Annotated in this window: 53 protein-coding genes, 1 tRNA gene and 1 pseudogene (2 of these 55 cut by a window edge); 28 read left to right on the forward strand and 27 right to left on the reverse strand. The window is 69.7% G+C overall.

What is annotated here, in order from left to right:
• Nucleotides 1–116 carry the 3' end of a hypothetical protein gene (locus tag ASF25_RS23980; RefSeq protein ID WP_348271323.1) on the forward strand. The gene continues 433 nt to the left of window position 1, outside the view, so only the last 116 of its 549 coding nucleotides appear in the window; the start codon falls outside the window, past its left edge; its stop codon occupies nt 114–116.
• Between the two features lie 886 nt (nt 117–1,002).
• On the opposite strand, the gene ASF25_RS05475 is transcribed toward ASF25_RS23980, so the two are convergent.
• Complete coding sequence (locus ASF25_RS05475) at nt 1,003–2,016, reverse strand: DUF2865 domain-containing protein (protein WP_056303762.1); 1,014 nt, start codon at nt 2,014–2,016, stop codon at nt 1,003–1,005.
• Between the two features lie 168 nt (nt 2,017–2,184).
• Here ASF25_RS05475 and ASF25_RS05480 point away from each other — a divergent pair, with 168 nt between their 5' ends.
• Nucleotides 2,185–2,685 carry a CreA family protein gene (locus ASF25_RS05480; RefSeq protein ID WP_156368869.1) on the forward strand — a complete coding sequence of 167 codons (501 nt, stop codon included), beginning with the start codon at nt 2,185–2,187 and terminating at the stop codon, nt 2,683–2,685.
• A 70-nt stretch (nt 2,686–2,755) separates the two neighbouring features.
• Here the strand turns inward: ASF25_RS05480 and ASF25_RS05485 are convergent, their stop codons facing one another.
• Nucleotides 2,756–3,100: a hypothetical protein gene (locus ASF25_RS05485; RefSeq protein WP_056267062.1), complete on the reverse strand. Its 345-nt coding sequence runs from the start codon at nt 3,098–3,100 to the stop codon at nt 2,756–2,758.
• Nucleotides 3,101–3,412: 312 nt separating this feature from the next.
• Between ASF25_RS05485 and cysS the strand changes: the two genes are divergently transcribed.
• Nucleotides 3,413–4,792, forward strand: coding sequence for a cysteine--tRNA ligase (cysS, locus tag ASF25_RS05490; RefSeq protein WP_056303764.1), 1,380 nt, complete (start codon nt 3,413–3,415; stop codon nt 4,790–4,792).
• Between the two features lie 202 nt (nt 4,793–4,994).
• On the opposite strand, the gene ASF25_RS05495 is transcribed toward cysS, so the two are convergent.
• On the reverse strand, nt 4,995–5,597 hold the full coding sequence (locus tag ASF25_RS05495; protein ID WP_056176373.1) for a TIGR00730 family Rossman fold protein: 603 nt from the start codon (nt 5,595–5,597) through the stop codon (nt 4,995–4,997).
• 217 nt (nt 5,598–5,814) lie between these two features.
• Here ASF25_RS05495 and ASF25_RS05500 point away from each other — a divergent pair, with 217 nt between their 5' ends.
• The 7 genes from ASF25_RS05500 to mscL all read left to right on the forward strand — a co-directional run bounded on the left by ASF25_RS05500 (nt 5,815) and on the right by mscL (nt 14,521).
• Nucleotides 5,815–7,314: a LysM peptidoglycan-binding domain-containing protein gene (locus tag ASF25_RS05500; RefSeq protein ID WP_056303766.1), complete on the forward strand. Its 1,500-nt coding sequence runs from the start codon at nt 5,815–5,817 to the stop codon at nt 7,312–7,314.
• Nucleotides 7,315–7,513: 199 nt separating this feature from the next.
• Nucleotides 7,514–9,439, forward strand: a complete 1,926-nt coding sequence (locus ASF25_RS05505) for an ABC transporter ATP-binding protein/permease (RefSeq protein WP_056303767.1) — start codon at nt 7,514–7,516, stop codon at nt 9,437–9,439.
• 237 nt (nt 9,440–9,676) lie between these two features.
• Complete coding sequence (locus ASF25_RS22565) at nt 9,677–10,474, forward strand: hypothetical protein (RefSeq protein ID WP_156368870.1); 798 nt, start codon at nt 9,677–9,679, stop codon at nt 10,472–10,474.
• A 560-nt stretch (nt 10,475–11,034) separates the two neighbouring features.
• Entirely contained in the window at nt 11,035–12,012 is a 978-nt protein-coding gene (locus ASF25_RS21800; protein WP_082502501.1) for a DNA adenine methylase, read from the forward strand.
• 409 nt (nt 12,013–12,421) lie between these two features.
• Nucleotides 12,422–13,144 (forward strand): phosphatidylserine decarboxylase, encoded by a 723-nt coding sequence (locus tag ASF25_RS05515; RefSeq protein WP_280137327.1) that lies wholly within the window; start codon nt 12,422–12,424, stop codon nt 13,142–13,144.
• 9 nt (nt 13,145–13,153) lie between these two features.
• Complete coding sequence (pssA, locus tag ASF25_RS05520; RefSeq protein WP_056176936.1) at nt 13,154–14,029, forward strand: CDP-diacylglycerol--serine O-phosphatidyltransferase; 876 nt, start codon at nt 13,154–13,156, stop codon at nt 14,027–14,029.
• 69 nt (nt 14,030–14,098) lie between these two features.
• Nucleotides 14,099–14,521, forward strand: coding sequence for a large conductance mechanosensitive channel protein MscL (mscL, locus tag ASF25_RS05525; protein WP_056176393.1), 423 nt, complete (start codon nt 14,099–14,101; stop codon nt 14,519–14,521).
• 30 nt (nt 14,522–14,551) lie between these two features.
• On the opposite strand, the gene ASF25_RS05530 is transcribed toward mscL, so the two are convergent.
• Entirely contained in the window at nt 14,552–14,806 is a 255-nt protein-coding gene (locus ASF25_RS05530) for a hypothetical protein (protein ID WP_056176395.1), read from the reverse strand.
• Between the two features lie 167 nt (nt 14,807–14,973).
• Nucleotides 14,974–15,384, reverse strand: a complete 411-nt coding sequence (locus ASF25_RS05535) for a DUF1236 domain-containing protein (protein WP_056303776.1) — start codon at nt 15,382–15,384, stop codon at nt 14,974–14,976.
• Nucleotides 15,385–15,651: 267 nt separating this feature from the next.
• On the opposite strand from ASF25_RS05535, the gene ASF25_RS05540 reads away from it, so the two are divergent.
• Both ASF25_RS05540 and ASF25_RS05545 read left to right on the forward strand, forming a co-directional pair.
• The gene (locus ASF25_RS05540) at nt 15,652–15,948 is read left to right on the forward strand and encodes a hypothetical protein (protein WP_056176401.1); all 297 of its coding nucleotides are present in this window, start codon (nt 15,652–15,654) and stop codon (nt 15,946–15,948) included.
• Nucleotides 15,949–16,213: 265 nt separating this feature from the next.
• A complete protein-coding gene (locus ASF25_RS05545; protein WP_056267059.1) occupies nt 16,214–18,172 on the forward strand; it encodes a YgiQ family radical SAM protein in 1,959 nt (652 codons plus the stop codon).
• A 122-nt stretch (nt 18,173–18,294) separates the two neighbouring features.
• Here the strand turns inward: ASF25_RS05545 and ASF25_RS05550 are convergent, their stop codons facing one another.
• From ASF25_RS05550 to ASF25_RS05565, 4 genes are all read right to left on the reverse strand, one after another.
• Nucleotides 18,295–19,029 carry a sigma-70 family RNA polymerase sigma factor gene (locus ASF25_RS05550; protein WP_056176406.1) on the reverse strand — a complete coding sequence of 245 codons (735 nt, stop codon included), beginning with the start codon at nt 19,027–19,029 and terminating at the stop codon, nt 18,295–18,297.
• A 555-nt stretch (nt 19,030–19,584) separates the two neighbouring features.
• Nucleotides 19,585–20,400, reverse strand: coding sequence for a class II glutamine amidotransferase (locus ASF25_RS05555; protein ID WP_056303780.1), 816 nt, complete (start codon nt 20,398–20,400; stop codon nt 19,585–19,587).
• A gap of 184 nt (nt 20,401–20,584) precedes the next feature.
• Nucleotides 20,585–21,046, reverse strand: coding sequence for a DUF2442 domain-containing protein (locus tag ASF25_RS05560; RefSeq protein WP_056303782.1), 462 nt, complete (start codon nt 21,044–21,046; stop codon nt 20,585–20,587).
• Nucleotides 21,040–21,525, reverse strand: coding sequence for a hypothetical protein (locus tag ASF25_RS05565; protein ID WP_056303784.1), 486 nt, complete (start codon nt 21,523–21,525; stop codon nt 21,040–21,042). Before ASF25_RS05565 ends, ASF25_RS05560 begins: the two co-directional genes overlap by 7 nt.
• A gap of 186 nt (nt 21,526–21,711) precedes the next feature.
• Between ASF25_RS05565 and map the strand changes: the two genes are divergently transcribed.
• Nucleotides 21,712–22,461, forward strand: a complete 750-nt coding sequence (gene map / locus ASF25_RS05570; protein ID WP_056176411.1) for a type I methionyl aminopeptidase — start codon at nt 21,712–21,714, stop codon at nt 22,459–22,461.
• Nucleotides 22,462–22,491: 30 nt separating this feature from the next.
• Here the strand turns inward: map and ASF25_RS05575 are convergent, their stop codons facing one another.
• Nucleotides 22,492–23,340, reverse strand: a complete 849-nt coding sequence (locus tag ASF25_RS05575) for a LysR family transcriptional regulator (protein WP_056303787.1) — start codon at nt 23,338–23,340, stop codon at nt 22,492–22,494.
• Between the two features lie 101 nt (nt 23,341–23,441).
• Between ASF25_RS05575 and ASF25_RS05580 the strand changes: the two genes are divergently transcribed.
• The gene (locus ASF25_RS05580) at nt 23,442–23,846 is read left to right on the forward strand and encodes a 4-oxalocrotonate tautomerase family protein (protein ID WP_056267056.1); all 405 of its coding nucleotides are present in this window, start codon (nt 23,442–23,444) and stop codon (nt 23,844–23,846) included.
• A 55-nt stretch (nt 23,847–23,901) separates the two neighbouring features.
• Here ASF25_RS05580 and ASF25_RS05585 read toward each other — a convergent pair whose 3' ends face one another.
• Nucleotides 23,902–26,058 carry a TonB-dependent siderophore receptor gene (locus ASF25_RS05585; protein ID WP_082502502.1) on the reverse strand — a complete coding sequence of 719 codons (2,157 nt, stop codon included), beginning with the start codon at nt 26,056–26,058 and terminating at the stop codon, nt 23,902–23,904.
• Nucleotides 26,059–26,552: 494 nt separating this feature from the next.
• On the opposite strand from ASF25_RS05585, the gene ASF25_RS05590 reads away from it, so the two are divergent.
• The 4 genes from ASF25_RS05590 (at nt 26,553) to ASF25_RS05605 (ending at nt 31,894) form a co-directional block, all read left to right on the forward strand.
• Nucleotides 26,553–29,096, forward strand: coding sequence for an ABC transporter transmembrane domain-containing protein (locus ASF25_RS05590; protein ID WP_056303789.1), 2,544 nt, complete (start codon nt 26,553–26,555; stop codon nt 29,094–29,096).
• A 156-nt stretch (nt 29,097–29,252) separates the two neighbouring features.
• Nucleotides 29,253–30,461: a murein L,D-transpeptidase family protein gene (locus tag ASF25_RS05595; RefSeq protein ID WP_244472909.1), complete on the forward strand. Its 1,209-nt coding sequence runs from the start codon at nt 29,253–29,255 to the stop codon at nt 30,459–30,461.
• 179 nt (nt 30,462–30,640) lie between these two features.
• Complete coding sequence (locus ASF25_RS05600; RefSeq protein ID WP_082502503.1) at nt 30,641–31,594, forward strand: MBL fold metallo-hydrolase; 954 nt, start codon at nt 30,641–30,643, stop codon at nt 31,592–31,594.
• Nucleotides 31,595–31,817: 223 nt separating this feature from the next.
• Nucleotides 31,818–31,894, forward strand: a tRNA-Arg gene (locus tag ASF25_RS05605).
• Between the two features lie 319 nt (nt 31,895–32,213).
• On the opposite strand, the gene ASF25_RS05610 is transcribed toward ASF25_RS05605, so the two are convergent.
• From ASF25_RS05610 to ASF25_RS05660, 11 genes are all read right to left on the reverse strand, one after another.
• Nucleotides 32,214–32,738, reverse strand: coding sequence for a GNAT family N-acetyltransferase (locus ASF25_RS05610; RefSeq protein ID WP_056303838.1), 525 nt, complete (start codon nt 32,736–32,738; stop codon nt 32,214–32,216).
• 94 nt (nt 32,739–32,832) lie between these two features.
• Entirely contained in the window at nt 32,833–33,114 is a 282-nt protein-coding gene (locus ASF25_RS05615) for a DUF2218 domain-containing protein (protein ID WP_056176950.1), read from the reverse strand.
• Nucleotides 33,115–33,218: 104 nt separating this feature from the next.
• The gene (locus ASF25_RS05620) at nt 33,219–34,061 is read right to left on the reverse strand and encodes a sugar phosphate isomerase/epimerase (RefSeq protein WP_056176418.1); all 843 of its coding nucleotides are present in this window, start codon (nt 34,059–34,061) and stop codon (nt 33,219–33,221) included.
• Nucleotides 34,058–35,419, reverse strand: coding sequence for a DUF6005 family protein (locus tag ASF25_RS05625; protein WP_056303791.1), 1,362 nt, complete (start codon nt 35,417–35,419; stop codon nt 34,058–34,060). The genes ASF25_RS05620 and ASF25_RS05625 overlap by 4 nt, the downstream gene beginning before the upstream one ends.
• Nucleotides 35,416–38,418: an IucA/IucC family protein gene (locus tag ASF25_RS05630; RefSeq protein WP_056303793.1), complete on the reverse strand. Its 3,003-nt coding sequence runs from the start codon at nt 38,416–38,418 to the stop codon at nt 35,416–35,418. The genes ASF25_RS05625 and ASF25_RS05630 overlap by 4 nt, the downstream gene beginning before the upstream one ends.
• The gene (locus ASF25_RS05635) at nt 38,402–40,201 is read right to left on the reverse strand and encodes an IucA/IucC family protein (RefSeq protein WP_056303795.1); all 1,800 of its coding nucleotides are present in this window, start codon (nt 40,199–40,201) and stop codon (nt 38,402–38,404) included. Before ASF25_RS05635 ends, ASF25_RS05630 begins: the two co-directional genes overlap by 17 nt.
• A 334-nt stretch (nt 40,202–40,535) precedes the next feature.
• The gene (locus ASF25_RS05640) at nt 40,536–42,119 is read right to left on the reverse strand and encodes a PepSY-associated TM helix domain-containing protein (RefSeq protein WP_056303797.1); all 1,584 of its coding nucleotides are present in this window, start codon (nt 42,117–42,119) and stop codon (nt 40,536–40,538) included.
• Nucleotides 42,120–42,245: 126 nt separating this feature from the next.
• The gene (locus ASF25_RS05645; RefSeq protein WP_244472910.1) at nt 42,246–44,822 is read right to left on the reverse strand and encodes a TonB-dependent receptor; all 2,577 of its coding nucleotides are present in this window, start codon (nt 44,820–44,822) and stop codon (nt 42,246–42,248) included.
• A 110-nt stretch (nt 44,823–44,932) separates the two neighbouring features.
• Entirely contained in the window at nt 44,933–45,901 is a 969-nt protein-coding gene (locus tag ASF25_RS05650) for a FecR domain-containing protein (protein ID WP_056176954.1), read from the reverse strand.
• Between the two features lie 132 nt (nt 45,902–46,033).
• Nucleotides 46,034–46,543 carry a sigma-70 family RNA polymerase sigma factor gene (locus ASF25_RS05655; RefSeq protein ID WP_056303802.1) on the reverse strand — a complete coding sequence of 170 codons (510 nt, stop codon included), beginning with the start codon at nt 46,541–46,543 and terminating at the stop codon, nt 46,034–46,036.
• 315 nt (nt 46,544–46,858) lie between these two features.
• Complete coding sequence (locus ASF25_RS05660) at nt 46,859–47,647, reverse strand: SDR family oxidoreductase (RefSeq protein WP_056303804.1); 789 nt, start codon at nt 47,645–47,647, stop codon at nt 46,859–46,861.
• A gap of 109 nt (nt 47,648–47,756) precedes the next feature.
• Between ASF25_RS05660 and ASF25_RS05665 the strand changes: the two genes are divergently transcribed.
• On the forward strand, nt 47,757–48,296 hold the full coding sequence (locus ASF25_RS05665) for a TetR/AcrR family transcriptional regulator (protein ID WP_056303807.1): 540 nt from the start codon (nt 47,757–47,759) through the stop codon (nt 48,294–48,296).
• Nucleotides 48,297–48,449: 153 nt separating this feature from the next.
• On the opposite strand, the pseudogene ASF25_RS23510 reads toward ASF25_RS05665, so the two are convergent.
• Nucleotides 48,450–49,027: pseudogene (locus tag ASF25_RS23510) on the reverse strand (KR domain-containing protein); the annotation flags it as partial.
• 41 nt (nt 49,028–49,068) lie between these two features.
• On the opposite strand from ASF25_RS23510, the gene ASF25_RS23515 reads away from it, so the two are divergent.
• Nucleotides 49,069–49,233: a hypothetical protein gene (locus ASF25_RS23515; protein WP_244472911.1), complete on the forward strand. Its 165-nt coding sequence runs from the start codon at nt 49,069–49,071 to the stop codon at nt 49,231–49,233.
• A gap of 131 nt (nt 49,234–49,364) precedes the next feature.
• Here ASF25_RS23515 and ASF25_RS05675 read toward each other — a convergent pair whose 3' ends face one another.
• The 3 genes from ASF25_RS05675 to ASF25_RS05685 are packed head-to-tail and all read right to left on the reverse strand — an operon-like array spanning nt 49,365 to nt 51,223.
• On the reverse strand, nt 49,365–49,922 hold the full coding sequence (locus tag ASF25_RS05675) for a YceI family protein (RefSeq protein ID WP_244472912.1): 558 nt from the start codon (nt 49,920–49,922) through the stop codon (nt 49,365–49,367).
• 59 nt (nt 49,923–49,981) lie between these two features.
• Complete coding sequence (locus ASF25_RS05680) at nt 49,982–50,590, reverse strand: cytochrome b/b6 domain-containing protein (protein ID WP_056176446.1); 609 nt, start codon at nt 50,588–50,590, stop codon at nt 49,982–49,984.
• A 21-nt stretch (nt 50,591–50,611) separates the two neighbouring features.
• On the reverse strand, nt 50,612–51,223 hold the full coding sequence (locus ASF25_RS05685; protein ID WP_056266469.1) for a YceI family protein: 612 nt from the start codon (nt 51,221–51,223) through the stop codon (nt 50,612–50,614).
• 89 nt (nt 51,224–51,312) lie between these two features.
• Here ASF25_RS05685 and ASF25_RS05690 point away from each other — a divergent pair, with 89 nt between their 5' ends.
• The 6 genes from ASF25_RS05690 (at nt 51,313) to ASF25_RS22570 (ending at nt 54,233) form a co-directional block, all read left to right on the forward strand.
• The gene (locus ASF25_RS05690) at nt 51,313–52,287 is read left to right on the forward strand and encodes a LysR family transcriptional regulator (protein ID WP_244472913.1); all 975 of its coding nucleotides are present in this window, start codon (nt 51,313–51,315) and stop codon (nt 52,285–52,287) included.
• Nucleotides 52,288–52,544: 257 nt separating this feature from the next.
• On the forward strand, nt 52,545–52,721 hold the full coding sequence (locus ASF25_RS23185; RefSeq protein WP_200918814.1) for an Rmf/CrpP family protein: 177 nt from the start codon (nt 52,545–52,547) through the stop codon (nt 52,719–52,721).
• 112 nt (nt 52,722–52,833) lie between these two features.
• A complete protein-coding gene (locus tag ASF25_RS05695; protein ID WP_056176453.1) occupies nt 52,834–53,142 on the forward strand; it encodes a hypothetical protein in 309 nt (102 codons plus the stop codon).
• Between the two features lie 229 nt (nt 53,143–53,371).
• The gene (locus ASF25_RS05700; protein WP_056176456.1) at nt 53,372–53,590 is read left to right on the forward strand and encodes a hypothetical protein; all 219 of its coding nucleotides are present in this window, start codon (nt 53,372–53,374) and stop codon (nt 53,588–53,590) included.
• A 71-nt stretch (nt 53,591–53,661) separates the two neighbouring features.
• Nucleotides 53,662–53,895, forward strand: coding sequence for a hypothetical protein (locus ASF25_RS05705; protein WP_056303812.1), 234 nt, complete (start codon nt 53,662–53,664; stop codon nt 53,893–53,895).
• Nucleotides 53,896–54,080: 185 nt separating this feature from the next.
• Complete coding sequence (locus ASF25_RS22570) at nt 54,081–54,233, forward strand: hypothetical protein (protein ID WP_156368872.1); 153 nt, start codon at nt 54,081–54,083, stop codon at nt 54,231–54,233.
• A gap of 15 nt (nt 54,234–54,248) precedes the next feature.
• On the opposite strand, the gene wrbA is transcribed toward ASF25_RS22570, so the two are convergent.
• Nucleotides 54,249–54,896 carry an NAD(P)H:quinone oxidoreductase gene (gene wrbA / locus ASF25_RS05710; RefSeq protein ID WP_056303814.1) on the reverse strand — a complete coding sequence of 216 codons (648 nt, stop codon included), beginning with the start codon at nt 54,894–54,896 and terminating at the stop codon, nt 54,249–54,251.
• A gap of 229 nt (nt 54,897–55,125) precedes the next feature.
• Between wrbA and ASF25_RS05715 the strand changes: the two genes are divergently transcribed.
• Nucleotides 55,126–55,488, forward strand: coding sequence for a hypothetical protein (locus ASF25_RS05715; protein ID WP_056176465.1), 363 nt, complete (start codon nt 55,126–55,128; stop codon nt 55,486–55,488).
• Between the two features lie 169 nt (nt 55,489–55,657).
• Nucleotides 55,658–55,668 carry the 5' portion of a DUF4287 domain-containing protein gene (locus ASF25_RS05720; RefSeq protein ID WP_056176468.1) on the forward strand. It continues 202 nt past the right edge of the window, so only the first 11 of its 213 coding nucleotides appear in the window; the start codon lies at nt 55,658–55,660; the stop codon falls past the right edge of the window.

Raw genomic sequence — 55,668 nt, forward strand, 5'->3', positions numbered from 1 at the left:
GCACCCGGCGCACCGGGAGGCGTGAAGGGACGTCCGGGAACGCCCGGCCTGGCATTGGGCGCGACTTGAGGCGCCGTCTGGGGAGCGCCCTGTGGTGCGACCTGCGGAGAAGGTGAAACCGGCTGAGGCGCCCCCGGTGCAGCCGCGGGTGGTGTGGCCGGCTGCCCAGGCCGTGCGGGCTGCGTCGGAGCGGTCGGCTGGGCCGGATTCAGCGACGGCTGCCGCTCGGCCGGACCGGTGTCCTGTCCACGTCGTCCGGGCGCGTCTGGACGGACTGGCTCGGCACCGGGTGTCCGGCGTTCTGGCTCCGCGCCCCGGACCGGGGCCTGCTCCGACGGCCGTGTCGGGTCAGGGGTACGATCGCGTTGTGCCGGCGAAGTGGGTCGCTCGGTCGGTCCGCGTTGATCCGGACGACGGTCCTGTCGCTCAGGGCTTTCCTGTCGATCGGGGCGCTCCTGCCGGTCGGGCCGCTCCTGACGTTCCGGACGGGCCGGCCGCTCCTGCGGGTCGGGCCGCTCTTGTCTTTCGGGTCTCTCCTGCCGGTCAGGCCTGTCCTGGCGGTCGGGCCGCTCCTGTCGAGGTGCCGGGCGCTCGGCCGGGGTCCGGTCCTCACGCGGGGCAGAGCGCTCAGGCCTCTCCTGACGCGGCTCGGGCCGCTCCTGGCGCGGCGCCGGTCTCTCCTGACGGTCTGGCCGCTCCGGCCTGTCTTGGCGCTCTCCACGGGGTTCGGACCGTTCCCGGCTCGGGGATGGGCCGCCACGCTGTCCCTCGCTGTCGGGTCCGCCTTGCGCGACCTGCATCTTTCCCATCCCCGCCGGATCCGCCCAGGAAGGGCCGGACAGCGCCAGAGTCGGCAGGATCGTACCGGTGAGAAGGAGCAGGCGGATGATCCGCATCGAAGGCACTCACGGCTGTGGATGAGGCCTTCGGAACAGAGTGGGGCCAGGATGGTTCCCGCTCGGAACGATACCGCGAACCCGCCAGGGCCACCGGCAGCCTGCGTCAGGGCGTCGTCACGCGGCCCTGCCCCTGCCCCGGGAACAGGTTCGGTGCGATGATCCGGACGGCTTGGCGCTCCTCGCCGGCGACTGGGGCCGCGGGTTCCGTGGGAGCACCGGTCTCGTTGGTCACAAGGCCCGTGCGGGTGGCTGCGTCGGCCGCCAAGCCCGCTGCCGTCTTGTCGGCCCGCCCGACCAGGGTCAGACGAACCTTTGGCCGCGACAGGGCCTCGGCCTGCATGGGTGTGACGAAGATGTCGCCCTTGTGCCGCACCAGCATGCTCTCGGCCTTCACGAGCGATTGCGCCCAGCTCTGGCCCTCGCGCTTGCACGAGCAGTTCGGGGTGAAGGTCGTGCGGAACTTGAAGGCGTTGGCGAGCGAGACGTAGGCCTTCGCGCCCCGCAGCGTCGCGGCGTGTTTCAGGGCGTCGTCGCCGTGCGGCATCGAGTAGGCCACGGCCTCGGCGCCGGGGCATAGGGCCTGGCACAGGTCGTCGGCGCCTTCGCGCCCGTCGGGCAGGTTGGCCATGGGGAAATAGGCGCCGTCGCAGGTGCGGACGCAGACAACCTGGGCTCCGCCCCGGGCGCGTTGCTCGCGCGGCGTTCCATCCAATGCGTTGAGCGCCACGCGGCTCGCCGTATCCGTGCAGGCGGAGGCCACGGCCGCCGTGAGCTGCCGGCGGCGCGCGGCCGTGACTTCCCCGTTCTCGGCGCCGTAACCCGCATTGAGCGCGCGGATGCGCTGCTCCACGGCTCCGCATTGCGGCGGTCGCGAATCGAAGAACAGGAACCGGCCGCCCTCGCAATTCAAGGTGCGATAATAGGCATTCAGCCGCCCGATCTCGTTCTGGAGCGCGCGCGCCGTGTTCGCTCCGTCGCTCAGGTTGGCGAGCTCCGAACGGTAGCGCAGGCAGGCGTCGGAGGCTTGCACCTGCGCCGTCCCCACCGTCCCGAGGGCGACGAGGGTCATGGCGAGCGCCCGGACGAGCGTGCGGATCTGCGGAAGGATCAGCGGCATGGCCTGACAGGATCGGGAGTGGAACCTTGCCGCCGACGGGAATCGGAGCGGCGGCGAAGCGGAAGTTTTGTACTCGCCCTCGCGCGGGGGCGACAGCCTTCCCACATGCGCCCCAGCCGAGTTGGGGGGGAATGCAGGATGATGTGGCTTCGGGGTCTCACAGGGGGAATGGCCGCTGCTGCCGTCGTGGCAGGAGCGCTCGCCGGCGCGGTGTCCGCCAAGGCGGAGGATGCCGATCGGATCTTCGACAAATCGACGGTCTGGCGGCCCCTTACACCGAACGACAAGCTCGTGGTCTACGGCATCGACGATCCGGCCGTGGCCGGTGTGGCGTGCTGGTACACCCAGCCCGAGAAAGGCGGCATCAAGGGCACCCTGGGGCTGGCCGAGGACGTCTCGGACATCTCGCTCGCCTGCCGTCAGGTCGGTCCCGTGCAGTTCAAGGACAAGCTCGGTCAGGGCGAGGTGGTGTTCAGCGAACGCCGCTCGCTGATCTTCAAGTCGATGCAGATCGTGCGCGGATGCGACGCCAAGCGCAACACGCTGATCTACATGGTCTATTCGGATAAGGTGATCCAGGGCTCGCCCAAGAACTCAACCTCGGCCGTGCCGCTCATGCCGTGGGGCACGGAGCCGCCGCCGCGATGCGCCGATGCCATGAAGAAATAAGCTTCCAAACACGTTCGGTCCGGCCACGGATCCTGAAATCCGATGGCCGGCGCTGATCCGGTCCGGTCGCTCAATCCTGGCAGGTGATGCGGATCGGACGCTCGGCCTGCTTGATCACGGGAGGGGTGGGAATCGCCCCGGTGTACTCGTCCTGCGCCGCGACGCCGAAGGAACCGGCGGAGGCGAATCCCTGTGCTTCGCACCAGGCATTCGCGACCACCTGTCCGCAGCTGCTCTCGCCATTGCTCAGGCAATCGCCGACGCCGTAGCCCTCGCCGGCCGGGATCAGGAACGTCTTCTCCACCTGCGACACCGCTTTGGTGGGAGTCTCGCCGTCTCCGCCCGCGAGCGCGGTGGAGGAAATCATCAAGGCGAGAGCGAGGAGGGTGCCGATTTCGGCGGCCGGGCGGCGCATGGGCAGAACCTCGATGGAGGGATTCGGGTTGGGGGAAATCTCAAGGGTCCAGGTAAACAAACCCTTTCCGCCCTGGATCGCTTTCGATAGGCGGCGGAGCGGCGCTGTTCTCGAATTGCTCATGGGTTCGGGGTAGCCCAGGACGGCCGACGGCACCGTCGCCTTCGTGCAACAGGCGCCGGCTGCAGCGCGGCACCCCCGCCGTTGGACGTGTCGGTCGCCACGGGGTACCGACGCCGGGAAGCGGCGAAGAACCAAGGCGCTAGGGGCGGTCGAGCTGTGCGATCCGCTCGAGGGACGAGGGACGGTTTCATGGCCCCGATGTTGCGGCTCTACAACACGCTGACCCGGCAGAAGGCTGCGTTCGCGCCGATCGATCCGAGCCATGTCCGGATGTATGCCTGCGGTCCGACGGTCTACGACGCGGCCCATATCGGCAACGCCCGCCCGATCATCGTCTTCGACCTGTTGTTCCGGCTCCTGCGCCACCTCTACGGCGCGGCGCACGTCACCTACGCGCGCAACGTCACCGACGTGGACGACAAGATCAACGCCCGCGCGGCCGAGCGCGGCATCACCATCCGTGACCTCACGGATGGGACGCTCGCGGCCTTTCACGACGACATCCGTGCCCTCGGCGTGCTGATGCCCGAGGACGTGAACGTGGCGGGCGAGCGTCCGCGTTTCGTCGAGCCGCGCGCCACCGATCACATCGCCGAGATGATCGCCATCATCGAAGGGCTGGTGGCGGCCGGTCACGCCTACGTTGCGGATGGCCACGTGCTGTTCGACGTGCCCTCGATGCCCGATTACGGCGGCCTGTCGAAGCGGCCCCTCGACGAGATGGAGGCCGGCGCCCGCGTCGAGGTCGCCCCCTACAAGCGCTCGCCCCTCGACTTCGTCCTGTGGAAGCCTTCGAAACCCGGCGAGCCGTCCTGGCCCTCGCCGTGCGGCCTGCCCGCGCCCGGCCGTCCCGGCTGGCACATCGAGTGCTCCGCCATGTCGTGGAAGCACCTGGGAAAAACCTTCGACATCCATGCCGGCGGCATCGACCTCATCTTCCCGCATCACGAGAACGAGGTCGCCCAGTCGCGCTGCTGCTTCTCCACCGACGTGATGGCCAACGTCTGGCTCCACAACGGTTTCCTGCAGGTGGAGGGGGAGAAGATGTCGAAGTCCCTCGGCAACTTCATCACCATCCGCGACGTGCTGAAGGACTGGCCCGGCGAGGTGGCCCGGCTCGCCATGCTCAAGACGCACTATCGCCAGCCCATCGATTGGACGGTGCGGGGGTTGGAGGAAGCGGCCCGGACCCTGGAGCGCTGGTACGGGATCGTCGGCGATAGTGCAGCCTCTCCGGTGATTCCGGACGGGCTGCTCGAACCCCTGACCGACGATCTCAACACCGCTTCGGCACTCGCGGAACTCCACCGCCTCGACGATCCCGCCGGCCTCAAGGCGGGCGCCAACCTGATGGGTCTGCTCACGCAGACCAAGTCGGCCCGCGACCAGGGCAGCATCCGGGCCGCCGGGCTGGACGTACTCGAGGTCGAGGCCCTGATCGAAGTGCGCCGCGCGGCCCGCGCCGCCAAGGACTGGGCCGCCTCCGATCGTGTCCGCGACGCGCTTCTGGCCATGGGCGTCACCGTGAAGGACGGCAAGGACGGCACCGTCTGGAGCGTGACCCCATGATCGCCCCCGCCGATCGCCAGCCGATCGTGGTCGCCGATGCCGGCCCGCTGATCCGGCTCGCGGCGGCCGGCATCCTCGATACGCTCCGAGGACTCAATCGGCGGATCATCCTGGTGGACCGGGTCGAGAAGGAGGTCGCGGGCGACCTGTCGAAGACCTTTGCATTCCCAGCCGATGTCGACCGACGCGGATTGAGGGCGATTCAGAGCCGTTCGGTGACGAACGCCTCGGCCTGTGGGGCAGGCGGCGAAGCGGCCGCCGCGTCGCGCAGGATCCCGACCACGTCGCCGGCTTCGCTGGCGACGAGATAGCTGAGGTCGAGCCCCTCCCGGATGAATCCCTGGGCTCGCATGTGGTCGAGGAGCGTCAGGAGCGGCGTCCAGAACTCGGCCACGGAGAGCAGCAGGATCGGCTTGTTGTGCTGGCCGAGCTGCGCCCAGGTGAGCTGCTCCACCAACTCCTCCAGGGTGCCGATGCCGCCCGGCAGGGCCACGAACGCGTCGGAACGCTCGAACATCAGACGCTTGCGGGTGTGCATGTCCTCGACGACGATGGTCTCCTGGATCTCGTCGAGCATGCGCTCCCGGGATTTCAGGAAGCTCGGGATGATGCCGGTGACATGGCCCCCGTTCTCGAGTACGGCGCGCGCCACCGTACCCATGAGGCCGACATTGCCGCCGCCGTAGACGAGGCCGAGGCCGGCCTGCGCCAGGGCCTTGCCGAGGGCCTCGGCCGCCGCGGTAAAGGCCGGGTCGCCGCCGAACCCGGAGCCGCAATAGACGCAGACCGTCCTCACCGGTGCCATGTGCCGCTTCCCCTCCGGGTCCGGCCGCGCGGGCGCATGCCGTCCACGGGCCAAAGTGCTGATTTTACGGGAGATCCGGCCTTGAAAAGGCCGTCGGGATTTGGTGTTCCGGTCATGTTCGTTAATATGTCGCCGTCAAGTGCCGATTTGTCGCCGGGGCAGGTCAGGGTCGATCGCGGTTTCGCCGCCCGGACGATGGAAGAGGGAGTGGTGCGTCATGAAGGCGGAGTTGCGACGGAGCATCTTCCTCGCCTGCGTGGGGCTTCTGGGCGGCTTCACCCTCGTCGTCACCCTCTATGGCGCGAGCGAGTTGTTCAAGCACGGATTCGGCACGCCCGAGGGCCGGGCCGTACCCCTCGTCACCGATCCGCTCGCGGGCTCCGGGGAGGGAGCGCTGCCGGTGCCGGGAAAGCCCCGGTCGGACCGGCTGCCGGAGCCGGACCGGCTGCCGGAGCGGACGCCCGCCCAGGCATCGCGGGACACTCCGGCGGCGACCGGCACCGAGGCGTCGGCGCCGACCTTCGACATCATCCGCGTCGAGCCGTCGGGCGAGGCAGTCATCGCCGGGCGGGCTGCGCCCAACACCACCGTCGAGCTGCTGCGCGACAATCAGCCCATTGCCCGTGCGCTCGTCGACCCGTCCGGCCAGTTCGCCATCGTGCCGCCTGCCCTGTCCCCCGGCAGCAGTGAGATCACCCTGCGGTCCACGGGGGCCGATGGCCGATCCGTGGTTTCGCGCGACTCCGTCGCCGTGGTCGTCGCACCGAAGCGCGACACCAAGCCCTTGATCGCGTTGACGTCTCCCGACAGGCCGACGGTGGTTCTGTCCCACCCCGAGCCTGTAGCGCCGCCCCCGGCCGCCGTCGCCGCAGGAGCGCGTGACGGGGCCAGGACGGGGCCCAAGACCGGGGCCGACACCGCGAGGGCGGAGGCGAAACCCGAGGCCGGCAAGGTGCCCGAGGGCAAGGCGCCGGAGAGCAGGCCCCCGGAGACGGAGCGGGCCGCCGGCGCGAGCCCGGTCAAGATCGTCAGCGTCGAGGCGGAGGAGGGCGGCCGGCTCTACGTCACGAGCCAGGCCCAGCCCGGCGCGACTCTGCGGCTCTACCTCAACGACACCCTGGTGGCGCCGGGCAGCGCCGGGACGGACGGGCGCGTCGCCTTCACCATCGGGCGGGGCGTCCAGCCGGGCGCCTACACCATCCGGGTCGATCAGGTGGACCCCGTCTCGGGCAAGGTGAAGACCCGCTCCGAGGTGGCGTTCTCCGTGCCGGCCGTGAAGCCGGCCGTGCCCAGACCCACCGCGAAGACCCCCGCGGCCACGCCCGAATCAGCCGCACCGCCGGCGCGAATCGCCGTTCTGGAACAACCGCTTAGCCCGGCCTCGGCCCGACCGTCGGGCGAGGCCGCGCCCCCCCTTGCGGCGACCCCGACCCCGGCGGCGCCGGACCTCAAGCCCGGCACCATTCCGGAGCCGGTGCCAGCGCTGGAGCCGCCCCGGACGGTGTTCGTGCCGGAGGTCGGCACGGCGCGGATCGTGCGGGGCGACAGCCTGTGGCAGATCAGCCGGCGCATCTACGGGCGCGGCACCCGCTACACGGTGATCTACGACGCCAACCAGCCGCAGATCCGCAACCCGGACCGGATCTATCCGGGCCAGATCTTCGTGCTGCCGAGCGACGGAACGGCGGCGGTGGCGGGCACCGTTCCACGCGGCTGAGTCCGTTCCACGCCCTGCCGCGTGGAACGGTCCATCCCCCGAAAACCCGCTTTCTGGAACGGCGCATCCACGAGGGTGTCACGGCGCACGGTCCCCACGCACCGGCGCGGGGCGGCCTTGCGCCGAGGCGCGGCTGTCATCGGGAGCGGACCGGCTTATATCCGTTCCAAATTCAGCCTTCACCGAGAATCGAAACGGCATGACACCCGATCCCGCGCAAGCGCCGGACGGCGCACCGCCCGCGCGCCCCGGCCTCGTCGCCACCTATCGCCGGCTGTGGCCCTACCTGTGGCCGTACGGCCGGCCCGACCTGCAGCGGCGGGTGTTCCTCGCGTTCGGCCTGCTGATCGTGGCGAAGTTCGTCACCATGGTGACGCCGTTCACCTTCAAGTGGGCGACCGACGCCCTGGTGGCCCTGACCGACCCGAAACCCGGGGCCGCGATTCCGACGGGCGTGTTCGCCGCCCCCATGGTGCTCATCGGACTCTACGGCCTGTCGCGGGTGGCGATGGCCGGGCTGACGCAGGTGCGCGACGGGCTGTTCGCCAAGGTGGCGATGCACGCCGTGCGGCGTCTCGCCCTGCAGACCTTCGAGCACATGCACCGGCTCTCCCTGCGCTTCCACCTCGAGCGCAAGACCGGCGGCCTGACCCGGGTGCTGGAGCGCGGCCGCGGCGGGATCGAGGAACTGTCGCGCCTGATGGTGCTGACCCTGGTGCCGACCATCGTCGAGTTCGTCCTCGTCATCGGCGTCCTCGCCTACGAGTTCGACTGGGTCTACTCGGCCGTGGTGTTCGTCATGGTGGCGGCCTATCTCGGCTTCACCTGGAAGGCGACGCAGTGGCGCATCGAGATCCGCCGCCGGATGAACAACTCCGACACCGACGCCAACACCAAGGCGGTGGATTCGCTCCTCAACTTCGAGACGGTGAAGTACTTCGGCGCGGAACGCCGTGAGGCGGAGCGCTACGACGCCTCCATGGCCAAGTACGAAAAGGCCTCGACGCAAACCTACGTGTCGCTCGCCGTGCTCAACGCCGGCCAGGCGGTGATCTTCACCATCGGCATGACCGTGGTGATGTGGCTGGCGGCGCGGGACATCATGGCCGGGCGCACCACGCTGGGCGGGTTTGTGCTGGTCAACACCATGCTGATCCAGCTCTCGATGCCGCTCAACTTCATGGGCATGATCTACCGCGAGATCAAACAGGCGCTGATCGACATCGACGACATGTTCCTCATCCTGCACCGCAACCCCGAGATCGCCGATCGACCCGACGCGACCCCGCTGCGAGCCCAGGGCGGGACGGTGGAGTTCCGGGACGTGCGCTTCGCCTACGACCCCGCCCGGCCGATCCTGCGGGGCGTCTCCTTCACGGTGCCGGCGGGCAAGACCGTCGCCATCGTCGGCCCCTCGGGGGCCGGCAAGTCGACCCTGTCGCGGCTGCTGTTCCGGTTCTACGAGCCGCAGGGCGGGCGCATCCTGGTCGACGGCCAGGACATCGCCGGCGTCACCCAAGGGTCGCTGCGCGCCGCCCTCGGCATGGTCCCGCAGGACACGGTGCTGTTCAACGACACCATCGGGTACAACATCCGCTACGGTTGCTGGGACGCCACCGACGCGCAGGTGCGCGAGGCCGCGTCCCTGGCCCAGATCGACCGCTTCGTCTCCGCCCTGCCGGAGGGCTACGACACCCCCGTGGGCGAGCGCGGCCTCAAACTCTCGGGCGGCGAGAAGCAGCGCGTCGCCATCGCGCGCACCATCCTCAAAGGGCCCCCGATCCTCGTCCTCGACGAGGCAACCTCGGCCCTCGACAGCTTCACCGAACGCGAGATCCAGGACGCCCTCGACACCATCTCAGAGAACCGCACCACCCTCGTCATCGCCCACCGCCTCTCGACGGTGGTCAACGCCGACGAGATTTTGGTGCTCGACAAGGGGGTGATCGTCGAGCGTGGGGCGCACCAGGGGTTGCTGGATGCCGGCGGGGTTTATGCGAGCCTGTGGAGCCGGCAGCGGGAGGCCGATGCGGCGCTTGCGGTGTTGCAGGGGGTGGATGGCGAGCGGGGGCGTGTCGGAGTGGTGCGGGCGATGGAGCGCCAGAAAGTAACGACAGTCGATTAGGGTTCCAAGCGGTTTGGTCGTGGAAAAACAAAATTTCCCGTCTGAAATCCGATGTTACGAAGGCGGGCAAGTTTTCGAGGTTTGCCCCATGGCGTCCAATCGCCCCAAAAAGGCCTGAGCATGGCTTGCGCGAAAATGCGGTTGCACTCTTGTGTTGCGCATTCAATCGCTGGTTAAGTGGCAAAAAACGGGGGAACCTTTATGCCACGGCTCAAAACTAATAAGATCGAAGCGGAGGTGGACGATCTCCTGCTCGACCTCGACAATCCACGTACCGGAACAGTAGCCGGTCAATCGGAGGCAATCGAGGCTGTCGTAAAGCTTAACGCTCAGCACTTCCAAAATATGATGGCAAGCATTAAAGAAAATGCGCTTGATCCGGGCGACAGTTTCTACGTAATTTCAAGTGATGATGAAGATGATAGTTATATTGTTGTCGATGGTAATCGAAGGCTTGCTGCATTAAAAGTTCTTTCTAATCCATCATTCGTCCAAGGTACTGGCCTCTCTGAGTCATCCAAAAGGAAACTCAAGGATAAAGCCTCAGGATTTTTGGACATTGGCTCAATTGATTGTATTTTATTTGAAAGTCGCGCGGATGCAAACGAATGGATTGAGCGCAGGCATGGTAAGGGCCTGGAGGGCGAAGGCCGTATATCTTGGGGAACCCTCGAAAGTGAGCGTTTTCAGAAAGATCGAACAGTCCTTGATGTTATTGGTTTTGTAGAAAGAAACTCTGTTTTCTCGGAAGCTGAATGGCAGAGAATAAAGAAAAGTGTCGAGAAGAGTCCAACGACATTGCGGCGCTTTCTGGTCTCAAAACCAGGAAGGCAATTTTTGGGTTTTGTAGATTCCGATAACGATAATGGTCCTGCGTTCAAACGCGACCCGGAATATATGATAAAAGTTTTGAGTCAGATATTCGTTGATATTGACTCTGGTGAGATAACTTCAAGAACTTATAATAAATCCTCTGAGATAAATGACTATTTTATTGAATTGCCTGCGGATATAGGCGTTTCTAATCAAAAATAGACCGGGCCCAATCTGTTTTCTTCGACTGATATCAAGGACGATACAGTAAGGCCGAGGGCGGCAGCTAAGCCTACATCGACCGAACCTATCAAAGCAAAAAAGGTTAGCCCTTTACGTATTACATTAGCTCCAAACCGTCATGCTTTTGCAGAGCCTTCGGGGGAGAAGGGCAAGCAACTTATAAGGGAGGCAAGCAAGCTGAGGCTCAAGGAATCGCCGCTAGCGTGCGCTTTTTTGTTCCGCGCAATTCTGGAGTACACCGTGGATACCGAGCTTCGGAGCAGTCGACTCTCAGATCAAGATTCTAACGGAAAACTATTGGACCTCAGTGGCCGTTTCGAGCGTATTTATCAGCATATCACAACAACCGCAGGGCGAGTGAACAAGAAATCTGATCTGACTGCAATTCGTGCTGCATTAACTGCAAAAAATGGACACGTCTCGTTTGGGGCGTTGAACGGATATATTCATGATCGGTTCCAAAAACCGTCTCCCGACGATTTGAGGAACGTCTGGGACAGTGCAGTTCCCTTGTTTGTGGCAGTTTATGGGGGTCACAAATGAGTTCTTCGGCATGCCGAACTGTTCCCTCTGGGCATTTCTCTCCGTTGCGTTATCCAGGTGGGAAAGGAAAACTCGCTCGTTTCGTTACAGACGTGATACGTAAGAATAATCTCCACGATGGAACCTACATTGAGCCATATGCTGGAGGGGCAGGAGTTGCGCTTGAGCTTTTGCTTACAGGGGTTGTTAGACGAATAGAGATCAATGATCTAAATCGGCCTATTTATGAGTTTTGGCGAGCTGTTTTGTTTCATACTCAAGAACTTACGGACATGATACGTGAGACCGATGTAAATATGTCCACTCGCGATCGCGTCAAACGCCTCCTGATGGATGGGGGCGCTTCGGGAGTGGAGCTAGCATTCGCAACTTTCTTCCTCAACCGAACAAACCGGTCCGGCATTCTTAATGGCGGCGCGATCGGTGGCGTTGAACAGTCAGGTCCTTGGAAATTAGATGCTCGTTACAACAAGCCTGTGCTCATAGAACGTATTTATAATATAGCTCGAATGCGAAAGAGGGTATCGCTCACTAATATGGACGCTGTGGATTTTCTGAAAAATATACCTCAAAATACAAATAAAAAAACTCTCATCTATTTAGATCCCCCATACTATAATAAAGGTCGGGATCTATACTATAATTTTTATCATCACGACGACCATGCTAACGTTGCATTTGCCACTCATGGGCTAAAGGGCGTTAGCTGGATTGTTTCGTATGATGATGTCGGGCCGATTCATGATCTGTATCAGCAGTCAAGCTGCCTCCAATACACAATCGGGTACAGCGCTCGCGACCGCTTGCGAGGTTCAGAGGCAATGTTTTTTAGCCCCGGCCTCAAAATTCCGCCTGTTCAGGGCTCAATGATAGAAACCTTCCGATCGGAGCAGCGCAAGGGCGGCAGCGGCGTCCGTGATGAACAGGCTGACCCGTTCCAAGAGTCCGCGAATGAATTCGCCCGGATGTGCTGAGTTCTTTATTTGTATGTCGTGATCGGTCATCGTGTAGCCCTTCATGACGATTTGGACTTTCAGCCTAGACCAAAGTTACACCACGGTTCGCGCCAAACCACCGCACCTGTCCCGGGCGTATGAAGCGTCAGCGGAATGTAACCCGGCCCCAGATCGGGAAGTCGCTCAGCGTCCGGCTTCCGCTCCCGCGCTGGGAGTAGCGCCGCATCCCGGCAATCAGTGCGCTGGGTCTCGGATCACCTTCCGCCGCGTTGCAGGTGTCCGGAAAAAGGGGCGGTCGATCCGCAAGGGATCGTCGTCTCCCTGCCGTCGCCGCCCGCGGCCAAAGTCCCCGAAGGTTGACGCGCGCCCCCCCGCCTGCCATCGCGCGGGGTCCGGATTCCCGTTCGCGCCCGTGCCGGGCCACGATCTGAAAGACCGCATGTCCGACCTCCTCGAGACGATTCGCCGAACCCTCGTGCCGATCCACAAGGAGGGCTATCCGTTCATCCTCATCGGCATCGTGCTGACGGTGATCGGCGGGTACTTCGCCCAGTTCCTCGGGTGGATCTTCCTCATCCTCACCCTGTGGGTCTGCTACTTCTTTCGCGATCCCGAGCGCGTCACCCCGGTGGGCGACGGACTGGTGGTGTCGCCGGCCGATGGGCGGGTGAACCTGATTTCCACCGTGCTGCCGCCGCCCGAGCTCGACCTGCCGCAGGAGCCGATGCTGCGCGTCTCGGTGTTCATGAACGTGTTCGACTGCCACGTGAACCGCGTGCCGATGACGGGCAAGATCGGGCAGATCCACTACACCCCCGGGCTGTTTCTCAACGCCGAACTCGACAAGGCCAGCGACGACAACGAGCGCAACGGCCTCGTGCTGGAGACGACGCACGCGGGCGCGCCGTTGCGCATTGGCGTGGTGCAGATCGCCGGCCTCGTGGCGCGCCGCATCGTCGGCTGGGTCCATGCCGGCGATACGCTGAACGTCGGCGAGCGCTTCGGCCTCATCCGCTTCGGCTCGCGGGTCGACGTCTACCTGCCCGTCGGCACCCGCGTGCTCGTCGGGCTCGGCCAGAAGGCGGTGGCGGGCGAGACCGTGCTGGCCGATCTCGCCGGCGGGCCCGAGCGCGCCTTCCGCCGCATCTGAGGGATGAGCATGGACGATCTGTTCCCGCCCTTCGCGCCCGACGCCAACGAGCCCCGGCCGCGCCGGTTCAAGCCGGTGCCGTTCCGGATGATCGCGCCCAACATGATCACCCTGATGGCGCTCTGCCTCGGGCTCACCGCCATCCGCCTCGCCTTCGAGGGCAAGTTCGAGCCCGCCGTCATCGCCATCGTGGCCGCCGCCTTCCTCGACGGCATCGACGGGCGGGTGGCGCGGATGCTCAAAGGGACCTCGCGCTTCGGGGCCGAGCTCGATTCGCTGGCCGACTTCGTCAATTTCGGCTGCGCCCCGGCGCTGATCCTCTACGGCTTCGCCTTGAAGGAGCTGAAGTCGGTCGGCTGGATCGTCGCCCTCATCTTCGCCATCGCCATGGCCCTGCGGCTCGCCCGCTTCAACGCCATGCTGGACGATCCCAACCGCCCGGCCTGGAAGAAGGATTTCTTCGTCGGCATGCCGGCGCCGGCGGGCGCACTGACGGTGCTGCTGCCGCTCTACCTGCACTTCCTCGGCCTGCCCCTGGAGCGCTGGGCCGCCCCGGTGGTGCTCGGCTACATGCTGTGCATCGCGCTCCTCGTGGTCTCCACGGTGCCGACCTTCTCGGGCAAGACGGTCGGCAAGCGCGTGCCGCGGGAAGCCGTGCTGCCGATCTTCCTCGTGGGCGTCGCGGCCTTCGGGCTGCTGATCTCGTTCCCGTTCGAGGCCATGGTGGCGCTGGCGCTCGGCTACCTCGTCACCCTGCCCATCGGGGCGGCGCAGTACCGCCGGCGGGCCAAGGCCGAGGCGCGGGCCGCCGCCTCCCTGCCAGCGCCCGCGCCGGACGACCGCGATCCGGGCGGCTCCGAGCGCGATCGCGCCGTGGACAGCTGAGGCGCCCGCCTGTCGCCCTGCACCGGCATCCCGTAGTCTTCGCGCGAAGAATCAGGTGCGGAGACTGCGATGCTCGAAGAATTCAAAAAATTCGCCCTGCGCGGCAACGTGGTCGATCTCGCGGTCGGCGTGATCATCGGCGCGGCGTTCGGCGCCATCGTCACCTCGGCGGTGCAGGACGTGTTCATGCCGATGATCGGCGCCATCACGGGCGGCCTCGATTTCTCGAACTACTACATCGCCCTGTCGTCGAGCGTACAGAAGGGCGCGGCCTACGCCGACGCCAAGAAGCAGGGCGCGGTGATCGGCTACGGCCAGTTCCTCACCGTGGCGATCAATTTCATGATCGTCGCCTTCGTGCTGTTCCTCGTGATCCGGGCGATGAACCGCCTCGTCAGCAAGGAGGAGGCGAAGCCCACCCCCGAAGTGCCGGCCGACGTGAAGATCCTCACGGAGATCCGCGACCTCCTGGCGACGAAGCCGGCCGTCTAGGGCCGCGCCGGCCTCCCGGCTGCGCCAGCCTCACGGCTGGGGAGGCTTGCCCGTCAGGTCCTCCACGAGCCCGTCGAGGGCGTGCTCGACGGCGCCGGTGCCCTCCTCGTGGGTCTTCAGCCGCACTTCCAGGCGCTTGAGCTGAGGGCCGAACGCCTGGGGCGTCACCGGGTCGCCGAGGTATTCCGGCACCGCCTCGTCCGTGGTGAAGACCGAGCGCAGTTGCTGGCCGAGGTGATCGCGCACCGGCTCCGGCAGGGCGGCATCGTGGGGGTGGTCGCTCACGGCTGGAAGTCTCCCGTCGGTTCAAGACTGCACAACGGTCGGGCCCGGGCAAGTGTTGCGTCGGTGCTCACAAATGACGGTCCGCCCCTCGACAAAAAAGCCCCCGTCGCCGGGGGCTTTCTCAAATCCGGCCAGGCCGAACGATCAGGTCAGAGGACGGTTCAAGCCTAGTCGATGACTTCGACGATCCGGCGGCTGCGGTCGACCAGGACCGGGCGGTCGTTGACGATGGTGTAGCGCGAGTCGCGGGCGTTGTACTCGTCCGGCACGTCGTAATAGGTCACGCCGGCGCTCGGCAGCACGGTACCGACGCGGACATCTCCGTCATAGGCGTAGGACGAGCGGCGCTCGCGGGTAACGTACTGGCGGAAGCGCGGACGGTCGTCGACGCCGAGGATGCCGCCCACCGTGCCCGTGGCCGCGCCGACGGCGCCGCCCACGATGGCCCCGAGGGGGCCGGCCGCATCGGCGCCGTCCTGGGCGCCGCGCTCGGCCCCACGCACGAGGCCCTGGGCCTGGACGGCCATGGGCAGGCTGAGGGCAAGCACCGAAGCGGCGAGAAGAGTCTTGAGATTCATGGTCGGGTCTCCCGAAAGGCTGTCCCGCGACGCCGTGAAGCACCGTGGGTTCGGGGCCTCAACGTGCGACCCCCCGAAAGGGATGCGGTGAAATCCAGTCTCCTTCCGTGGGAGACCCGGGGCGATCATCCCGAGCCGCGACGATGTCCGTGTCGGTGATGTGTGGGAAGGCACGATGCTTACTCTATGAGCAGTTAAGCCTGCGGATTAGGCCGTCTGGGTGGGACGTTGATTATTTTATAGTCCACTCGCACAGAAGAGCATCACATGCGTCTTGCCGCCCTCCTCATCGCCGCGCCGCTCCTCGTCGTCGGGACCAGCGGCGCCACCGCACAATCGCGGACCTGGAACGCCCTCAGCCAAGCGCCGACCTACCAGGCGCCCGAGCAGGTCATCGAGGGTCCGCGTCGCAACACCCGGCGCGATCCCACCGGCATCCTGCGCGGGCAGGGCGTCAGCAGCCTCTACGGCGGCATGGGGAACATGGGCGGCGGGTCCGGCCGCAGCGCCAACACCGGCATCGGGCTGGGCGGCATCGGCGCCTCCCAGGGCGCGCGGAACTGATCTCGGATCCGCCGCACCGGTTCTGGGACCGGCCGGCGCGATCCGTCACGGTCGCCGGTCCCGCAGGGCGAAAGGCGCGGCGCCCCGCGCGCTTCGTTGAGCTCGCGGCCTCGGCGGTCTATGCACGGATCCCATGGACCTCCCAGCTTCCCACCTCGAAACTTCCCACCTCCAGGCGTCCCCCCTGCAAGCGTCCGCGAGCCGATCCGTGGCGCCCCTCGCCTGCAAGCCGCCGCGCCCCGGACGCGCGGCGCCGTTCCTGCCCATGAGCCGGGCAGAGATGGACAGGCTCGGGTGGGATGCCTGCGACATCGTCCTGGTGACGGGCGACGCCTATGTCGATCATCCGAGCTTCGGCATGGCCATCATCGGCCGCCTGCTCGAAGCGCAGGGCTTCCGGGTCGGCATCATCGCGCAGCCCGACTGGCAATCGGCGGAGCCGTTCAAGGTGTTGGGCCGGCCGACGCTGTTCTTCGGCGTCACCGGCGGCAATCTCGATTCGATGGTGAACCGCTACACGGCGGACCGGCGCCTGCGCAGCGACGACGCCTACACGGCGGGCGGGGAAGGCGGCGCCCGCCCGGACCGCTCGACCATCGTCTACACGCAGCGCTGCCGCGAGGCCTACAAGGACGTGCCGATCATCCTCGGCGGCATCGAGGCGTCGCTCCGCCGCATCGCCCACTACGATTACTGGTCCGACAAGGTGCGCCGCTCGATCCTGGCGGATGCCAAGGCCGATCTCCTCCTCTACGGCAATGCCGAGCGCGCCGTGGTCGAGGTGGCGAACCGCATGGCCGCCGGCGCGAAGCCGCACGAGCTCGATTCCGTCCGCGGCGTCGCCCTGTTCCGCCGGGTGCCCGAGCACTACACCGAGCTGCCCGCCGACGATCTCGACTCGGCCGACGAGGCCGCCATGCGCCGCCCCGGCGAGACCGTGATCCGGCTCCCCGCCTACGACGAGGTCAAGGACTGCAAGGAGGCCTATGCCCGCGCCTCGCGGGTGCTGCACCGGGAGGCCAATCCCGGCAACGCCCGCCCCCTGGTCCAGCGCCACGGCGACCGCGACCTGTGGCTGAACCCGCCGCCGATCCCGCTCACCAGCGAGGAGATGGATTCGGTCTACGACCTCCCCTACGCCCGCGCGCCCCATCCCGCCTACGGCGACGCGAAGATCCCCGCCTGGGACATGATCAAGTTCTCGGTGACGATCATGCGCGGGTGCTTTGGCGGCTGCACCTTCTGCTCCATCACCGAGCACGAGGGCCGCGTCATCCAGAACCGCTCGGAGGGCTCGATCCTGCGCGAGATCGAGCTGATCCGCGACAAGACCCCGGGTTTCACGGGCGTGATCTCGGATGTCGGCGGCCCCACGGCCAACATGTACCGGATGGCCTGCAAGGACCCGAAGATCGAGGCGGCGTGCCGCCTGCCGTCCTGCGTGTTTCCGGACATCTGCCCGAACCTCAACACCTCGCACGACGACCTGATCCGCCTCTACCGCAAGGTCCGCGAGGTGGAGGGCGTCAAGAAGGTGATGGTCGCCTCCGGCGTGCGCTACGATCTGGCGGTCCGGAGCCCCGAATACGTCGAGGAACTCGTGACCCACCACGTCGGGGGCCGTCTCAAGATCGCGCCCGAGCACACCGAGCGCGGGCCCCTCGACCTGATGATGAAGCCGGGCATCGGCACCTACGACCGCTTCAAGGAGATGTTCGACGCCGCCGCCAAGAAGGCCGGCAAGAAATACTACCTGATCCCGTACTTCATCGCGGCGCATCCCGGCACCACCGACGCGGACATGATGAACCTCGCCGTCTGGCTGAAGAAGAACGATTACCGCGCCGATCAGGTGCAGACGTTCCTGCCCTCGCCCATGGCGACGGCCACGACCATGTATCACACCGAGATCAATCCCCTGCAGGGCGTGCGGCGCGGTGGCAGCGAGCCCGTCGACGCGATCAAGGGGATGCGGCAGCGCCGCCTGCACAAGGCGTTCCTGCGCTACCACGACCCCGAGAACTGGCCCCTGCTGCGCGAGGCGCTGCGGGCCATGGGCCGCGCCGATCTCATCGGGCCGCGGCCGGACCAGCTCATCCCGCTCGCGCAGCCGCCGGGAACGGGTTTGGGCAAGGCGGGCGGCAAGGGGCAAGGCCAGCCGCGACCCGGGCGCCACCCGGGCGCGCCGCGTTTCACCACCAAGGGCGTACCTCTGGGGAAGTGACGGGCCCACCCGGCCATCGGCCGCTGCGGGCGTTCCGGGGACGGCAAACCTGGGAACGGCAAAGCGCGGGCGACCACGGGGCGGTTCTCCGCCCCGGGCCGCTCTTCGATCCGGGCGGCGCGTCAGTCCTTCGGCATCGCCGACTGGATCAGCCGGTCCGACGACAGGTCTTCCTCGTCGTAGCCGAGGAGTTCGGCGAGGCGCCCGCGGGCGCGGCTGACGCGGCTCTTCACCGTGCCGACCTTGCAGCCCATGATGGCGGCGGCCTCCTCGTAGGAGACGCCTTCGGCACCCACCAGCACCAGGGCCTCGCGCTGGTCGGGCGGGAGCTTGCCCAGCGCCGTCTGCAGGTCCTCCACGTCGAGGCGGTCGCCCTGGTGCGGGGCGGTGGCCAGCCGCGCGGCGTAGGAGCCGTCCTGGTCCTCGACCTCACGGACGCGCTTGCGGTGGTCCGAGTAGAAGATGTTGCGCAGGATGGTGAACAGCCACGCGTTGAGGTTCGTGCCCGGCTGGAACCGGGCGCGGTGCTGCCAGCCCTTGAGCAGGGTGTCCTGCACGAGGTCGTCGGAGCGGGCCGGGTTGCTCGTCAGCGACAGGGCGAAGGCGCGCAACGACGGCACGGCGGCGAGCAATCCGTTGCGGAACTCGGGTTCGATGGCCTCGCCGCGCGCCTTCAGGGCGGCTTCGAGCTTCTCGATGAGTTCGGCGAAGCGGGTCGGCTGCTCGTCCGTGGGAAGGCGGTCGTAGACCGTGCGCAGGTGCTCGCCGAGATGCGTCCGGATGTTGGACGACAGGTTCGGGCGGGCATCCTCGGCGGTGTCGAGGTCGGCGGCAGTGTCGATCGCGTCGCGGGTCATGGCTCGTCGTATTCTGGTCGATCGCGGGGGAGAGCGTCCGGCGCGTGGAAGACAACACGCGCGACGCCCGTCGTGTGGACGCGTTGTAGCGCATCCCGCCCGGCCACGCATCCCGGCCCGCAACCGTCAGGGTTGCGCCATCGTCCACATCAACAGCCCCGCGGTCCGATGCCTTGCGCGGGCAGCGTGGGTTTCCTCTCCGTCCAGGCAGGGCGATCGCATTCGACCATCTGCGTCATTCCGGGGCGCCGCAGGCGAACCCGGAATCCAGATTCGCGCCGGAGGCGTGCAATCCAGAGCCGCCGGCAGAGCAAGACTTGGCCAAACCCGTGTCTCCGGGGTCCGGGTTCCGCTCCGCGGCCTCGGGATGACAAAGCGGGGCGGGACTTCAAACGGTCCCAAACGGCATATGCAATCGCCCCGACCGAAGGGAGCAATTGCCCCGCCCGAAAGGAGAGGGAGCGCGGCGGGCCCTACGCACCGCGCTCGAACACCTCTTCGGCGCGCCATCCGCCGTTGGGACCGGCCAAGGGCTGGTCCTGTATAAAGAGTCGCTCAGCAGCCGCAGGGGGAGGGCACCTGTGCCGAGGCCCGGCCGTCGGGCTTGAGGATGCGGACGGCGCCGTCGCGGAGCGAGAGCACGTGGCCGCGCTCGACGTCGGTCCAGCACTCGTCGCGGGTCAGCGCCTTGGTGGCGATCACCGTCACCACGTCGTCCGTGCCGGTCTCTTGCGCGAAATCGACGCGCCAATCCTCGTCCACCAGGGTGGCGGTGCCGAAGGGGGCGCAGCGGGTGAGGTAGCACAGGCGCTTGCCGCAATGGGCGTAGAGGGTGCGGCTGTCCGAGAGCAGCATATTGAACACGCCCAATCCGTGGAGTTCGGCGCACAGATCCGCCACGGCCCGGTCGAGGCGGGCCGGGCTCGGAAGGTCGGGCCAGCGCTGCTGCAACTGGTCGAGCATCCAGCAGAAGGCGTGCTCGCTGTCCGTGGAGCCCACGGGCTTGAACCACGTCAGCGGCCACTTCTTCACACCCTTCAACTGGCCGTTATGCGCGAAGGTCCAGCGCCGGCCCCACAATTCCCGGCTGAACGGGTGGGTGTTCTCGAGGTTGACCCGGCCGCGATTGGCCTTGCGCACGTGGGCGATGACGATGCGGCTCTTGATCGGGGTTCGGCGCAGGAGCCGGGCCAGCTCCGATTGCGCGCTCGGCTCCGGCTCGTGGAAGGCGCGCGCGCCCCGTCCCTCGTAGAACGAGATGCCCCAGCCGTCGGCATGCGGGCCGGTCTCGCCGCCGCGCCGCGCCAGGGCGGCGAAGGAGAACCGGATGTCGGTGGGCACGTTCGCGCTCATGCCGAGCAGTTCGCACATGGGATTTCGGGGAGTTCCGGTCGGGACGGGCGGCGGGGCGGAGCGGGCGGACGCAGGCAGGCGGAAACGGACGGCCGGCGGAACCGGTTGCGCGGTCTAACCTATATTGGTCCGCCCGTGGCCCCGGGGAAGCCGGATTTCGCATTTGGGGCCGTCGCTCCTGCGGGAAACGCCCGAGGGGGCGTCAACCGGCCTTCGCATCCCTGCGCGGCCGGCCGCCGAGCCGGCCGTTCCGGGCCGCAGCCGTCGCCTTGGCGGCGGAGACGGCCTGCCCCGCCAGACGGGCTCCCGCCTGGCGGATCGTGACGGGGGATTGCTCGATCAGGCGTGTCACGAGGCCATCGACGTTGATGTGCAGATCGAGCGCCGCAACGGCGAGGAACGCGCCATCCTCCGTGGCGCGCAATCCATGGAGATGCTCCGGCGAAGCCTCGCACAGGGACGGGATGAGGCTGCGCTGGGCGCCGAAGGCGCGCCCATCCGTCAGGATCATCAGCACCGCGTCGTGGTGTGGATCGAACCACGCCGCCCGGGCCTGATGTTCGTGGCTCGCACGCGCCGTTTCGGTGGCGGTGGCCCGATCCAAGATCGCCTTGGTGATCGGCTTTCGGCGCGGAAGGGTCCACGCGTCGTCCTGCTTTACCATTCCGCGGCCTCCTCGATGTGCTGGCCCGCCGTGAGCGAAAGCGTTCGTCCATCCGCGAGGCTCAGGGTGACCCGTCCCGTCCGGACATCGTAAGCCGCCGTCGTGATGCTGGCGGCGTGGGGATCGGCCTTGCGCGCCACCCTGGCCCGCACGCCGTCGCCATCCGGGGTGGGGCGGAATTCGACACGCTGGTTCACGAGGCCGATTCCATGCCGGGATCCGTGCGTGTTCCACCAGGCCTCCCGACAGGCGGGCAGATGATCCATGATGGCGTCGGCCACCGCGTTCAGGGTCGCGACGCCCGGTCGGCGCTGTCGGCGCCGAAATCTGTAGAGCCCCGTGATGTCGGACAGGAACGAGAACCTGAACCGCGCGGTCCATCCCTCGCTGGCGTGGTGTGCATGAATGTGCGGCGGTGGGTGATCTTCGGCTGCGATGAAGACCTGGATCGCACCGTGCCAGAAGATCGTCCCCGCCATAGGCTTCCTGATAACCCATCGGTTGGGTTATTCCAAGGGGGCGATGCCGGAGGGCCCGCCACCGCTCCGGGCCATCGCAAAACCAAAGAGTGCAGGCGCGGCCTTTGGATTTCTTGGCCCGCTCCCCCGAAGCTGGCAGAACCGTCCTGCCCCGAGCCGCGTCCGGCTCCGCGATGAGGAAACCGCATGACGGTGTCGAGCGACGACGAGCTGGAGGCGCTGAAGCGGATCGGCCGCATCGTCGCCAACACCCTGGAGGCCATGGGCCGGGCCATCGAGCCCGGCATGACCACGGCCGAACTCGACGGGATCGGGCGGGCGTTCCTCGCCGGCGCGGGCGCGCGGCCGGCGCCCGAGCTCGCCTACGGCTTTCCCGGGGCGACCTGCATCAGCATCAACGAGGAGATCGCCCACGGCATCCCGGGGGCGCGCCGGATCGCGCCGGGGGATCTCGTCAACATCGACGTCTCGGCGGAGAAGGACGGCACCTTCTCCGACACCGGCGCGTCGTTCGCCGTGCCGCCGGTGACCCGCGCCGTCGAACGCCTGTGCCGGGACGGGCGCCGGGCGCTGTGGGCCGGCCTGCGCCAGGTCGGCACGGGCAAGCCGCTTTCGGGCATCGGGCAGGCGGTCGGCGCCTTCGCGAAGAAGAACGGCTACACCCTGGTGCGCAACCTCGCGAGCCACGGCGTCGGCCTGTCCCTGCACGAAGAGCCGAAGGAGATCGCCACCTGGCCCGACGCCTCCGAGCGCCGGATCATGGGCGAGGGGCTGGTGTTCACCGTCGAGCCGTTCCTGTCCCTGGGCGCCGATTTCGCGGAGGATGGCGACGACCCCTGGACCCTCTACAGCCGCCCCCGCGCCCTCACGGTGCAGTACGAACACACCGTCGTCGCCACCCGCAACGGGCCGGTGGTGCTGACCGTGCCGGGTTAGGGGGCACCCGGTTCGGCGGAGTCCCGCCCGTCACGCCTCCCGCAGCAGGGTCCGGACGGCGGCGTCGAGGGCGCGGGCCGCGGCGGCGGCCGTCGGGGAGCCGGTGCGTGCCAGCATCACGATCTCGGAGGGCGGCAGGTCGGGAAGGCCGAGGCGCGGTCCGACGTCGCCCATGCGCCCCGAGGCGACGGCCCCCATGGGGGCGACGCCGAGCCCCGCGCGCACGGCGGCCAGGAGCGCGCTGCAGCTGCCCCCGATGAAGGCCTCCCGCCACGGGCGGTTGGCCGCGTCGAGACGCCGGACGGCGACGGCCCTCACCCCGCAGGCCGGCCCGAGGGTGATCAGGGGGACGGCGCGGTCCTGCGCGAGGGCGTCGTCGTCCCCGCATCGCCAGCCCAGGGGGTCCAGCCCGAGCACCTCCCCCTCCGCGCCGCCCGCCTCCCGCCGGACGATCACCGCATCGAGGTCGCCGTCGTCGAACGCCGCGCGGACCTGCAGGGAGGTCCCGCTGCGCAGCTCGAGGGCGCTGCGCGACGGGAGGGCGGCGCGGACGTGGCGGATCACGTGTTCCAGGCCGGTTCCGAGGGCGTGGTCGCTCGCCCCGATGGCGAACCGCATGGTCGGCGCGTCGTCGAAGCACGCGGCGCTGTCGTGGGCCGCCATCAGCGCCCGTGCCTTGGCCAGGAAGGCCACGCCGTCCTCCGTCGGCCGAACGAAGCGGGGCGTGCGGTCGAGCAGCTTGCGGCCGAGGGCCGCCTCGAGCGCCTTGAGGCGCGTGCTGACCACCGGCTGCACCGTCCCGGCCGCTTCCGCCGCCCGGGTCAGGTTGCCGAACTCCACCGCGAGGATGAACAGGCGGACGGAAACGAGGTCGAGCATGATATCGAACCGCTATGATGAAGCGTGCGCATCATAGCGTTCTGCGCCGACGCGAACAGGTCCAAAGTCATCTCCGCACCCCGAAGCCCAAGGAGGCTCCCATGCCCATGATCACCGTCCGCTACGTCACCGCATCGCCGCGCGAGAACCTGAGGTCCGAGATCGCCTGGCTGGCGACCCGCCTCGGCGCCGAGCGGCTCGGCAAGGACCCGGACGTCACCGCCGTGCTGGTGGAGGAGGCCGATCCGCAGGGGTGGTTCATCGCCGGACGGCGCCCGACGGAGGCGGGGCTGTCGGCGTTCTGGCTCGACATCAAGATCACGGCCGGGACCAACACGAAGGCCGAGACCACCGCGTTCGTCCAGGCGGCCTTCGCCGGCATGGCGAGGTTGATCGGCCCGTTGCACGCGGAATGCTACGCGTTCGTGCATGCGGTCGACGGCGACGCCTACGGCTACGGCGGCCGCACCCAGAATGGCCGCTGGGCCGTCGCCAACCCGGGATAGCTGCCCGAGGGCGGCGCGCCGGGGGGCCGAACCGCGGCCCCCCGGCGCCCCGTCTTCACATCCGCGCCGTGATGGTCGCCAGCACCGTCAGGGGGGAGCCCGGCTGGTTGTTGAAGGGGTTGAACGGCTGCTCGATGTAGCGCGCGTCCGTGAGGTTGCGGGCGTTGATGGCGAAGCGGTAGCGCTCGTAATCGTAAAACAAAGCCGCGTCGAGGCGTGTATAGGCGCCGACCTTGTAGCTGTTGTTGAGGTCGCCGAACCTCGCGCCCACATGGGTCGCGCCGAAGCCGACGCCGAGGCCGCGCCATGGGCCGTCGGGGATCTGATAGGTCGACCACACGCTGGCGCTGAACTCGGGCACGCCGACGAGGCGGTTGCCCACCGCGAAGGTGGTGTCCCGGGCGATTTTGGCGTCGAGGTAGCCCAGGCCGCCGATGATCTTCCAGCCCGGCAGGATCTCGCCTGCGATGTCGAATTCCACGCCCTCCGAGCGCTGGGCGCCGGTGATCACCGAGAAGCCGGTGTTGACCGGATCGGCGGCGGACACGTTCTGGCGCTCGATGCGGAAGGCGGCGGCACTGATCGTGAGGAGGGACGGAACGAGGTCGTAGCGGGCGCCGACCTCGTATTGCACGCCCGTTTCGGGCGGCGGATTGGTGGCGCCGAGCACGTTGTCGGTCTGCGGTTTGAACGAGTTCGTGTAGCTCGCGTACAGGGTGAGCGGCTCGACGGGGCGGTAGACGAGGCCGACGCGCGGCGAGAATCCGAACAGCTCCTGCTCGGGCGGCACCGTGCGCGAGGTCGGCGTGCGGCTGAAGAAGAACTGGCTGCCGAAATCCATGCGCGTGCCCAGCAGCAGCTGCAGGCCGGCGCCGAGGTCGATCTGGTCCTGCAGGTAGACCCCGTAGAGGTCGTTGCGCTGCTTCAGGTCGCTCTGGAACGTGAATGCCCCGTAGGCGATGCGCGGCACCGGGTTGAGGAAGCTCGTGGTCGTCGTGGCGGCGGTCTGCTGCGAGATCGGCCGGCGGTAGCCGTTGGTGTATTCGAAGCCGGCCAGGAAGGTGTGGCGCAGGCCGAGGATGTCGAACTTCGCCACGACCTCGGACTGGGTGTCGATGGACGCGAAGTCCGAATTGACGAGGGAGCCCCGCCGCGTGACCAGGGTGCCGGCGGGGTTCACCGCCGTGGCGCGGGCCGCGAACACGTCGAAGGAGCCCGACTGGACGTTGACGATCTGGCGCAGGGTCACGTCCGGAGTGAGGTCGTGCTCCACGCGCAGGGTCGCGAAGTTCGAAGCCCCGGCGTAGCGGGAATTCGTGGTGCCGTAGAAGCGGGCGATGTCGTCCAGCGGCACTCGGCCGTTGCGGGCGATCAGGCCCTCGTCGTACTGCGTATCCTGCCGGGTGATCTCGGCCAGGAACTCGACGCGGGTGTCGGCGGTGGGCGTCCAGGTGAAGGCCGGGGCGACGAAGAAGCGCGAATTGCTCCGGTCGTCGCCGTAGTTGCGGAAGGTCGGGTCGTCCTGCGCGGCGAAGCTGACCCGGCCGGCGAAGCCCTCCGTCCCGGGCAGCGCCCCCGAGACCGAGCCCTGGAGCCGCGCAAAGCCGTAGCTGCCGCCCTGCACGGTGAGGTCGCCGGACGGCGCCATGTTGGGGCGACGCGTGACGATGTTGACGAGGCCGCCGGGGTCGCCGCGCCCGTAGAGGACGGAGGCCGGGCCTTTCAGCACCTCGATGCGCTCGACGTCGGCGAGGTCGCGCTGGGTCGAGAGGAAGTTGTTGGCCTGGTTCAGCAGCACGCCGTCGACGGCGTAGGTCTGGGTGCGGAAGCCGCGGATGAGGAAGGTGTCCGAGCGGCCCTGGAGGGTGCCGCCGGGCTGCACGTTGCTGACGTTGGCGAGCGCATCCGACAGCCGGACGTCCTGGCGGTCCTCCAGGACCTCGCGCGGCACCACCTGCACGGATTGGGGCGTGTCGCGTAAGGGGGTGTCGGTCCGGGTCGCCGTGGCCGACCGGGTGGCGCGGTAGCCCACCACCGGGCCGGTGGCGCGCTCGCCCGTGCCGAGCCCGGAGCCGGCCACCGACAGCTCCGACAGGGCCACCTCCTCCGGCACGCCGGCGGGCTGCGCGACGGCGCCGGCCACGCAGAGCGGCGTCAGGCCGCCGAGAACGGTCGCGACCCGCAGCCATCCATCCCCGTAGACCTTCGGCATCGCGTCCCCCTCCGACCTGCGGCGGACGCCCCGGCGCTCCGTCAACGCCGCCGTTGAGCACCCGCACCGGGGAGGCCGCAAGCGGGTGAGGCACAAAAGGTTCCGGACTTTAATCCGTGATGGTCGAGATGTGACAATAATTCAACAAACAAGAATTGTAATAATTAAAAACAACCCGCCTTCCTCAAGTCTTCCACGAAAGGTAGCAGATAAAGTTTGTCTTCGCCTAGATCATCCGCCTCCGGGCCGCGCGGCGAACCATGGGGGATCGCGATGCGAACCCGTTCCGGCCATCCCCTCGCGACCGGATGTGCCCCGAAACCCCTGGGCGATCCTTGGCCGGGGCGCCGCAGCAGGGGCGGTCAGACCGTCGACGTGCCGTTCGCCCGCCGGGGCTGCGCCGCGACGTGCGCCCCCGCGCTTTCACCCATCGTCCCGATCCTCTAAGCCGGCGCCGAGGCTCCGGCGCGCGGGGCGGGACGCGAAGGATGCCGATGGACCGCGAGCCGATCGTCTTCACCTGGCGATCCGCGCCGGCGGAACACGGGGCCGCCATCGCCCTCACCCTGGGGCTCGGCGGCCCCCTCGCCCTCCTCGCCCTCCTGTGCCTGCGCGACCTCGTCGGCGTCCTGGTGGCGGCGCCCGACCACGCCGACGCGTTCCTGCGCGTGGCGGCGCTGTTGCCGTGGCGCCCGCCGGGGGAGGGGGCCTTCGTGCTCTTCGCGGGCTGGCCCCTGGCGCCGGCCGAGCGGGTGCGCCTCGCCCTCGTGGTGCTCTCGGGCGCGGCCCTGGCCTCGGCGGCCCTCGGCTGGGGCGTCGCCCGCCTGTGCTTCGTCGCCCAGAGCCGCACGGTGGAGCGCCTCAACGCCCGCGTCACCGAGGCGATCCTGCGCGCGCCCCCCGCCGCCCGCGACGACGCCCGCGCGGTGGCGCAGTCCGTGGGCGATCTCCTCGCCCGCATCGACACCCTGTTCGGCCTCGGCCTTCTCGTGCCCGCCATGGCGCTGGGCACCGCCCTCCTGGCGCTGGGCCTCGCCTGGCTCGCCGCGCCCCGCCTCGTGCCCACGGTCGCCGTGGGGCTGCTGGCCGCCGGCCTCGCCCGCGCGCTGATCCAACGGCGGATGCGGGCGCGCACGGCCCTGCGCCTGCGCTCCGGCGCCACCTTCGAGCGGGCGCTCGCCGACCTGATCCGTCGCATGCCGGCCGTGCGGGCCCACGGCGCTGCCGCCTTCGAGCGCGCCCGCCTCGCCGCCAAGGGACAGGCCGCCCGGACCCATCTGGAGCGCTCGGAATCGGCCCTCGCCTCCGCCCGCGCGCCCTCCATGGCGCTGGGCATCCTCCTGCCCGCCATCGTGGTCGCCGTCGCCCTGTGGCGCGACGGGGCGCCCGTCGCGCCCGGCGCCCTGGTGGCGGCGGGCGGCGGCTTCGCCCTCGCGGTGGTGGCGCTCGCCGTCGCCCTCCACCTGCACACGGTCCACCGCGACCTGCTCGCGACCTTCCGGGGCATCGCCCAGGCCCTGCCGGCCCTCGAGGCCCGCACCCCGCCGCGTCCGGCCCGCGTCGCCGCCTTTCCCGAGGGCGGCGCCCTGAGCGCCCAGGGGGTCGGCGCCTACGATCCGGTGACGGGCGAGCGCCTCGCCGCCGTCGATCTCACCGTCGCGATGCCGGGCCACGTCGCGATCCTGGGCGAGCAGGGCGGCGGGCGGGCGCTCGCCGCCCTGCTCGCGGGCCAGCTCGAACCCACGGCCGGGGCCGTCACCTACGGGGGGACGGACCTGCGGGCCTTCGCGCCCGAGGAGCGCGCCCGGCGCATCGCGCTCGCCGGCGCCGAGGCCATCCTGGTCGAGGGGTCGCTGCGCCAGAACATCCTGTACGGCGCGGCGCCGCTCCACGCCGCCGAGGGCGAGCCCGACGACCTGCGGGCGATCCTCGCCCTCACGGGCCTCGACGCCATTGTGTACGCGCGCGGCCTCGAGGGCACCGTCGATCCGCGGGCCGAGCCCGCCGTCGCCCGTGCGGTGGTGGTCGCCCGCGACGCCGTGCGGGCGGCGCTCGCCGCCGACAAGGCCGGCCGCCTCGTGGAGCCGTTCGACCCCGCCCGCTACAACCACCAGGCCACGGTCGGCGAGAACATCCTGTTCGGCGAGGCCGTGGGACCGGCCTTCGCGCCCGAGCGCATCGCCGCCCATCCGTACCTGCGCGCCGTGCTGGAGGCCGAGGACCTCGTCCGGCCCCTGGCCGAGGTCGGCCTGCAGGTGGCCCGCAGCCTCGGCGAGATCTTTTCGGACTTGCCCGACGACCATCCGCTGTTCGACGCGTTCTCGCTGTTTCCGGCCTCCGAGCGCGGGTTCTTCGAGGATCTCGTCGCGCGCATGCCCGAGGCCAAGGGCTGGCGGCGCGGGCCGGCGGGCCAGCGCGACCGCAAGCGCCTCATCGGCCTGGCGCTGCGCTACAGCGAGACCCGTCACCGCCTCGGCCTCGTCGACGCCGCCTTCGAGGCCCGCATCGTCGCCGCGCGCCATTCCTTCGCCCGGCTGATGCCGCCCTCGCTCCGCGACAGCGTCGAGTTCTACGATCCCGCCACCCTCACGGCCGCCGCGAGCCTGGAGGAGAACATCCTGTTCGGCCGCATCAACGGCGAGGAGGCCGGGGCCGAGGCGCGGGTGCGCGCCCTGGTGCGCCGGGTGCTCGCCGACGAGGGCCTGGAGCCGACGGTCTACCGCCTCGGCCTCGACAGCCGGGTCGAGCCCGGGATGGGCGGCGGCGGCGCGAGTCTCGGCGAGAACGCCATCGGCCCGCGCGAGCGCATCGCCATCGACCTCGCCCGCTGCCTCGTGCGCCGCCCCGACATCGCCGTGGTGGCCATCGCGCTGGAGGACCGCAAGCCCGAAGAGATCCGCCCCCGCCTCGCGGCCCTGCGCGCCGCCCGCGCCGGCCGCGGCCTCATCGTGTGCCTGCCGGACGCCGGCGTGCTCGATGGGGCGGCGCCGTTCGATACCGTGCTGCGGGTGGAACGGAACACCGTGGTGGCGGGGTAGGGAGTACCGGGAAAAAATCCCCCACTTGCGGCCGCAATGGGATGCGATACGCAAGGGAGATTGATCGCACGGCATCCGCGCCGGACGGGTCGCTCCATCCTCGGGCCGCGCATGGTCTTACCCCTTCGACCGTTCCTCTGGGCCGCACTTTTTGCGATGAGCCTCGCTGCGCCCGCCCTCGCCGCCACCGGCAAGGCCTTCGCGCCGATCCCCGCCGCCACCCTGGCGCTGATGCAGGCGCGCGGCACCACCGCCCAGGCGCCCGTGCTGTTTCGCGCCTACAAGAAGGAGAGCGAGATCGAGGTGTGGAAGCGGGCCGGGTCCGGCCGCTTCGTCCACGTGAAGACCTTTCCCATCTGCCGCTGGTCGGGCCAGCTCGGCCCCAAGCGCAAGACCGGCGACCGCCAGACCCCGGAGGGGTTCTACACGGTGCCCCAGCGCCAGATGAACCCGAATTCGAGCTACTACCTCTCCTTCGACGTCGGCTACCCCAACGCCTACGACCGCGCCCACGGCTCCACCGGCTCGGCCGTGATGGTCCACGGCGTGTGTTCGTCCATGGGCTGCTTCGCCATGACGGACGCCGTGGTGGGCGAGATCTACGCCATCGCCCGCGAGGCCTTCGCGGGGGGGCAGGCGGCGTTCCAGTTCCAGTCCTACCCGTTCCGGATGACGGCCCAGAACATGGCCCGGCACCGCACCGACCCGAACATCGACTTCTGGCGCCAGCTCAAGGTCGGCTCCGACCGGTTCGAGGCCCTGGGCGAGGAGCCCGCCGTGAGCGTGGTCGCCGGCCGCTACAGTTTCGCACCGGACCGGGACCCCGTCCGCGAGGCCCGCGTCGCCGCCCACCGGGCCGACGAGGAGGGCCGCATCGCCCAGGCGGTGGAGGATGGGAGTGCGGCCGTGCGCACGACTTATTCCGATGGCGGGCAGCACGCGTTCTGGGCGGCGCACGCCGCGCGGGGCGGGTCGCTGGGCGAGGTCAGCCGGCCCGAGGCCCTGGCCTATGCGGGCTTGGAAGTGGTGACGATCCCGGCCCGCCCCCGCGTGGTCGTCGCCGAGGCCGTGTGGTCGCGCTGGGCCGGGCCGGAGCTGCGCATGGCCTTCGCCCGCACGGCCAACCTGTCGCGGCCGGCCGCGACGGCGCGGTTCGGGCCGCTGCTCACCGCCTATGCGGACGCCCTGCCGCGCTTGGTGCGGGCCAGCCTTGCCGGCACCTTGCCGCCGCCCGAGGGCCTCGCGCGCCTGAATGCGATGGACCGGGACACCGCCGGGCTCGCCCCGCCCGGACATTGGGCCGGCCCCGGTTCTTCGACAACCTCAGGATCTTCGGCCGGTCCGGCGTATCTCGCCCGGCGCTGAAACCGGCGCCCGACCATGTGCGAACCCGCACATCGGTAGTCCGAGGGGCTGCTTACCTCAGACTCGTTCCACTTCAATCCTGGCACACTCTCGGCCGCGACCACCGGCGACCCTACGGTCTCGCAGGTCGAAGGCGGCCCTCGGGCCCGAGGCGGATCGGGGCAATTGGTAAGCGAACCATGACACGCTCGAACGGGTCGCACGCGCAGAACGGGTTCACCCAGCCCGACGACGGCCTCGTTCGATCGGACGAGGGCCTCTCCCTACGCTTCTGGGGCGTGCGCGGTTCCACCCCGGTCAGCGGGCCGGACTACGTCGAATTCGGCGGCAGCACGCCGTGCATGGAGATCCGCTACGGCGAGCGGCTGTTCCTCCTCGACGCGGGCTCGGGCCTGAACGCCTGCGGCCGGCACCACCGGGACGGCCTCTCGGGCGACATCGACCTCTTGTTCAGCCACCTCCACCTCGATCACACGGCCGGGTTGCCGTTCTTCAAGCCCGTGGTGCTCGACGCCGGCCGCACCATCAACACCTGGTGCGGCAACCTCGACGGACAGAGTGCCGCCGCCGCCCTCGACCGGCTGTTCGCCCCGCCGCTGTTTCCCGTGAGCCTCGACGTGCTGCCGTGCCGCTTCGCGCATCACGGCTTCCGCGCCGGCGAGACCCTGGCCTTCGCCGACGGCGCGCAGGTCGACACCATCCTGCTCAACCATCCGCAAGGGTCGGTGGGCTACCGCTTCGATCATGCCGGCCGGCGCCTGTGCATCATCAGCGACATCGAGCATTCCGATCCCTGGCCCGACCCGGCGCTCCTCGAGTTCGTGCGCGGGGCCGACCTCATGGTCTACGACGGCATGTTCACCGAGGGCGAGTACCCGGTCTGCCGGGGCTGGGGCCATTCCACCTGGCAGAAGGGCATGGAGCTCGCCCGCGCCGCCGGCGTCGAGGCCCTGGCGATCATCCACCTTCATCCGTGTCACACGGACGACACCCTGCGCCGCATGGAGGCCGAGATGCAGGCCGTCATGCCGACGAGCTTCATCGCCCGCGAGCGCCAACAGATCGTCCTCCCGCCCCGGCTCGGCCGCGGCGCACCCATCCGCCCGGCCCCCGCCCTCGCGGCCGTCCCGTAGGGCTGGCCGTCCCGCAGGGGGCTTTCCGCCCGTCCCGCGGGGACCTTCCGCCCGTCCCGCGGGGTGGGGCCAACCAGCTCTTCCGGCCCGGATTCACCCCGCCTGCCGCCGCCGCATCCTTTGCCCGCAAAACTTGTCCGGAAGGGGTTGCCAGCCGGAAAGGGAGCTTCTAAACACCGGCTCGCGGCCGGCACGTCTCCTCCGAGACCCACCGGCCCGGCACGCGCCCGTAGCTCAGCTGGATAGAGCACCAGACTACGAATCTGGGGGTCAGAGGTTCGAATCCTTTCGGGCGCGCCAACAACATCGAGCAGCGAGCGAGCCCATGAGGCCGCGTTGCCGACCAAAGCTTCCAACCCGGATATGGAACGCGAGCAACCCCGACGTGCGGCTTGACGCGTCACGGCGTGCGCCAGGCTCGTATCCCGGGCCTTCGGCAGATTGCCCGCTCGGTTCCGTCCTTGATGCTCCATCTGTCCGGAGGCTTGCGTCTGAAGGCTTGTATTCGGAGGCTTGCGCTCGTGGCGATCGGGTTCGCGCGCGACCGCGGGGATGCGCTTGCCGTCGCGGCGGGATCGGCCGCTCCGTTCGGCCGCTGCCGCGTCCCGCGACGGTCGGCTCATCCGGCCGCGGGGGAGGGCCGTAGGCGGGCCATGCAGTAGGCGTCGACGAGCACGCCATCGCGAAAGCTCGCTGCCCGGTGCGTCCCCTCGATCGCGAACCCGAACTTCTTGTAGAGGGCGATCGCCGGCGCGTTGTCGGTGAACACGGTCATTTCGATCCGGGTCACGTTGAGCCACTGCTCCGAGGTGTCGATGATCGCGGCGAGCAGGCGGGAGCCGATCCCGTTCCCGGCGAAATCGGCATGGACGGCGATCCAGAACTCCGCCGCATGCGCCCGCCGCCCGTAGAACGGACGCAGCGCCGCCGCGCCGACGACGCGATCCGACAGATCCGCGACGAGATGGAGGTCCCGCGGAGACCGCGGCTCCGCCCAGGCCTTGACCGTCTCGTACGATTCGTAGGGCAGCGCGAGCGTGCCGAGGCGGAAGGCCGGCTGATTGTAGATCTCGAACAGACCCGGCATGTCGGTGTCGCGCATGGCGCGGAAGCCGACATCCGCGCTGCGCCCGGCGTGTTTCATTTCCGTCATCCCGCCCGTCATCCTCATCCATCCCGTCTCGCGACACGTCCTGCCCGGGGAACGCCCACCCCGGATCGGCGCCGGGCCTTCGACCTCACGACGACCATTCGAAGCGCAGCGTTTCCCGGAACGCGAAGCGCTCGACGTGACGCACGACGACGTCGCGAAAATCGGGGAGCCTGGCCGCGTCCTCGGCCGCGAGCACGATCGTCAGGGTCTCGGCATCGGCACTGAGCCGCGTCTCGCCGAGGGGCAGGACGATCCGGGCGCGGGTGGCGTCGAACTCCGTCTCGAACTTGTGGGACCAGTGCTTGCAGAGTTGCTGCAGGTAGCGGCTCGCATGGGGCGTCCTGACGACGGCGCTGCTCTCGGGCATGGGCTGTTGCTTTCCTGAGGTGGAGGTCGGCTCGCCGGAAGGGCGGGTGGCGTCGCACGGGGCCATGCCCCGGATCACGCGCGGCTGGATCACGCGCGGTTGGATCACTCGGCGACGTGCAGGCGGAACGCCGGTTCGTCGGTGCGGTCGGCGGTGACGTCTCGGACCCGCGACAGGTCGGCCGGCAGAACCGTGAAGCAGGCGCCGCCGAACCATTCGAGGGAGGCCTCGGCATGCGCCGGCAGCGTTTCCAGGAACGGTTCGTAGTCCAGCGCGCCCTCGAACAGGCCGGTCATCCCGTCGCGCCGCCCGGCCGCAGCGTAGACGTTGGCCGGCTCGAAGACCGGGAGGTCCGACCGGTCGCGGATATTCTTCAGGTGATAGTAGTCGATGTGCTCCGCGAGCGTGTCGTGCGCGCGGTAGGGGTCGTCGCCGCCTTCCCAGACATGGAGCGTGTCGAAGTTCACCTTGAGGGCCGGGTGATCGATCTCCTCGAGCAGGCGCACGAGGGACGCCGTGGTGTCGGCCAGGGTGCCGGGATGCGTCTCGACGAGCAGCTTCAGGCCGTGGTCGGCGAGATAGGCGGCCGCCAGCCGCAGGCGGCTCGCGATCTGCGAGCGCTCGTCCGCCGAGGTCGCGGCGCTGCCCTTCGTCCCCGCGAAGGTGCGCAGCCGCGGCGCCCCCCAGTTCCGCGCCAGGCCGCAGAGGTCGGACATGCGTGCGATCAACACCTCCGGGCTCGCGTCGAGGGGCAGGTAGTCGCTCAGCATGGGCACGCGCAGGTCGTAGGCGGCGAGCCATTCGGCATGGTCCCCGGGGCCGAGGTTGCGGGCATGGACCCCCCACAGCTCGATGCCGTCGAAGCCGCTGCCCCGGGCGAAGCGGGCGATCTCGCCCATGGAGAGCAGGTGGTGGCGGAAGGTGATGGTGCAGAGGGAGAGCCTCATGCGAGAAGCCTTTCGCGTACGGGGAGCCTTTCGCGCGAGGACCTTTCGCGCGAGGGGAGCCTTCCGTGAGAGGGGGCGGCCCAGTCCTGGGGGCGGGTGTCCCGCCATGCGTCGTAGGCCGCCGCGAGCTGCCGCTTGATCGCGAATTCCGCGGTGTCGAGGGCGTCGAGCGAGGCCATCACGCCGGGGACGAGGGCCGCGTCCTCGGTCCGGGCGAGCTTCAGGACGTCGTAGTGCAGGGCCGTCAGGCCGTTCACCAGCGCCTCGATCGCGTCGCAGATGCGCTGGAATTCGGCATCCGGCCAGCGCAGGGCGCGCCAGAAGAAGGCGAAGCCGTGCTCGTAGGCCCATTTGCGGATGGTGATGACCGGGAGTTCGCGCAGGGCCACGCCGACATCCGCGAGGGCGAGGCCGCCGCGCGCCTCGGCATGGGCCGAGACGATGGCGCGCACCGCGTCGATCAACGGGTTGGCGTCGGGGCGGAAGCAGGCCGCGAAGAAGGCCGCCAGGTCCGCGTCCGCTGGCGGATGCGCGCGGGCGGGGTCGAACCGGTAGCCGCCCGCGACGCTCGGCTGGCGGATGGCGTTCAGGAGCGTCTCGCGCGCGATGACGCCCTCCCAGCGGAAGTCGGGGTCGCGCACCCGCCACAGCGCGGGGTCCTCGGTGAGCGCCAGCAGGAGGTAGTGCGGGAAGGGGTTCTGGTTGAACTTGTTCTCCCGCTCCGGCAGGTGGAACATGTCGAGCATCACCATGACGCATTCGTCCGGCGCCCGCCGTTCGAGGAGGTCGACGAGGGTGGCGACGTTGGCGTCCTTGGAGGCCGCATGGTCGTACCAGGAGAAGAGCGGCACGCCGTAGAGCCGCTCGAACCAGTAGCGGAACGACTCGTGATCCATGGCGTCCGAGTGGTAGGCGAGCCGGACATCCTCCGTGATGGCGAACTCGGCGTCCCAGATCAGGAAGTAGAACGGCCGGTGATCGATGCCGCGCGCCTTCAGCCCGTCGCAGACGCAGCTGACGAAGCAGTGGATCTTGAGGTCGTCGGGCAGCTCGCCGTGGACGCCCTCCGGCGCCTCCGGCGGCGCGGCGGGGTCCGGGGGCGCCTCAGCCGGCGCGCCCGGGGCGAGGCGCGCGGCGAGATCGGCCACCGTCGAGACGTCCTGCCGGTTCATCGCCGCCTCGGGGATGGACAGCCCGCAGCGCATCTCGAGGGACAGGATGAGCTGAAGCAGCTGGACGGAATCGAGGTAGAGGTCTTCGTTCAACCGCGCCTGCGGCCCGAAGCGGTCGAGGTGGGGATGGTCCATCTCCTCGCGCAGGATGGCGCCGATGGCTTCGACGATATGGTCGCGGGTCATGCCCGGGCCTCCGCGAGGGCGCCGCTGCGGTAGCGCTCGGCCACCTCCCGGCGGGAGATCTTGCCATTGGCCTGGCGCGGGATCGCGCTCACCTGCACCGCCTGGCCCGGCACCTGATGGCCGGCGAGCCAGCGCCGGCACCAATCCTGGAGGTCGCGGGGCGGCACGGGCGCCTCGGCGCTGAACAGCAGCGTCACCCGCTCGCCCGCGAAGGGGTCGGGTCGGGCGAAGGCCACGGCGTCGGTGACGCCCGGCATGGCCATCACCACGTCCTCGACCTCGCCCGGATAGACGTTCAACCCCGACACGTTGATGGTGTCGTCGAGGCGGGACACGAAGACCAGCATGCCGTCGGGCCCCAGATACCCGAGATCGGCCGTGCGGACGGCGCCGCCCTCGCCCTCGACGACGATCTCCGCCGGATGGTCCGCGTCCTCGCCCGCCCGGACGCTGTGATGGGGCAGGGGGCGGCCGATGACGTCGGCTCGGCGCAGGTCGGGGTTCACCGCGATGCAGCCGGTCTCCGAGCAGCCGTATTGCTGGAAGAGGTGCTCGACCCGGGCACGGATGGCGCCGAACCACGGCCCCGGCAGGAGGGTGCCGGAGGTCATGGCCGCGTGGATGCGCTCGCCCTCCGGGAGGAGCCGGCTCAGCGTGTGCAGCAGGGCGGGCGCTGTGTAGAGCAGCGGCCTCTCGATCTCGCGCAGGCGCCGCAGGAGGTATTTCGGGTTGGTGGTGTCGAGGATCACCGGCACCCGGCCGCGGCGCAGGCCGACGAGCAGCCCGCAGATCAGCCCGTACGAATGGGTGATCGGGCAGGCGACGACGGGCGTCATCCCGTCGGGCTCCGGGAAGGCCGCGACGTAGCTCTCGATCTCGCGTTCCACGGCGCTCCAGGCGCGGGCGATGCATTTGGGCTCGCCCGTCGTGCCGGAGCTCATCTGCAGGAGCTGGCCCTCGCCCGGAACCGGGGGCGGGGCGCCCGCCAGAACCTCGCCGTCCAGATTGTCGAGGAACAGGCGGTGGCAGCCGGCCCGTTCGGCGAGCCGCCGCGCGCCCGCATCGGGCAGGGCCGGATGGATCGGCAGCAGGGTCGCGCCACGGCGGCGCGCGGCGAGGATGAAGGCGAGGCACGTGGGCGTGTCGCCGAACCGCGCGGCGACGCGCTCGCCGTCGCCGCCGGTCAGGCCGGCCCGCGCCTCGACGCGCCGGATCGCGGCCTCCATCTCGTCCGCGCCGATGCGGCGTCCGTCGATCTCGATCATGACCTCTCCCGGGGAATCTTGAGGGGCAGACAGCAGGGCGTTGGGCACGCGGCGGCAGCACCGTGCCGGGTCGAGGCCGAGCTTTCGCGACAGCAGGGCCTCGACCCGCAGCCGGGGGGCGTCGACCTGCAGGCGGGCGAGGCGGGCTTCCAAGCCGTGCGCGACGGCGTGGCGGCGCAGGCGAAGGCCGAGGCCGCGCCAGAAGTCCGCCTCGTCGAGCCCGTGCCGCCGGCCCAGGAGGTGGGTGACCTCGCAGAGGCTGAAGACGAACAGGCTGTCGGTGACGAGTTCGGCCAGGACCGGGGCCGCGCGCATGGCGTGGAAGCGGTCGTCCGCCGGACCCGCATGGGCGGGATCGATGGCGCCGAAATCCGGCACGCGGGCGGGGTCGGCCACGAAGTCGACGCCGTACTCGGCGCTCTCGTGGAAGTCGCGCAGGATCACCCGTTCGGGCCACCCGTCGCGATGCACGAGGATCATGTTCTGGCCGTGCGCCTCCACGGCGATGCCGTGCGCCACCAGGAGGTGCCAGACGGGCAGGACCGCGACCTCCACCAGGCGGTCGAGCCAGGCCCGGAGGCCGTGGCGCAGGAGCCAGGGGGCGACGAAGGTGGATCCGTCCGGCTCGCAGGCCATCAGGGCGTTGAACGGCACCGCCGCCTCGCCGGGCGCGAGCCGCGGACTCTCGCGCCACAGGGCGGCGACCTGTCCCGCCAGCGGGCCGTCCCGGTCCGCCAGGGCGGCCGCGTACTCGCGCAGGACGTCCACCCGATAGGGGCCGCGCAGGAGCGGGTCCCCGGCGACGATCGCCGCCAGCCAGTCCGACAGGGCGGGCCCCGTCAGCACGAAATGCGGATCGAGGGTCCGGAGGCTCGACGTGCTGACGACGCTGAGGGCGAGCTTCACGCTGGCGGCGTGCGGATCGTCGAGGTTGTGCAGGGTGCGCAGGGATTGGCTGGCGCCGTAGCGCGCGCCGGCGGCCCCCAGCGCCACGGCGCGGCCCTCCGCCAGCCAGGGCCGCAAGGCCCCGGCTTCGAGGTGGCGCATCTGCCAGGGATGCACGGGCAGGACGGCGTGGGTGGCGAAGGAATGCCCGGCCGCGTGCAGGCGGCGCTCCAGCCGGTCCAGGTCGACGCCGAGTTCGGCGCGCCGGAAGTCGGCCTCCGTGCCCGGGAACCGGAGGGCGACGGCGTCCCGGCGGACGCCCAGCCATTCGAGGCGGAACGGCGCGGCGCCCTCCGGCCCGTAGCGGCGGTGGTCGTCGAGGGTGAAGCCCGTGCGTGTCTTGAAACAGGGATGGTACGGATGGCCTTCCCAGAGCGCCGCGTCGAGGGCGGCGAAGGGCAGGGTGCGGCGGTCCGGAGCGCGAAGGGTCTCGGCGTTCCAGCGGCAGAGCTCGATGGTCTGGCCGAGTTCCGCCAGCAGGCGCATCCGAGGCTCCGGGGCGGCCGGGAGGGCGTCCACCAGGGAGGACAGGTCGGCGGCGCGCCAGGCGCCGTCCGGCCCGGCCGTTTCCAGGGTCGCGGGGACGAGGCGCGGACGGCCGAACGGGCCGAGGACCCCGTCGGCGCGGAACCGGCGCGCGCCGAGGCGCCACGCCAGCCGCCCGGGGGCGTCGCGGCGCGGGGGGCTGAGATCCGGGAGGCCCTCGAACAGCACCGCTTCGGCGAGCTGGCGCAGGACGCGCCCCTCCGGCGGTTCGCGGGACGGGTGAGGCTCAGGAGGCAAGGGCACGGCCCGCCTCGCAGTACGCCGCCGCCCGCGCCCGCAGGGGGTTCGGCATGTCGATGTAGTTGCCGGTTCCGTCGCCCGAGGCGAGTTCGTCGCGGTCCGCCAGGCGGACCCGCAGGTTCGCCTTGGTGCAGAGCGTCGGCCCGTCCAGCACCGAGCGGGCGAAGGCCCGTCCGGCGCCGGTCATGCGGCGCGCCATCGCCTCCAGCCGGCGGGCGAGATCGTCGAGGAGAACGCTTTCGCGGATCGTGCCGTCATGCCCCATGCGGGCGATGACCGAGAAGATCTGGTTGACCACGAGATAGTAGGCGAGGCGCCGGCGGATCTCGTCGTCCGGGAAGTAGAGGGCGGCGATGGCGGCCGTCTCCGGTGCCTGGCGCAGGAGCCGGGGCCGTGCGTCCTCGGACAGGTAGAAGCCCTGGTTGTCGCGGTAGTACCCCCGGCGCGGCCAGCCGGCGGCGACGTCGAGGAGGGCGTTCTGCTGGTGCGCCTCGAGGGCGATGCCGTGGCGGTCGTAGAGGGCGACGACGGGCTCGAGCATGCAGTCCAGGTAGAGGCCGAACCAGGCCCGCGCGGTCCGCGCCCGTTCGTCGGCGCCCCCGGGGGCGAGGCGGCGCAGCAGGGCGTCGAGGCGCGAGGGGCGGCCGGGCAGGGGCTCGGCCGTGAGCGCCGCTAGGGTCGCGACGCCCCGCTCGGCCCCATCACGAAAAGGATTCTCGCGCAGCACCGTCTCGAACCCGCTCTCGTCGCGGCCGGGGCAGTGCAGGGTGAGATAGGCCGGGTCGGACACGATCCGGAAGGTGGGATGGCGCGTTCCGAACCCGTTGCGCGCCAGGAGCCGCGCCATGGCGACGCCGGCCTCGAGCTCGGCGAAGCGGTTCACCCGCAGGGAGTTGGTGAGGGTGACGGGCAGCGAGAACTTGGCCATCCACGGGCTGTCGGGGGCGTAGACCGTCCGCACGGACGAGGTGGCGGTGTAGCGGGGGCCGAACGCACCGAGGCACCGCACCCGGCCCGCCTCCATGAGGGCGGCGATGTCCGGGTCCAGCTTCAGCGCGTCGGCCTGGAGCGGATGCATGGGGAGGGCGATCTCCCCGGCGCGCAGGGGCAGCCGCCCGGCATCGGCGCCGAGGAGTTCGAGGGCGATCTCCGGCGCGGAGCGGGGGGCGGCCGAATCGTGGCGGACCCGTCCGGCCTCGACGGCGAACACGGCGAGCTGGAAGCCGCCGGCCTCCTCGGGCGCATAGACCCGCGCCTGCCAGGTGGAGAGGCCCTGCCGGCTCTTGGGCGTCGGATGCAGCCAGTGGCCGTAGACGAGGGAGCGTTCGGCCCCGATGAAGCTCGTGTCCGTCGTCGCACTCTCGCCGGCCGGCTCCCGGGCGAGGTCGAGTTGGCGCGCCGTCTCGCGATAGCTGTCGAGGACGCGTCCCAGGAGTTCCAGTTCGTGCGCCCGGGCGGACTCGTCCCGGCCCGCATCGACGCGGGCGTAGGCTTCCGCGAGCAAATCCTGGAGCGCCTGCATCGGGGCGACGCGGCGCCAGCGCGGCTCGTGGAGGTGGCGGGTCCAGAGGATGCCGAAGCCCTGGGCGCCGCACAGGGACGGCGACCGGATCTCGGCGCGGATCGCGATGCGCCGGCGGCCCAGGTTCCACTCCACGCACGCGGCGGGCGGCCCGTCGGAGCGGGCGTGACGGACCCGGATGCCGGGGTCGATCTCGCGCAGGTAGCCGTTGGCGAAGCTGCGGAAGGCTGCCGCTTCGGCAACGTGCTGGGACGATGGTGGCATGACGACCGAACCTCGTTCGAGCCCTGGAATGCCGACTGTGCGGCAAAGGACCGGCACTGCATGCCAGGTCATTCGTATTCGATCAGTCGATGTCGGCGCGATGCCCTGATTCGATCGCGCTTGCGTCGCAAGATGGGCTATTCACGTTCGTTCTCATAATCACAGACTGGACGATTAGGTTCCATGGTCTGCTCGATATGTGCAGCGTGTCGCTTATATTCGGTGTAGCGGTCAATAGGTCTGCCAAAAAAGCCGAATGATCGGTTTTTCATTGGAATTGTTCTTGGTCTACACTTGTGTGTGTATTGGGCGCTCGACCCGCCCAGGCCGCCGTTCAGGGACCGTGCGTCGGGACGGGGGCTCGAAAGGCGAGGGGCGACGCGGAGGCCGTGCGATGCCGGCGCTCCGGCGCCGCGTAGCGGGCGACCTTGCGGGCCGCGACGGCGAACAGGGCCGAGGCGAGGATCATCGTCCCGTCGAACCAGACGAACAGGGGGTCGCCTCCGAATCGCCTCAGGGGATGCTGGGGCACGGTGAGGAGGTCGGCGGCCGCCACGGCGAGGCAGAGGACCGCCACCGCCGCCAGTCCCTCGCACCACGCCCGGCGGCCGGGACGCGCGAGGGGCACCAGTGCGGCGACGATCCAGGCCGCGAAGAAGGCGCGGATCTCCCACTCGGCCCGGCCGGGGAGGTCCGCGGGCAGGAGCCGGTTGGCGAGGAAGTACACCGCCACCGCCGCCGGCAGGCCCGCGACGCTCCCGACGTTGAGGGCCTGGACCAGACGCAGGCCGGCGAAGGGCCGCTCGCCCGGTCGCGGCAGGCGCGCGAGGGACCACAGCACGATCCCGGTCGCGACGGTGGCGCAGGCCATGAGTCCGCACAGGAAGAACAGCAGCCGCAGGGCGGGCGCGGCGAAATGCGCCTCGTGCAGGCCGGTCAGCGTCGTGAAGGTCTTGGCGGCGGGCTTGAGGTCGACGCCCCGCACCTCGAGCAGCGCGCCGCTCACGCCGTCGAAGGCGACCTGCGGATGGTCGCGGGCGATGCCGTGGGGCTCGGCGAACACGGCGACCACGGTCGCGTTGGCGTCGCCCCGGTTCACCAGGGTCAGGCGTTCCAGGGGCTCCGCCACCATCGCGACGGCGCGCGCGACGAGGGGCCCCACGGGGGCCGGCACGGCGGACCGGTTCGCCGGCCGGCGCGGCGTCGGGATCCAGGCGGCCTCGGCGAAGAAGGACTGGGTGTTTGAGCGATACGCCGCCGTCACGCCCCAGGGCATGTAGAACGTCGCCAGGGTGACGACCCCCGTATAGGTGATCATCAGGTGGAACGGCAGCGCGAGGACGCCGCCGACGTTGTGGGCGTCGAGGAAGCTGCGACGCGGTGCCTTGTCCCGCCGGAACGTGAAGACATCCGCGAAGATGCGCCGGTGGACGACGATGCCGGAGACCAGGGCCACCAGCATGATCATCGCGCAGATGCCGACGATCCAGCGTCCCCAGAACGGCGCCATGTGCAGTTCGAAGTGGAAGCGATAGAGGAAGTCGCCGCCCTCGGTGTCGCGGACCGCCGCCTCGGCTCCGGTCGCGGGGTCGAGGTGGACATGGCCCGGCGGCTCGCCCGGGCCCGCACGCCAGAACAGGTCGAGCACCGGTTTCTCCGGCTGCGGCATGCCGATGAACCAGGTCCGAGCCTTGGGGGCGTGCGTGGCGAGATAGGTCACCGCCCGCTCGGCGGCGGCGGCGAGGTCCGGGCCCGACATCGGCGCGGCGAGGCCGAGTTCGGGCCGCATCCAGCGGGAGATGTCGGCCCGGTAATAGCTCGCGGTCCCGGTGAGGCAGACGGCGAACAGCACCCAGCCGACCACGAGGCCGGACCAGGTGTGCAGCCACGCCATGGACTGGCGGAAACGTCCCTTCATGGCGCGCGCTCCGGCATGGCGGTCCCGAGGACGGGACCGACGTCGAGTACGGGACCAGGGACGAGGATGGGGGCCTCGTCCGTGGCCCGCGTCCCGGAGCCGGCGGCCTGGCGCACCGGGGTCAAATCAGAAATCGACGGTTGCGGACAGGATGAACGTCCGGGGCGCGCCGACGGCCAGGAAGCCGCGCGCGGCGGAGGCCCAGTACGAATCGTTGAGCAGGTTCTGGACGGTGGCCCGCATCACCACGGGCTTGCCGTTCACGCCCTCGAAGGCGTAGCGCAGGCCGGCATCGAACCGCGTCCAGTCCGGCACCGACTGGGTGTTGCCCTGATCGTAGAACATGCTGCTTGTGTAGATCGCCCGTCCGGTCAGGGTCAGGCCGGGCGCCAGCCACGGCGGCAGGTCGACCTCGCCGTAGAGGTTGAACGCCGTGTCGGGCACGCCGGGCACGGCCCGTCCGTCGAATTGGCGGCCCACGGTGTTGACGAGCTTGGCGTCGATGAGGGTCAGGCCGCCCAGCAGCCGCACGCCCGGGACGAGTTCGCCGAACACGTTGAACTCGATGCCGCGGTTGCGCTGCAGGCCGCTGACGGAGAACAGCCGCGTGGCCGGATCGGTGAACGCGCTCGGCTGCTCGATCTCGAACAGCGAGGTCGTGACCGAGACGGCGCCGAGATCATACTTCGCGCCGACCTCCTTCTGCCGGCTGACCACGGGGGCGAAGACCGCGTTGGAATTGATCGCCGTCACCGGGGCGGACGGCCCGGCATCGAGGGACTCGATGTAGTTTCCGTAGAACGACAGGTTCTCGAACGGCCGGACCACCAGGGCGATGGCGGGGCTGAACCGGCCCTCGCGGTACCCCGTCGCCGGCGTGCCCTGGGTCGGGCCCGGACGGGTGACGTAGCTGCGCAGGTCGATCTCCTGGAACCGTCCGCCCAGGGTCAGCAGGACGCGGTCGTCGCCGAGCGACAGGGTGTCGGCGATGGCGACGCTGCGGGCGTAGAGCTCCGAGAAGATCGGCTGCCGGTCGGAGCGGGGGAAGGCGATGGTCGGAACCGAGCCGAACGGCAGGTCGACGGGGTTGTAGATGTTGATCGGGTAGGCCGGCAGGGCGAAGGGCACGAAGCCGCGCGAGAAGTTCTTGTTGACGGCCTCGACGGCCGCGACGCTGAATTGGTGATTGATGAAGCCCGTCTGGAAGTTGGTGCGGACGCCCACCTCGCCGGTGAAGCCCTGCAGTTCCAGGGGCTGGATCGCGAGGGAGTTCGTCGCCAGCCCCGTCGGGCTCGTGACCCGATAGTTCGAGGTCAGGAAGTCCTCGTTGTAGCGGCTGAGGCCGCCGGCCGCGTAGATCGTCGTCTCGGGCAGCACGTCGTACTCGACCCGGCCGGCGGCCATGTTGTAGCGGCTGTCGTTGTACTCGAACGCGTTCGCGGTGTTGCGGCGGGCGTTCGGCGCCCGCGGCACGGGGATGCCGGGCGCCACCGCGTTGAACAGCGAGGTCGGCGCGGTGATGTTCTGCGTCGAGTGATTGAAGTCGAACGACGCGCGGAACCGGTCGTTGCGGTAGTCGATGCCGAGGGCCGCGACGCCGACCTCGATGGCGTTCTTGTCCAGCGGCGTGTCGCCGTTGCGGTAGGCGCCGTTGAAGCGCACGCCCCATTCCTTGAAGGTGCCGAAGCGGCGCCCGAGGTCGAGATGCGTCCCGAACTGCGCGTCGCTGAAGTAGCTCGTGGTCACCCGCGTCAGCGGCTCGTCGTACGCGCGCTTCGGCACGAGGTTGATCGTGCCGCCGACGCGGCCGGTGCCGCCGCTGAGGAGCGCCGTCGGACCGAGCAGGACCTCGACGCGCTCCAGACCCTCGGTGAAGCTGCGGCGCGGGTTGGCGATGTAGAACAGCCCGTCGAAGGCGGTGTCGAGGTTGGTCACCGAGAAGCCGCGGATGAAGTACGAGTCGCGCTCGCTGTAGGGCGGCGCGTCGCTGCGGACGGACGGGTTGTTCAGGACGACGTCGGCGACGGAGCGCGCCTGCTGATCGTTGATCAACTTCTCGGTGTATCCGGTGACGTTGAAGGGCGTCTTCTGGACGGAGCGGTTGCCGAGCAGTCCGACCCGCGTTCCGCTGCCGACCTGACCGCCCGCATAGGGAACGGGCGGCTGGCCGACGGTTCCGGACCGGGGCGGCAGGCTCCTGGGCGCCCCGGGCGCCTGGGGCTGCCCCGCCACGTGCAGCTCCTCGAGGGCCACGGAGCCCGCCGCCTCGCCGCCGAGCTGAACGTAGCGCGGATTGACCAGGGTGATGGTGGAGGGACCCGCCGCGCGGAACGTCAGGCCGGTGCCCTTCAGGATGCGGCCGAGGCCGTCGAGGGGCTCGACCACGTCCTCGAGGCCGCCCGTGGTCAGCCGTGCGGTCAGGTCCGTGGCGTAGACGAGCTTCACCTTGGCCTGTTCGGTGAAGGCGACGAGGGCGGCTTCGAGGGGTCCCTTCGGGATCGTCAGGGCGACCCGCTCCACCGCCTGCGGGGCCGAAGCCTTGGAGGCCAGTGCGAGGATGCTCGCCGTCCGCGCCCGATCCGGCTGCGCCCGGCGCCCGTCCTGGGCCTGGACGGCCGCCGGCACCATCACCAGCATCGACACGCCGGCCAGGGCCGATCCGGCCAACCGCTCACCCGCAACACCACGCCCGCGCGTCGCCATTCTCTGTCCGTCCCTCGCTCAGACGGAGACGGGCGCCTCGCGGCAGCCTGTCCCCACCGATTGAGATCAACGGAGCCGCGATCTCCTGACGTCCGGGAACGAACTTTCCTTCAGAATTTTCGAACGGGCGATCCGACGAGGACGAGGAAGGGCGACAGGCGGGTGATTCCCACGCCCATCGTCGCGGCGATCGAGTCCAGCGCCTCGTCGGTGTCGCGCGGGTCGAAGGCGCCGGTGACGCGCCGCTCGCCGGCGGCCGCATCGAGGAGCACGATGCGACCGTGGCGGTAGCGGTCGAGCTCGGCGAGGACGACGGAGAGCCGCTCGCCGGAGAAGCGCAGGCGGCCCTCCCGCCACGCCGTCGTCCGGGCCAGGTCCGCGCCCGTGACGGCGAGGGAGGCGCCCTCCGTGCGTCGGACCGCCTCGCCCGCCGAGACCCGCACGGGCCGCCCCGAGGTCGCGACGTCGACGCTGCCCTCGACGACGCCCATCTCGACGCCGCCCGTCTCGCCGCCGGCGCCGTCGGCCCGGACGAAGAAGCGGGTGCCGACGGCGCGGACGCTCAGGCCGTTGCCGCGCACGACGAACGGGCGCTGGGGATCGGACACGACCTCGAAGAAGGCCTCGCCGCGCAGCAGCGCGACCCCGCGCTCCGTGGCGCCGAAGTGCAGGGCGACCGCCGTGTCGGTGTTGAGGTCGATCCGGCTGCCGTCGGCCAGGGTCGCGTGGACGATGTCGCCCACCCCGCTCCAGAGGTCGGCGCGGAGCCAGTCGACGAGGCCGAGCTGGAAGGCCAGGGCGGTGGTGAGGACGAGGGCGACGGCGACCCCGGTCAGCGTCTTGGTGGGCGGGCGGCGATGCCGTGGATCGGGCACACGGCCGAGCTTGCGCCACAGGGCGTCCAGCTCGGCATAGGCCGCTTCATGGGCCGGATCGGCCGCGCACCAGGCCGCGAAGGCGTTCCGGTCCCGGTCCGTGGCGTCGGGCGAGGCGAGGCGCGCGACCCAGCCGGCGGCGGCCTCGTAGACCGGGTCGTCCCCCTCCGCCGCATGCGCGTCGGTGTCGTCGCCGCTGGCCACAGCCATGCTCCATCCGGAATCACCGAGCCCGGACGGCCCAGCCCCATGCTCCTACACCCTCAGATCAACGAACCGGCAAGATCCTGACGTCGCCCCACGAACAAGAGCCGCGCCACGAACAGGAGACAGGCCTCACACCCAATCGTGGCAGCACCGGCGACAGTGCAGGAGCGCCTTGATGAGGTGCTTCTCGACCATGTTCCGGCTGATGCCCAGGCGGGCGGCGACGTCGCCGTTCGAGAGGTTCTCGAACCGGACGAGGAGGAACACCTCGCGGCATCGCGGCGGCAGCGCGTCGATGGCGGCGGCCAGCCGTCTGAGCTCCTGCCGTGCGATCACCTGGCGTTCCGGCAGGGCATACCCGTCCGCGATCTCCGCGAGGTCCGTGTCCGTCATGGTGCGGAACAGAGTGCCCTCGAGGCGCTGCCGGTTGCGCATCCGCAGGGCGACGTTGTTGGCGACCTGGAAGAGGAAGGCCGAGGGGTGTTCGATCGGCGTGCGGGACAGCGCGCCCAGCATCCGCAGGTAGGTTTCCTGGTGGGCGTCGGCGGCGGCGTCGGCGCTGCCGAGCAGACGCATCAGGAATCGCCGAAGCCTGACGCCTTCGCTCCGATGCAGCGCCTCGATCAATGTCGACTGCATGCTTGGCCCCCGCTCCAATCACTCCTCGATCATCGCGACATCGCGGAATCTCGATCGGTCGGAGAAAGCAGTCAATCGGAAATTATGCAAGCATCTCAGTACTTTAGATGAACTCTAAAGATGACGGCGCCGTGCCGCCGCAACGTCTTGTATTTCTATCGGAAACGGCCCCGTAACCGGCCGGGGCTCCCCAGCAACGGCAAGGCGGGCCTCGGGGGAATGCCCATGCCTGTTGTGCACAGAGCACATGCCGCCACCTTATGAGCTCCGACCACGCCATCGGTTTCTCGTGGCCGCTTCCGAATCACGCGGGGATCACGCGGCGGACGCGTAGCGCGGCGCCGGGTGAACCTGCGCGAATCCCGGGATCATCGCCAGCCGGGCGGCCTGGAAGGCGTCCCACTGCCCGGCGTCGTGAAGCGGCGGGATCGTCACGGACTCGCGGCGGTCGAACCCCGCGAGGGCGGCGTCGACGAGGTCGCCGACCTCCATCATCGGCGGCAGCGCGGCGGGATCGACCCCCGACCGGCTCCACAGCTCCGTGCGGGTGGCCGATGGCAGCACGGCCTGCACGTACACGCCCTTGGGGGACAGCTCGTGACTCAGGCCCTGGGACAGGAACAGGACGAAGGCCTTGGTCGCGCCGTAGACCGACATGCCGAATTCCGGGACCAGCCCGACCACGGAGCCGATGTTGACGATGGCGCCCGCGCCGGCCCCGGCGAAGCGGGGTGCCACCGCGCTGGCGAGCCGGACCAGCGCCGTCGTGTTGAGGGTCACGAGGCGCTCGACGTCGTCGGTGGCCTGCGCGACGAAGCCACCGCCGACGTTGGCGCCGGCATTGTTGACGAGGATGCCGATGCCGTCGTCGTCGCGCAGCCGCGTCTCGACGGCCCGGATCTGGTCCGGCGCCGTGAGGTCGGCCGGAAGCACGTCGACGGCGACGCCGTAGTCACGGCGGAGACGGTCGGCGAGCTCGTCCATCCGTGCCTTGTCGCGGGCGACCAGCACGAGGCCGTGGCCGCGCCGGGCGAAGCGGTCGGCATAGGTCGCGCCGATGCCGGTCGAGGCGCCGGTGATGAGAACCGAACTCTGGGTGGCCATGGGATTCGCCCCTGCGTGTCTGATGAGCAATCATGATGATCATCATGATTGAACTCAAATATGATCGCGATCATATGAGTGTCAACGGGGTCGACGGGGAATTTTCGAGATGCGTGTCACGCAGGAGCAGATGCGGGAGAACCGCCGCCGCATCCTGGCGGCGGSGAGCCGTCTTTATCGCGACAAGGGGTATGACGCCGTCGGCGTCGCCGAGGTGATGAAGGCCGCGGGCCTCACCCATGGGGGCTTCTACGGACACTTCGCCTCGAAGGAGGACCTGATGGCGCAGGCCATCGCCCAGGCGGCGACCGAGGTCGCGGGCAGGGGCGGGGACCTGCCGGCGTTCGTGGCGACGTATCTCTCGCCCGCGCATCGGGACGACGCGGCGGACGGGTGCCCGATGGCGGCCCTGGCCGCCGACGTTCGTCACCGGCCGGCGGCGGCGCGGGCCGCCATGACGACGGGCATCCGCGCACAGATCGACCGCCTGACCGAGGCGGTCCCCGCCGCCGCCGACCGCCGCCGCGAGGCCATCGGCACCTACGCGGCCCTGATCGGCGCCCTGATCCTTGCGCGTGCGGTCGACGATCCCGCGCTCTCGGACGAGATCCTCGACGAGACACGCGCCTGGATGGCGCCCGGCGCGTGAGGCCCGTGTCCTGCGGCGGTTGACCTGGCCTCCGTCCGTGATCCGCAGGGGCCGAACGCGCTTGTCCGCTCCCCGGACACGGGCCTCGACCACCGGACAGGCGCTCCCGTCGCCCGGCAGAAGGTCGCTCGGCAAGAGGGTGGCACCGGCGGATCATCCCGCGAGGGCGGTGGCGATGACCGAAGCGAGTGAGGTGGTCGGGCGCCCGATGAGACCGCTCAGCTGATGGCCTGCATCGAACAGGCCCCCTTTTTGTGCTCCCGCATCGGAGTCCGCCAGGAGGCCGGCGAACGCTTCGGGGAGCCCCGCACCGATCAGGGCGGCCGCGAACTCCCCCTACGCCAGGGTCCGGTAGCCGACCAGCTCGCCCGATACCTGCGCTACGAGGTCCGCGAAGTCCGCCAGCGTGTAGGCCTCGTCTCCGGCCAACTCGTAGATGCGGCCGCTCTGAGCGGTCTCCGACGCCAGCACGGCGCTGGCCGCCGCGGCGTAATCCGCGCGTACCGCCGAGGCGACCCGGCCTTCCCCGGCGGCGCCCAGGAAGACCCCATGCGCCAGCGCGGCCGGGATCGAGGCGTCAGCGCGGGCGGAATCGAGGCCGCATAGTTCTCGGTGTACCATCCGTTGCGCAGCAGCACGTGCGGCACGCCCGACGCGGCTTCGGTCGCACGGTGCTCCTCCGCCAGACCAAGGGGCGACGTATCGGCCCGGAGGACGCTCGTATAGGCAATGCCTGGGTCACCTGGAACGCGATGGGTTCATCACGCGCCACGTGTACCCGACCAGCCCTCCGAGCTTTGAGTATCGCTTGGCCGAGCTGGGTCGCTCCTTCCTCGTTCCCTTGGACATGCCGGTGGATTGGGCCGAGGTCAGCCACCGGCGCGTTCGGGAGGCGCGGCGCCTCTACGATGACGTCGAAGGGTCCGGCCCCGCCTGAACCGGTCGATCCGGACCGCGACGCGGCCGAGGCGAATGGATAAGGGCGTCCGGAACGCCACGTTCCATGCTCGGGAGAGCGGCCCTGGGGGCGGGAGTCCGGGGTGGAAGTCCCAGGGTTGAAGTCCCGGATCAGGGACCGGCCTTGGACGTGGCGACGAGGTCCACGTCGACCCCGACCTCCAGGGCCACCCATTGTCCCGACGCCCACGCACCCTGCCCGACGCCGAATGCCGTGCGGACGAGGCCGACATGCCCGGTGGCGCGGGCCTGGTCCCCCGCGAGCGCAAGCCGGAACGGAAGCGTGAGCGGGCGGCTCGTGCCCCGGATGGTCAAGGTTCCGACCGCCTCGTAGTCGCCGCCGCCCTTGTCGACGAAGCCCGTGGCCTCGAAGCGCGCCTGGCGCGCCGCCTTCACGTCGAACCAGTCCTGCTGCGGCAGGGCCGTGTCGCGCTGGACGTCTCCTGTGCGCGCGCTCGCCAGATCGATGAGGACCGTGGCGTGCCCGGCCTCCGGCTTGGCGGGATCGAACGTCACCGTCGCGTCGAAGCGCTCGAAGCGTCCCGAGAACGGGGCGCCGACCTGGACGCCCGAGAACCGGATCGCGCTTCTCGCCGGATCGATCACCCATTCGGCGGCGGCGGCCGGCGAGGCGGCCCCCAACAGAGTGCCCAAGAGTGTGCCCAGCAAGGGGGCTCTCCGGAGCGCCAACCTCGCGTGGGCGACGCGGAAGCGGAAGGCAGGCGTGGTCATCGGATCGCTTCCGTGTGCTCGGAGGATGTCGGGGGGCGGCCAGCGGGCAGCATGCGGCGCAGGCTGTCGTCGCGAAGGATGAGGTGGTGACGCAGTGCGGCCGCCACGTGCAGCGCGAGCAGCGCCGTGAGCAGCCACGCCCCGTAGGCGTGAACCCGCTTCGCGACCTCCTCGGCCGCGGCTGCATCCGTGAGGAACGCCGCCAGGGGCAGGTGTGGCCAGGGCACGAGGCCGTACAGCACCGTGGGGATCTGGAACGGCGAGAGCGACACGATCGCCCAGCCGGTCAAGGGCAGGCCGACGAGCAGGAGATAGAGCAGGCCGTGCACTGCGCCGGCCGCCCGGCGTGCGGGAGCCGGCATTCCGACCGGGTGCCGGGGCGGCCGATGGAAGGCGCGCCACGCGAGACGGAGCGTCGTCAGGGCCAGGACCGTGATCCCGACGGACTTGTGCCACTGGTAGAGCTGGAACTGGCGCATCGGCGCCAGCCCAGCATGGGTCATGACCAGGCCGATGCCGATGAGGGCGAGCACGCAGAAGGCGCTCGTCCAGTGCAGCAGGATGGCCACGACGGTGTAGCGCCGCGCGGGCGGGCCGGGTCCCATAGCCCTCCTCCTCCCTCGGGCTCAGTCCTGGCGCTCGAAGGCGCCCGCGATGGTGAGGTGCAGGTCGTCGCCGATCAGCGGGACGTAGGTCTTCACGCCGAACTCGGAGCGCTTGAGCGTCCCGGCCGCCTCGAAGCCGACCGTGACCTTCTTGTTGAGGGGGTTCACGCCGGCGCCGACGAGGGTCACGTCCAGGGTCACGGGCTTGGTCACGCCGTGAAGGGTCAGGTTGCCCAGGACCTTGGCCTTGTCCTTGCCGTCGGGCGTCACCTTGGTCGACACGAAGGTCATCTCGGGGAACTTGCCCGCGTCGAGCCACTGGTCGCCCTTGAGTTCTCCGGTGAGCTTGTCGCTGGTCGTCGTCACCGAGGCGACGGGGATCTTGATGGCGAGCTTCGAGGCGGCCGGGTTCTTGGGCTGGAGGTCGAGGGTGCCGGAGACGTCCGAGAAGCCGCCGGCATAGTTCGAGAAGCCCATGTGGGACACGCGCCAGCCGACCTGGGTGTGGCCGGGATCGACGGCGTAGGTGCCGGCCTGGATCTGGGCGGGGTCCCGGGTCGGCGGCGTCTGGGCCGACGCGCCGCCCCCGAGGGCGACGGCGAGGGCGAGGCCGGAAGCGAGGAGGAGTTTCATGATCGTCTCCGAAACGTGAGTGGGCTGTCGCGGCGCGCGCGAGGGGGTCGGGAGGGCGCCGCGACCCGACGAAGGTCCGGATAGTCCCGTTGGCCGGTCCCGTAGAGCCTGCTATCCGGCACTACATGGTTGCGAAATCGGAAACCTTCGGCGGCAATCTCGACGATCTGCGGGCGTTCTGTGCCGTCATCGATCTCGGCACGGTCACGGCGGCGGCGGCGAGCCTCCGGGAGACCAAGGGCAGCGTCAGCCGACGGCTCTCGCGACTGGAGGCGGCCCTGGGCGCCACCCTGATGGCCCGCCACCCCCGCGCGGTCTCACCGACGGCGGAAGGTCTCGCCTTCTACGCAAAGGCCCAGGAATGCCTGGCGCTCCTCGACGAGGCGGCGGAGACCGCCCGTGGCGCATCGACGGTGCCGGCAGGGCACCTGCGGATCACCACCTCCGTCGATTTCGGCATCGAGGTGATGCCCGAGATCGTCGCCAGCTTCCGGATGGCGTACCCGCAGATCACCGTCGAGATGCTGAACACCGACACGCGCCTGGATCTGGCGGCCAACCGGATCGACCTCGCCCTGCGCCTGGGGGACGTGGAGGAAACCGGCTACCGGGCCACCCAGATCCTGGACGTCTGGCTGGGGCTCTATGCGGCGCCCGCCTACCTCGCTTCGAAGCCGCCCCCCGCGAACCCGGCGGCCCTGGCGGACCACGACGTGATCCTGGCGCGCGAGCGAGCCGGCGTGATGGGCATCCTGCTCGACGACGGCGGGGGGCGCATGGAGCAGGTCGGCCTCCGGCCGGCCATTCGGGTGAGCGATTTCGCGACCGCGCTTCGCTTGACCCTTGCGGGGGCGGGCATTGGGCACCTCCCGAGCTTCATCGCCTCACGGAGCGTCGCGGCGGGGCGGCTGGTGCGGGTGCTCGAACCGTGGGCGACCACCGGGGGAGCCTTGCGGGCGGTGAGCCTGGCGGGGCGGGAGTTGCCCGCACGCGTGCGCCTGTTCCGTGAGCATGTGCGAACCGAGATCGCGAAGCGGTCGTCCGTGGAGTTCAAGCCGCGCTAGAGTGGCTTCTGCCGAAGTGGATACCGGTCCGGAGGATAGGAGCGCGGCGAGACAAGAGCCTGGAGCTGCGCCCGACCCGACGTGGTCGGGCGCAGCTCCAGAACCGTGGGGCGGCCAGCAGACACCGTGCCCGGTTTGGCGACCGGGAGCGGGAACGGTCCTGACGGGCGCCGCCGACCGGAGGGCCCGTTATGCCGCGGGATCCTGCCCCGCGCGGAGCCGTTGAAGCGATGTGTTTCGAACACGGAGTCGTCGCCATGGCCCAGACCCGTCATTCACGCCCCGATCCCATCGAAGAAGGCGCCCAGGCCCGGATCCACGGCCGTCCGAAGGATGCCTGTCCCTACCCGCGCGACAGCGAGGAACGGGCGGCCTGGATGGAAGGCTACGATGGGACGCCCCGCGACGACGGCCCCGACCCGCGCCTGGGGTGAAGCGCAGCTCCTTCCGGGCGCTTCCCGGCCCAACATTGGAACATGCCCGGAAATCGGAACACTTCGCATCGCGTCACGTTGGCTCCCCAACGCAACAGCGAAGGAGACATCGATGCGTAAGCTCGCTCTCATTTCCGCCGTTACGCTCTCTCTCGGAGCTCTTGGCGCGACCGGTGCTCAGGCACAGGGTTACGGATACGGCGGTGACCGCGATGGCGGTTATGGCCGCGGCTACGGGCGCGGAATCGACCGGGGCTACGACCGGGATCGCGGCTACGACCGGCGGGGCGATCGCCGGGACCGGCGCGGTCTGTCGACCGGAGCGGCCGTCGGCCTCGGGATCGCGGGCGTCGCGGCGGGCGCGGCAGCTGCCGGCGCCTACGATCGCGGCGGACCGGGTTACTACGGCCGGGGCTACTGAAACGGCGCGATCCGTGACTTCGAAAGCCCTGCCGCGCACGCCGCGGCGGGGCTTTTTCTCGTAAGGATCCCGTGTCGTCAGAACTTCGTCGCGCCGGAGGCTTGGTGTCCCGGCGCTCCATCCGGATCGCGACCGACGTCTCGCCCCCTCCTCGAAACCGACCGTCCGCGATCGGCGCAGGTCACCCTCCGTGACACGGCCCGGACCACGGCCCGGACAAGGTGAATCCATGCAGAGCAAGCTCTCCAAGACGATCATCGGTGCGATCATCGCGGTCGCGCTCGCGGCCGCGGTCTCGTATGGACTCATCAACCAGCAGACGGCCGATCAGCTGCAGACCAAAGCGAACCAGACCCTGTCGGACGATCAGGCCGCACCGACGACGAACCCGCAGCAGCCGGTGCCCGCACCCACGCCGCAGACCCCGACCCCCGCCCCCCGTCCGTGACCCTCGCGGGACCCTCAGGTTCCGCGAACGCGACACGGACCCCGAGGGGCGCACCATTTGGAGGATCGCCAATGACACAGGACAAGAGCGGCAGCCAGGATCGCGCCGAGACCAGGGCCGCACGGGCCGCGGAGCGGGCCGACACGGCCGGACAGGTCTGGGAAGAGGTGAAGGCGCGGGAGGCGGCCCGCGACGACCAGATCGTGCGCCTGAAAGCCGAGCGGCTGGCCCGCGATGCCGAGGACGCCGCCGCTCCGAAGCCTGCCGCCAAGGCGACCAAAGCGACCAAAGTCGCCAAGCGCTGAGGAGGCCCCGGCGCCGGCCCGAGGGGCGAGGACGCGCCGCATCGGGTGCGTTCGGGCACCGCGAAACGAACGGATCGGGGGCATGAAACATCGGCGCAGGACGTATCGCTGCAGGAAACATCCCTGCCATGCGCAAGCCCTATCGAAGGCGACGCTCCGATCCCGATCCAGCCCGTGAGGCTCCCATGCCCGTCGCCCGTCCCGTCCGCTGGCTGCTGACGCTCCTCGCCCTCGTCGCGCCGGCGGGTCTCTCCGGCGCCGGCCGGAGCGGCCCAGCCGAGACGCGCGAGCCGGCGGGCGAGGCCTCGGCACAGGTCGTGTTTCGGCACTTCATCTGAATCGGCTTCGGCCCGTCAGTCGCGACGGCTCGGCATCTCGCCGGCGGCCACGAGCGCCCGGGCGATCGCCACCGTGCGTCGGCTCTGGTGCCGGATGGCGTCAAGGTCCTCCGGACACGGATCACGGTTCTCGGCGCCGACGATGGACGAGGCGCCGTAGGGCGAGCCCGCTTCCAGCATCGCCGCGTCGGTGTAGCCCGTGGGCAGGATGACCATGCCGAGATGGGCCATCGGCGCGTAGAGCGAGAGCGTGACCACCTCGGACCCGCCATGCGGCCAGGACGCGGTCGCGAAGGCGCCGCCGACCTTTCCCGCCAGGGCTCCGCGCTTCCACTGAGGTCCGAGCCGATCGAGGAACGCTTTCAGCTCCGTCGCCATGGCGCCGAAATAGCACGGCGTGCCGAACAGGATGGCGTCGGCCCATTCCGCGTCTTCGTGCGTCGGCGCTTCGTAGAGCGCGTTCTGCCGCGTCGCGCTCTCGGCCCAGCCCTCGACCTTTGCCATCGTGTCGTGGTCGACGACCTCGCGGGCCCGGCGGAGCCGAACCGTGGCACCGGACGCCCGGGCGGTCTCCGCGGCGGTGACCGCCAGTGTTTCGACGGAGCCGGATCGCGAGTAGAACACGATCAGCAGGCGCGGCGGGTCGGCTTTGGGTTGGGGCACGGCATGATCCTGGGTGAACGCCTCAAGTAGCGCTCCGAGCCCCGATGGAACCCGCCCCTGCCAAAGGGTCGCGCCGCCTCGACGCAGGCCTCGCGCGGCAGGCACCGCGCGGCAGGCCCTTGCCGTTCCGCCTTCCTGAACGCAAAATGAACACAGTGTTCCTGATTAACGGATCATGAACGAACGGCCCGCCAGACTGGCCTGCCCCGCAACTCCACAGGAGGATGGAATGTCGACCGGACTGTTCCAAAACCTGCCCGGCGCCCACGAGATGGGAGGCGCCTCCGCCCTGCCGAGCGAGCCGTGGCTGCTCCCGATTTCCGACGGTTCCGGCCCGTTGCCCGGCCCGGCCTCCGACGCGACGGATGCGCTGCTGCTCTCCGTGCGCGACGCCGCGCGTCCGGCCCGAATCGCCGCGAACGCGCTGATGGCCCTGTTGTTCGTGATGGTTCTGGGGCAGATCGCCAAGGACCGGTTCGGCGCCGTACCGGCCCACACCATCGCCGGACAGCTCGACATCACCGGACAAGTCGCCGATGCGGCGCCGGCGGCGATGCCTGTCTCGAAGGCCTCGCTGACCGTCGACAACTGAGCGGGTTCGCACGGGCCGGCGCGGGACGATGTGCCGGCGGTGGACCGCCTGTTCGCCGGCGCCGGAAGCGCCCCGCCGGACCGGATCGCCGGCCTCGCCCGATCTTGCGCTTCCGAGACGCCGCGGCGAAACTGATGCCCGGTCCCGACGAACCGGAGCACGAGCGGCAGTGAGCGACGC

It is taken from the genome of Methylobacterium sp. Leaf100 (genome assembly GCF_001422845.1).
In the GTDB taxonomy this organism is placed as follows: domain Bacteria; phylum Pseudomonadota; class Alphaproteobacteria; order Rhizobiales; family Beijerinckiaceae; genus Methylobacterium.

What these genes read in the sequence shown, in the direction of transcription:
- ASF25_RS05620 (WP_056176418.1), bottom strand. Translation starts at nt 34,061, where the DNA reads ATGAGGCTCTCCCTCTGCACCATCACCTTCCGCCACCACCTGCTCTCC.
- ASF25_RS05700 (WP_056176456.1), top strand. Translation starts at nt 53,372, where the DNA reads ATGCAGAGCAAGCTCTCCAAGACGATCATCGGTGCGATCATCGCGGTC.
- ASF25_RS05655 (WP_056303802.1), bottom strand. Translation starts at nt 46,543, where the DNA reads ATGCAGTCGACATTGATCGAGGCGCTGCATCGGAGCGAAGGCGTCAGG.
- ASF25_RS05610 (WP_056303838.1), bottom strand. Translation starts at nt 32,738, where the DNA reads ATGAAACACGCCGGGCGCAGCGCGGATGTCGGCTTCCGCGCCATGCGC.
- ASF25_RS05680 (WP_056176446.1), bottom strand. Translation starts at nt 50,590, where the DNA reads ATGGGACCCGGCCCGCCCGCGCGGCGCTACACCGTCGTGGCCATCCTG.
- ASF25_RS05550 (WP_056176406.1), bottom strand. Translation starts at nt 19,029, where the DNA reads ATGACCCGCGACGCGATCGACACTGCCGCCGACCTCGACACCGCCGAG.
- ASF25_RS05600 (WP_082502503.1), top strand. Translation starts at nt 30,641, where the DNA reads ATGACACGCTCGAACGGGTCGCACGCGCAGAACGGGTTCACCCAGCCC.
- ASF25_RS05615 (WP_056176950.1), bottom strand. Translation starts at nt 33,114, where the DNA reads ATGCCCGAGAGCAGCGCCGTCGTCAGGACGCCCCATGCGAGCCGCTAC.
- ASF25_RS05695 (WP_056176453.1), top strand. Translation starts at nt 52,834, where the DNA reads ATGCGTAAGCTCGCTCTCATTTCCGCCGTTACGCTCTCTCTCGGAGCT.
- ASF25_RS21800 (WP_082502501.1), top strand. Translation starts at nt 11,035, where the DNA reads ATGAGTTCTTCGGCATGCCGAACTGTTCCCTCTGGGCATTTCTCTCCG.
- ASF25_RS05555 (WP_056303780.1), bottom strand. Translation starts at nt 20,400, where the DNA reads ATGTGCGAACTGCTCGGCATGAGCGCGAACGTGCCCACCGACATCCGG.
- ASF25_RS05575 (WP_056303787.1), bottom strand. Translation starts at nt 23,340, where the DNA reads ATGCTCGACCTCGTTTCCGTCCGCCTGTTCATCCTCGCGGTGGAGTTC.
- ASF25_RS05685 (WP_056266469.1), bottom strand. Translation starts at nt 51,223, where the DNA reads ATGAAACTCCTCCTCGCTTCCGGCCTCGCCCTCGCCGTCGCCCTCGGG.
- ASF25_RS05590 (WP_056303789.1), top strand. Translation starts at nt 26,553, where the DNA reads ATGGACCGCGAGCCGATCGTCTTCACCTGGCGATCCGCGCCGGCGGAA.
- ASF25_RS05715 (WP_056176465.1), top strand. Translation starts at nt 55,126, where the DNA reads ATGTCGACCGGACTGTTCCAAAACCTGCCCGGCGCCCACGAGATGGGA.
- pssA (WP_056176936.1), top strand. Translation starts at nt 13,154, where the DNA reads ATGGACGATCTGTTCCCGCCCTTCGCGCCCGACGCCAACGAGCCCCGG.
- ASF25_RS05635 (WP_056303795.1), bottom strand. Translation starts at nt 40,201, where the DNA reads ATGCCACCATCGTCCCAGCACGTTGCCGAAGCGGCAGCCTTCCGCAGC.
- ASF25_RS05595 (WP_244472909.1), top strand. Translation starts at nt 29,253, where the DNA reads ATGAGCCTCGCTGCGCCCGCCCTCGCCGCCACCGGCAAGGCCTTCGCG.
- ASF25_RS05480 (WP_156368869.1), top strand. Translation starts at nt 2,185, where the DNA reads ATGGCCGCTGCTGCCGTCGTGGCAGGAGCGCTCGCCGGCGCGGTGTCC.
- ASF25_RS05485 (WP_056267062.1), bottom strand. Translation starts at nt 3,100, where the DNA reads ATGCGCCGCCCGGCCGCCGAAATCGGCACCCTCCTCGCTCTCGCCTTG.
- ASF25_RS05545 (WP_056267059.1), top strand. Translation starts at nt 16,214, where the DNA reads ATGAGCCGGGCAGAGATGGACAGGCTCGGGTGGGATGCCTGCGACATC.
- cysS (WP_056303764.1), top strand. Translation starts at nt 3,413, where the DNA reads ATGGCCCCGATGTTGCGGCTCTACAACACGCTGACCCGGCAGAAGGCT.
- ASF25_RS05500 (WP_056303766.1), top strand. Translation starts at nt 5,815, where the DNA reads ATGAAGGCGGAGTTGCGACGGAGCATCTTCCTCGCCTGCGTGGGGCTT.
- ASF25_RS05505 (WP_056303767.1), top strand. Translation starts at nt 7,514, where the DNA reads ATGACACCCGATCCCGCGCAAGCGCCGGACGGCGCACCGCCCGCGCGC.
- ASF25_RS05535 (WP_056303776.1), bottom strand. Translation starts at nt 15,384, where the DNA reads ATGAATCTCAAGACTCTTCTCGCCGCTTCGGTGCTTGCCCTCAGCCTG.
- ASF25_RS05640 (WP_056303797.1), bottom strand. Translation starts at nt 42,119, where the DNA reads ATGAAGGGACGTTTCCGCCAGTCCATGGCGTGGCTGCACACCTGGTCC.
- ASF25_RS05625 (WP_056303791.1), bottom strand. Translation starts at nt 35,419, where the DNA reads ATGACCCGCGACCATATCGTCGAAGCCATCGGCGCCATCCTGCGCGAG.
- ASF25_RS05540 (WP_056176401.1), top strand. Translation starts at nt 15,652, where the DNA reads ATGCGTCTTGCCGCCCTCCTCATCGCCGCGCCGCTCCTCGTCGTCGGG.
- ASF25_RS05580 (WP_056267056.1), top strand. Translation starts at nt 23,442, where the DNA reads ATGCCCATGATCACCGTCCGCTACGTCACCGCATCGCCGCGCGAGAAC.
- mscL (WP_056176393.1), top strand. Translation starts at nt 14,099, where the DNA reads ATGCTCGAAGAATTCAAAAAATTCGCCCTGCGCGGCAACGTGGTCGAT.
- ASF25_RS05565 (WP_056303784.1), bottom strand. Translation starts at nt 21,525, where the DNA reads ATGGCGGGGACGATCTTCTGGCACGGTGCGATCCAGGTCTTCATCGCA.
- ASF25_RS23185 (WP_200918814.1), top strand. Translation starts at nt 52,545, where the DNA reads ATGGCCCAGACCCGTCATTCACGCCCCGATCCCATCGAAGAAGGCGCC.
- ASF25_RS05645 (WP_244472910.1), bottom strand. Translation starts at nt 44,822, where the DNA reads ATGGCGACGCGCGGGCGTGGTGTTGCGGGTGAGCGGTTGGCCGGATCG.
- ASF25_RS05705 (WP_056303812.1), top strand. Translation starts at nt 53,662, where the DNA reads ATGACACAGGACAAGAGCGGCAGCCAGGATCGCGCCGAGACCAGGGCC.
- ASF25_RS05475 (WP_056303762.1), bottom strand. Translation starts at nt 2,016, where the DNA reads ATGCCGCTGATCCTTCCGCAGATCCGCACGCTCGTCCGGGCGCTCGCC.
- ASF25_RS05660 (WP_056303804.1), bottom strand. Translation starts at nt 47,647, where the DNA reads ATGGCCACCCAGAGTTCGGTTCTCATCACCGGCGCCTCGACCGGCATC.
- ASF25_RS05495 (WP_056176373.1), bottom strand. Translation starts at nt 5,597, where the DNA reads ATGGCACCGGTGAGGACGGTCTGCGTCTATTGCGGCTCCGGGTTCGGC.
- map (WP_056176411.1), top strand. Translation starts at nt 21,712, where the DNA reads ATGACGGTGTCGAGCGACGACGAGCTGGAGGCGCTGAAGCGGATCGGC.
- ASF25_RS05560 (WP_056303782.1), bottom strand. Translation starts at nt 21,046, where the DNA reads ATGGTAAAGCAGGACGACGCGTGGACCCTTCCGCGCCGAAAGCCGATC.
- ASF25_RS22570 (WP_156368872.1), top strand. Translation starts at nt 54,081, where the DNA reads ATGCCCGTCGCCCGTCCCGTCCGCTGGCTGCTGACGCTCCTCGCCCTC.
- ASF25_RS05585 (WP_082502502.1), bottom strand. Translation starts at nt 26,058, where the DNA reads ATGCCGAAGGTCTACGGGGATGGATGGCTGCGGGTCGCGACCGTTCTC.